A 57,671-nucleotide genomic window follows, 5' to 3' on the forward strand; every position below is an offset into this window, starting at 1 on the left:
TGATTATTCGGTATTAGCCCCGGTTTCCCGGAGTTATCCCCATCTGTAGGGCAGGTTGCCCACGTGTTACTCACCCGTCCGCCGCTAAACATAAGGAGCAAGCTCCTTATGTTCCGCTCGACTTGCATGTATTAGGCACGCCGCCAGCGTTCGTCCTGAGCCAGGATCAAACTCTCCATAATAGCTGGCTTCCGATACGCAGCACATTGCGTTGTCGATTTCGCTCAATCAGTCAGTCACGTACCTGAGTACGCTCCTTCCTTCTCTCGCTCATCTCCTAGCACTGCACTACGTCTCGAAACCCAACGAAAGAGAAACTTGAATTGCTCGAGTTTCTTGCTGGCATTAAGTAAGAAAGATGTATTTCAATCTTTCGTTAATGTCAATTTTGAATCCGAAGATTCGATTGTGTTTGTTCCACCGGCAGAACCGATTTCCCAAACTGTATTTCGTTGACGTTTTGCTGTTCAGTTTTCAAGGTTCATTTGAAAGGAATCAATAATGCACTCCTTGTCTTTTTTCGTCCGTCCTCTAAAAGCGACTTCTCTATATTATCACCGTATAGTTGAAGAGTCAAGCTTTTTTTAAAACTTCTTTTTCAAATCGTTTTCAACTTGTCTCTCGCCTAATCTCTCAAGCGACATTCACTATAATAGCATGCACTCTATAAGTTTGTCAACAAGATTAATAGGACAAATTCAAATCGCCCTATTAGCCCGCTTCTAAGTCAGGTTACCTTATAATCTCTATGGAAGATAAATTCGTTTTTCGAATCGCTTTGAACTACTTCAATGCATCCTTTATCAACAAGAAATTCAATGAACACTTCTAAATCGATTGAGTACATCCGAATTTCCTCATGCTCATGGAGTTCCTGGATTGTCCATATTTCCTTGGTCGCCATTACATCCATCATATGACGAGCTCCGTCAGCCGTACAGTTATGAATTAAAAACTCACTTGCTAGAAACAGAAGTTCTAAACGTTTCTCCAGTGGCTCGTCACTCAGAATAAGTTCTTCATAAAGCTTATAAATTGCAGGATCAATTTTTTTCACCTGTGACCATACCGTAACTTCCGGAAACAATCCGCTTTCAATAACCGCTAATCTCGCTAAATGATGAAGCGATTTAACTACATGATGGTAGGCATCCATATAGTTTTCCTGCTCAAAATAAGTTTTACCTTCCATATAACCTCTAACAAGCCTGGAAAGTTCGAGCCCCATCTTCATCTTACGTCCGAAAAATGGATACTCCTGCAATTCCGCTCGCAATTGTTCAACGAACTCATTGCGATCAAAATAAACCTTTCCATAAAATAACCAATCTACAACTTTTCGTTTCGAACCTAGGAGTAGCCACTTCTTCAATTGTTTCTCACTGATTATATGCATCGCGGCTTTCCCATTACCATCCGTATAATGTTTCGTTACTATAGGGATCTCTTCATTAGTAGTAATGATAAGGAGGATTGCATCGAAGGTATCTGTTACCGGATCTCCCTCCCCTCTTTTTTCTACAAGGATGACGCCTAACGTCTCCGGGAAACTTGCACGTTCTTGATAAATTGGTCTTAACACCTGTTCCACCACTACACCTCCTGTCGTTTACCTTTCGACGACGAGGTTGAAAAATCCTTCATTCAAGAATGTTAAATAACGTAAGAAACGAAATATATGCTATAGTAATTGAGGACTAATCAAGGAGGTATACAAGTTGAAACCATATAAAAATAAGATTAACCGAATACGTTCATTCGCTCTTTCGTTAATATTTATTGGCGTTGTCATTATGTATATGGGGATTTTCTTCAAAAGTAATGAAATCGTCATGCTCATATTTATGGTTCTTGGTGTCCTAGCCATTATCGGGAGTACAATTGTTTATGCGTGGATTGGTACATTATCGACACGAGCCATACCGGTTCAATGTCCAAATTGTGGAAAACACACAAAAATGCTTGGTCGCGTCGATATGTGCGGACACTGTCGTGAACCACTCACTATGGACGCTTCATTGGAAGGAAAAGAATTTGATGTGTCATACAACCGCCCCGAAAAGAAAAAAGATAGTAATTAACAAAAGCGTCCAATCCTCTTCTGTTTGAAGATGGATTGGACGCTTTTTTAATTACCCGTTACAGCGCGTGAAGCACATGAGGGACAAGTACCGTATACTTCCAAACGATGCGAATTCACTTTGAAGCCGGTCACATGCGAAGCAAGATGTTCAACTTCTTCAAGACCAGGATGATGAAAATCAACAATCGTTCCACATTCATCACAGATGATATGATAATGATCATGTGTCACGAAATCAAAACGACTTGAGGCGTCTCCATACGTAAGCTCCTTAATGAGACCGGAATTCCGGAATACACGAAGGTTATTGTATACTGTTGCAACACTCATGTTAGGAAAATCACTTTCAAGAGATTTATATATTACATCTGCTGTCGGATGTGATTCGGTAGAGATAAGGTATTTCAAAATCGCATGCCGTTGCGGCGTAATTCGGACACCACTTGTTTTTAATGCGTCCAGCGCGTCTTTCAATTTCAGCTCAGACATCGCTAATGCACCCCAATCCAAAATATCTTTCTTTATAATCATTATAATTAGTTTACTGAAAAAGGAGTGTATATGTCAAGTGAAGTGCTGTCCTTTCATTGAAACAGCTACTTTACAAACCATTCATGTGAATAGCTATTTAATAGCCTTTTCCTCCATCAACTATATTCTCCAGAGCCTTAACACCTTGTAACCATCTCTCTAAATTACTTTCAAAAATGACAAGGGCCCTCTCTACATACTTCCCCGAGAGACTTGACACATGTGGTGATACAGTACAATTCGGAAGTGTCCAGAATTCGTTTTCCTGAGGTAGGGGTTCTGTTTCAAACACATCAAGCACCGCATGCCCGATTTCATCATTTTTCAGCGCATTTAATAGAACTGATTCTTTTACAAGATCCCCCCTGCCGAAGTTCATAAATACGACGGTTTCCTTCATCGCCTTAAAATGCTCCTCTAAAAGCATTTCTTTCGTCTCCGGCGTGCTTGGCAATACAGATATAACATAATCAGCCTCGCCCAGCCTATCCAGTAAATCATCAAAAATAATGACCTCATCCATCGACTCACATTTTTTACCTGAACGATTGCAGCCAATCGTTCGGACACCGAATGCCTGGAGTAACCTACCAATTTCAGACCCTATCGCACCAGGTCCGAGAATAAGCGCAGTAGAACCTCTTAATTCAGTTGACCCTACTTTCCGATTCCATTCTTTCACTTGTTGTCGTTCATAAATTAGAGGCAATGACCGGCGAAGCGCAAGTATATGCGCAAGAACCGACTCAGCCATCGGTACTTTATGAATACCACGTACGTTGGTCATACGGATTCCCCGCTCCGCTATTTCAGCAAGTGGCATCTTTTCGACTCCTGCCGACGCAATCATTAGCCACTCTAGCACCGCTGTCCGCTCAAGTAGTGCGGCATCAATATCACCGCCGTACGTCACAATAACTGTAGCTGTTTCAACCTCCGCGTCTTGCGGCTTTTTATTGAAATGAAACATCACTTGGGGGAACTTCGTTTGAAGGTCCCTTTTCTGATAATCCTTTACGTCGAATGTGAACACAACTTCCATTTTTCCCACTCCCCCTTCATCTATTATGAATTCGTCAACTGTTCCAACGTCGAAAGGGCTTCTTCGATATGACCTTGCACTTTCACTTTTCGCCATTCTTTCACAACCGCCCCTGTTGGATCAATTAAAAAAGTAGAACGCTCAATACCCATATACTCCTTACCGAACATTTTCTTTAACTTCCAGACGCCGTAACTCTCGGCGACAACATGATCTTCATCAACAAGAAGAGAGAAAGGCAACCCGTGTTTTCCAATAAACTTCTCATGCGTTGTCTCATTATCAGGACTCACCCCAAGTACAACAGCATTTAATTTACCGAAATCTTCATATGCATCACGGAAATCACAAGCTTGTGTCGTGCAACCCGGTGTTGAGTCTTTCGGATAAAAATAAAGGATCACATATTTCTCCCCAGCAAAATCCTTCAGTGAAATCGTTTCCCCGTTTTCATTCGACAATGAAAATTCGGGTGCCTGCATTCCTTCGAGTGTCGTCATTTTCCATTCCTCCAATATAATTTCTTTCTTCAATCTTAACGAACTACCCCACTACTTTCAATTTCTTTGGCGTATCGATGTTATTTTGTTTACAATAGAGAGCGTAGTTAACTGAACGGAGGAATAAAGATGAACAGAACGAATTCAGAACAAATCTATAGTGAAGCATGCGAACATATCGTGGGCGGAGTGAATAGCCCCTCCCGCGGATACCGTGCAGTCGGAGGCGGAGCACCTACTGTGATGGAACGTGCGGAAGGTGCATATTTTTGGGATGTCGATGGCAATAAATACATCGATTACCTTGCAGCATACGGACCAATCATTACGGGCCATGCCCATCCACATATAACTGAAGCAATTATTAAAGCGGCGCAAACAGGGGTCCTATACGGAACGCCAACACGTCATGAAGTGAAATTTGCAAAAATGTTGAAGAAAGCGATGCCTGGCATGGATAAGGTTCGTTTCGTCAACTCTGGAACAGAAGCAGTTATGACAACTATCCGTGTTTCCCGCGCATTCACTGGTCGAACGAAAATCATGAAGTTCGCCGGTTGTTATCATGGTCATTCAGATCTTGTACTTGTCGCAGCAGGATCTGGCCCCGCTACACTCGGTACGCCTGATTCAGCCGGTGTACCTAAGTCGACCGCTGAAGAAGTGATTACAATTCCATTCAACAATCCAGACGCTTATATAGAAGCAATGAATAAATGGGGAAATCAAATCGCCTGTGTCCTTGTTGAACCGATTGTAGGAAACTTTGGAATTGTTGAACCGAAAGAAGGATTTCTACCACTTGTCCATGAGCTCGCCGCTGAAAAAGGGGCTTTAATCGTTTATGATGAGGTTATCACTGCGTTCCGGTTCCATTTTGGCGGTGCACAAGATATGCTAGGTCTAACACCAGACCTTACTGCTCTCGGTAAAATCATCGGGGGCGGATTACCAATTGGCGCATACGGCGGTAAAAAAGAGGTTATGGAGCAAGTCGCTCCGTTAGGTCCCGCTTACCAAGCCGGTACGATGGCAGGAAATCCAGCCTCGATGCTTGCGGGAATCGCTTGTCTTGAAGTGCTTCAAAAACCAGGTGTCTACGAAGAAATGGACCGTCTCGGAGCCATTCTTGAAGAGGGTATTTTGAAATCTGCAAAAGAGCATGAAATTACATTAACAACGAATCGTCTTAAAGGGGCTCTTACATTATATTTCACGGATGTAAAAGTGGAAAATTATGAGCAAGCCGAAGCGACCGATGGTGAAGCATTCGCAAAGTTTTTCAAATTAATGCTAAAAAACGGAGTCAACCTCGCCCCATCAAAGTATGAAGCTTGGTTCTTAACGACTGCACATACTGAAAACGATATTGAAGAAACACTTGTTGCCGTCAATAAATCTTTCAAAGAACTTGCCACTATCTTGAACGATTGACCATGTTCGTAAGTTAAGATAGAAGCGAAAAATAGCAATCGAAGAAAGGAAAAACTTCATGAAACTAGGTGCCCGCATCTTTAAAACGGGTGTTGCAATTGTCTTTGCTTTGTTCTTGGCAGAGGTCTTACAATTACCGCATCCAGTATTTGCTGGAATCGCAGCCATTTTTGCCATTCAACCTTCGATTTACAGATCTTATTTGACGATTATTGAACAAATTCAGGGGAATGTGATTGGTGCGATTATTGCGATTTCGTTCGTTCTCCTATTCGGACATCAGCTAGTCATCGTCGGTCTCGCCGCCGTCATCATCATTATAATCATGCTCAAATTAGGACTTGAAAAATCGATTTCATTGGCACTTGTCATGATGATTGCCATCATGGAAATCAAAGGCGAAGAGTTCCTTTCATTTGCTTTGCTCCGTTTTTTGACGATTGTTATAGGGGTACTTGCGGCTTTCACTGTCAATTTGCTGTTCATGCCACCAAAATATGAAACGAAACTGTTTCAATCCACCCACCAGACGCAAGATGAGATTATTCGTTGGACCCGCCTTGCCGGCAGACAAGTCTCGGAACATATTGCGACTAAAAAATCGCTAAGTAAATTGAAAGAACGACTTACACAGGTCGATCAATTGTATTCACTTTTCAAAGAGGAACGAAGCTATTTCAAAAAGAGTTCGAGGGCAAAAAATAGGAAGCTTGTCGTCTATAGACAGATGATCACAACTTCAAGAAGTAGCTACGACGTTTTGAAAAGACTTCATCAATTCGAAAATGAACTTATCCATTTGCCAGAACATTTCCGGATGATGATTCAAGAACGTTTGGATACACTCCTTACTTATCATGAACAGTTGCATTTAAAGTTTGTCGGAAAGCTCAAGTCAGATCATGTAAGCACCAATTCTAACGTTGACTATATACAACGTCATGAGGTCATGGAGATTTTTGCAAAAGAAATCTCACTAACCAAAGAGGAAGAGGAATTTTCCGCTTATCACCTCCTGCATATCCTATCAGCCATTTTGAATTACGAAGAACAACTCGAACACCTTGATAAGCTTATCGTCTTATTTCAAAGGAACCATGATTACGAAGTGAACATCAAGCTAGAAGAAGAAATTTATTAACCAAAACAGCCCCAGAAGTCGATGAATACACGACTTCTGGGGCTGTTTTATAATTAGTTCTAATTTTTCATTCGAGGATCTAGCGCATCGCGTAAACCATCACCCATTAAGTTGAAACCGAGAACGGTAAGCATAATCGCCATTCCCGGAAAAATCATAGTCCATGGTGCAGATTGGAGATAGTTTTTAGAATCCGCTAGCATTTTCCCCCACTCTGGCATCGGCGCTTGTGCACCTAATCCGAGGAACCCGAGCGCAGCTGCTTCAAGAATAGCTGTTGCAATTGCAAGTGTCCCTTGAACAATAACAGGTGCCATCGAATTCGGCAGGATATGGGAAATTAGAATTCGAGCATCCTTCATGCCAATTCCTTTTGCGGCAGTGATATATTCATCTTCTTTAATACTTAACACTTTCGATCGGATAAGACGTCCGAAGTTCGGGACGTTAATAATCGCAATGGCAATGAGCGCATTTTGCAAATTCGGTCCGAGTACGGAAATAATCGCAATGGCTAGCAAAATAGATGGAAACGCGAGCATGATATCGAAAACCCTTGAGATAATCGTATCAACCCAACGTCCATAATAGCCTGCGATAATTCCAAGTGCGCTTCCGACAACAACCGATCCGATTACTGAAAAGAACCCTACCCAAAGGGATATACGTGCACCATGGATAATTCGGGAGAGAATATCCCTACCAAGATCATCTGTTCCTAGCCAAAATTCAGCGGAAGGGGGAAGTAGCCGATCGCCCAATACTTGGTCGTTAATTCCTTCTTTCGCAATGAGCGGTCCGAAGATAGCAAGTAATATAAAGAATAATACAATGCCCGCGCCAACAACCGCCACTTTACTCTTTCTAAATCCATTCCAAGCCTCGCGCCAAGGTCCGGAGGTTTTAATTACTTTCTCTTTAGTAATTCCATCGATTTTGGGTGCAAGTTCAGTCATAAGTGCTTCCCCCTTCCTTAATCATACTTAATCCTTGGATCAATAAGGCTATACATTAAATCAACAAGCAGATTAATCAGGACAAAGATTAATGCCACAATAAGAATGCTTGATTGGATAACCGGATAATCCCTATAACCGATCGCCTCGTAAATATAACGACCAATACCTGGCCAAGCAAAGATTGTTTCCGTTAAAATTGCACCGCCAAGTAGCATACCCATTTGCAGACCGATAATGGTCAATACAGGAATAATCGCATTTTTCAGCGCATGCTTATACACAACCCAAAACATTTTCTGACCTTTAGCCCGTGCAGTACGAATATAATCTGAACGCATCACTTCGAGCATGCTCGACCGCGTCATCCGGGCAATAATTGCCATCGGAATCGTTGCCAATGCCAAGCCGGGTAAAACTAGATGTTTTAACACTACCCCTAGTTGGTCGAAACGTCCCTGTATGATTGTGTCCAGCACATAAAGATTGGTTATAGCCTCGACCGGATCCCTTACTTCTTCCCGCCCTGTCGTCGGTAGCCATTGAAGTTCCAACGAAAAAACCCATTGTCCCATAAGACCGAGCCAAAAAATCGGCATTGAAACTCCAACGAGCGCTAAAATCATCGCCGTATAATCAAACCACGAGTTTTGGAACCAGGCCGAAATAATACCTGCGTTAATGCCGATAACAATTGCGATAATGATAGCGAACAATGCGAGCTCAAATGTCGCCGCTAAATAAGACCATATTTCATCTACCACAGGTGCCCTAGTCCTCATCGATTCTCCAAGATCACCTTTAAAGATATCACCAAGATAGTTAAAGTATTGGATATACCAGGGATTATCAAGACCAAGCTTTGTGGTCAGTGCCGCTACCGCCTCTTTGGTTGCTTGTTGACCTAGAATGACCTGTGCAGGATTACCTGGAATCGCACGAATAATCATAAATACGATGAACGTCATTCCAAGCAAGACAGGAATGAGCTGCAATAACCTTTTTCCGATATAGCTGAGCATTATTTTTTCACCTCTCCAACTCTACTATCTATTTATTATGTAGCTATCATATGAAAGGAAAAAGGGAGAAATCCAACAGACCTCTCCCTTTTTTGTTCTTTATTCCTTAAATTCTACCTTTGACAGCAAATCAGAACCAGTTGGATGTGGTACAAAACCAGTAAGATTTTTAGATGCCCCAAGAAGTGGCGTCGAGTGAGCAATTGGTACCCACGGTGCATCATCATGGATGATTTCCTGTGCTTTTTTGTAAAGTTCGTTGCGCTTCTCTTCATCAATCTCAGATTGTGCTGCAATTAAAAGATCATGAGATTCTTGGTTTTTATAGAACGTATAGTTGTTACTTCCGATATTGTCTTGATCGAGAAGGACATATAAGAAGTTATCAGCATCTCCGTTATCTCCAGTCCAACCGAGCATGAACGCATCTGCGTCCCCTTTACTTGCAAGATCCAAGTATGTTGCCCATTCATGTGATACGATTTTCGCTGTAATACCTACGTCAGCAAGGTTTTTCTGAATGACTTCGGCAACTTTTCTACCGTCTGGCATGTATGGACGTGGAACTGGCATTGCCCATAGTTCCATTTCAAAGCCGTCAGCAAGTCCAACCGAAGCAAGCAGTTCTTTCGCTTTTTCAGGATTGTATTCATATTCTTCGATAGCATCGTTATAGCCTGAAATAGATGGTGGCATTGGGTTTTTAGCGCTATTTGCACGACCTTCGAAGAACGATTCAATAATCGATTTTTTATCAATCGCATAATTCATTGCTTGACGCACTTCTTTTTTATCGAAAGGAGGACGCGTCACAGTAAGACCCAAGTAACCGACGTTCATAGATGGACGTTCAATAAGCTGTAACTCGTCATTCCCTTCAATTGCAACACCATCAGATGGATTAATACCATCCGCTAGTTCAATGTCTCCTTTAATCAATGCATTCAAACGCGTCGAGTTATCAGGGATTGAACGGAAAATGACTTTATCAAGTTTTGGTAGGCCCTCTTGCCAATAATCATCATATTTTTCGATTGTAATTGAATCATTTGGTTTCCACTCAACAAACTTGAATGGACCTGTTCCAACCGGATTCCTTTCGAATTGATCTTCACCTTTTTCAAAAGCTGTCGGGCTAGCAATTGCAAACATCGGCATTGCGATATTTTTAAGGAATGGTGCTTGTGGACGTTTCAATTTAAAGATAACCGTGTTGTCCCCATCGGCCTTCACTGATTCGATAACATGATCTTCATCATCATTAAACCCACCGAACATTGAGCTATAGTAAGGGTTTTTTTCTGCATCTCCACTTGCCCAGCGCTCAAAGTTTTTAACGACCGCATCTGCATTGAAATCTGTACCATCATGGAATTTAACGCCCTCTTGCAATGTGAACGTATACGTTAATCCATCGGCACTTGGCTCCGCTTTCTGCGCGAGACCAGGTTGAATCGTTGTGTCCTTCTCTCCAAAATTCAGAAGTGTTTCATAAAGATTGATTGTAACTTTGTAAGTTTCTCCTTCTGTCGTTCTGGATGGATCGAGTGAAGTGGAATCTCCACCGCGCCCAAAAACCAATGTTTTATTGACATCGGTCTTTCCACCACCTTCTTCCCCTTTGCTACCTTGTTTCTTGCTATCGGCTTGCCCACATGCTGCTAGTGCCGTTGAAAGAACGAGTACGAGCATCAGGGCAAGTGACCATAATTTACTTTTCTTCATAAAGACCCCTCCATCTGTTTTATATCATTGCCGCTTAGTTCACTATAAAGATGACAAGCGACAGAATGACCTGAATACTGTTCGAAAAGTTTTGGAATCGCTTTCATACAAATATCCATTTTAGCTGGACAACGTGTATGGAATGTACAACCTGATGGCGGATTTGCCGGATTCGGGATGTCTCCTTCAAGAAGGATCTGCTCCTTTTGATGATTAGGGTCGGGTACAGGTACGGCAGATAATAACGCCTTCGTATAAGGATGAAGCGGCTGTGCATACAGCTGTTCGCTTTCTGCAATTTCAACCATCTTACCGAGATACATTACGCCGACACGGTCGCTTATATGACGTACGACCCCTAAATCATGGGCGATAAAAATATATGTAAGATTAAAATCTTTTTGTAAATCCTGCATTAGATTCAAAACTTGCGATTGAATTGATACGTCGAGAGCCGACACAGGTTCATCAGCAATAATCAGTTTGGGATTCGTCATAAGTGCTCTCGCGATTCCAATACGTTGACGCTGCCCTCCGCTGAACTGATGTGGATACCGCTTGGCATGATATGCACTAAGACCTACAATTTCAAGGAATTCACGTACTTTCTTTTTCCGCTCTTTCGAATTGTCTATACCGTGCACCACGAGCGGCTCTTCCAATATTTTTTCAATCGTATGACGCGGATTAAGGGATGCATAAGGATCTTGGAATACCATTTGGATATCCCGTCTCGTTTTTCTCATTTCTTCGGAAGTTAAGGACGTAAGGTCTTTGCCGTCAAACTCTACTTTTCCTTCAGTAGGTTCGAGAAGCCGCATCAGCATTCTTCCCGTTGTCGATTTACCACAACCTGATTCCCCCACGATGCCGAGTGTCTCCCCTTCATTCACATAGAAAGAAACATCGTCAACAGCTTTCACATACCCAACCGTTTTGCCGAGTAGCCCTTTTTTTACCGGGAAATACTTTTTCAGATTTTCAACTTTTAACAAGGGTTTTGTTGTCATTCATTTCTACCCCTTCCTTGTCATATAAGAAGCATCGGGTATCATGCACATCCGAAGTTTCGTAAAGAGCAGGATTTTCCTTTTGACAACGATCAAACGCAAATTCACATCTTGCCGCGAACCTGCATCCTTGTTTAATGGAACCAGGCTTCGGAACATTCCCAGGAATCGAATACAGTCGTTCCTTCTTGTAACGCATATCCGGAATAGATTGGATAAGCCCTTTCGTATAAGGGTGTTGAGGATCCTCGAAAATTTTCTTAACCGGTGCCTCTTCGATGATTTGCCCTGCATACATGACAATGACACGCTCGCATGTTTCAGCGACAACACCAAGGTCATGTGTAATAAGGAGGACTGCTGTATCCAAACGGGTATTCAAATCTCTCATCAGCTTCAAAATCTGCGCTTGAATCGTCACATCAAGGGCGGTCGTAGGTTCATCTGCAATTAAAACTTTCGGATCACACACAAGCGCCATCGCAATCATGACACGTTGCCGCATTCCCCCAGATAATTGGTGAGGATAATCCCTCATCATTTCAGCTGCGCGAGGTAAACCCACAAGTTCTAATAATTCAACCGCCCGATTTACTGCTTTCTTTTTAGACCAACCTTTTTCATGAATCAGTATTGCTTCTGTCATCTGATTACCGATTGTAAATAATGGATTCAATGACGTCATCGGCTCCTGAAAAATCATTGCAATGTCATTTCCACGAATACGTCGCATTTGACGCTCTGTCATTTTAAGTAAATCTTTGTCTTCGAATAGTATTTCACCGCCAACGATTTTCCCAGGAGGTTTCGGTACAAGCCCCATAATCGACAGAGATGTAACACTTTTCCCACAGCCAGATTCACCGACGATACCAAGGATTTCTCCTTCTTTCACATGGAAATCAATGTGATCCACTGCTGGTATTTCTCCCGAATCCGTGAAAAAGGTCGTCTGTAAATCTTTCACTTGGAGAACGGTCTTCCTTTCACCCATCAGATCACCCTTTTTCTTTTTGAATACTACTGATATTCCCTATTATACGATTCTTCCAGATGAACGCAATACTATTTTCAAATATTTCTTTTTAATCAAATAGACACACTATAGAAGTCAATCCCTTCTAAGAGCGTGTCTATTTGATCATTATTCACTTTCCAAGTATCTGCACCTGGAATAAACCGTAATAAATTCCTTGCATCTTCATCAATTCTTCATGTGTTCCCATTTCTTTTAATTCACCAGAATCAATTACAAAAATCTTATCTGCATGTGTGATTGTTGACAATCGGTGCGCAACAATCAGTGTTGTTCGATCGTTCGCAAGTCTTTCAAGCGACTCTTGAATTAACGCTTCACTTTCAAGGTCAAGTGCGGAGGTCGCTTCATCCAACACGAGAAGTGGCGGGTTTTTCAAAAAGACACGAGCAATTGCAACCCGTTGTTTCTGTCCTCCTGATAGTTTTACTCCACGTTCCCCAACTTTCGTTTCGTACCCCTCAGGAAGCGATTCAATGAAGTCATGTGCATTCGCAGCTTTTGCAGCTTCAATCACTTCCTCATCTGTTGCATCGGGTTTTCCCATTAGGATATTGCTTTTTACGGAGTCACTGAACAGGATGCTATCTTGCAATACGATTCCAATCTGGTTGCGCAATGATTTGACTTTGACGTCGCGTAAATCATGATCATCGATTCTAACCGCACCGTCCGTCACATCATAGAAACGGGGAATCAAGCTGATAATCGTCGATTTCCCGCCGCCACTCATCCCAACGAACGCAACGGTTTCCCCTGGATTCACAACGAAATCGATTTCATTCAAAACCGTCTCTCCATCTTTCTCATAAGCAAAAGATACTTTTTCAAACTCAATCTTCCCTGAAATTGGAGGGAGTTCAACCGCATCATCTTTGTCCGTGATATCGTATTTCTGCTCCATCAGTTCAAATACGCGGTCCATGGATGCAAAAGACTGCGTCAGTGACGTGGATGAATTGACAAGCCGACGTAAAGGTCCATACAACCGATCGATATATGCGACGAATGCAACCATCGTACCAACAGACAAAGAGTTATTGATCACCTGATATCCCGCATATGCCAACACAAGGAGTGGTGCGACATCGGTGATTGTATTCACAACCGCAAACGCTTTCGCATTCCATTTCGTATGATCAAGCGCCTTATCAAGAAAGTTGCCATTGACCTTATCGAATCGTTTTTGCTCCAATTCTTCAAGTGCAAAGCTTTTGATGACACTCACCCCAGCAACGCGTTCATGCAAATAGCTTTGTACATCCGCTAGCGACTGAGATCGTTTACGTGTCAATTCACGCAACTTCCCGAAGAAATGTTTCACACTGTATGCATAGAAAGGAAATGCAAGAAGCGTGACAAGCGTCAACGGAACGTCCATCGTCAACATGATAATGATGGCAATAATGATTGTCGCAAGATCGAGCCAGACGTTCATGAGACCAATCATAACGAAGTTTTTCGTTTGTTCTACATCATTGATAACACGGGAAATGACTTCCCCCGCACGTGTATTCGAATAATAGCTAAGACTTAGTTTTTGCAAGTGTGAGTACAATTCCTGCCGGATATCATATAAAATCTTATTGCTCACATATTGCGCATAATATTGTCGGTAATATTCAACTGGAGGACGGATGATGAAGAAAACAAGAACTGTGCCCCCTAACCAATAGAATAATTGCTGCGTCATTTCTTCCGTTGAAAGTATCTTGGATCCAATAATTTCATCGATGACAATCTTCATGAGTAGTGGTATGAATAGAGGAATCGCAAATTTCACAATACCAATCAAAATTGTAAATATGATTTGCCAATTGTATGGTTTAACAAATTTCAAATAGCGTTTAATGCTGTCACCCATGTTGTTCCTCCTCATTTGAAAAAGCCTGTCGCGTTAAGTCGCGGGCAGGCTTTTCACTTACTCCTCTTGACCTGTTTGTAGAATTCATACCTGGAAGTCCAAACATTGATAAAGTCTGTAGCGAAAGGTCCTCTTCTCTGCTTAATCCAGCTAAGAAGCGTGTCCAGGTTTTTCTGCAAAATCTGATCGATAACATCGGGATAACCCATTTGTTTCTTATGGTCCGCATATTCATCCTCATCAAGAATCATATAGCTCATATCCGGGAACACTTTTACATCAAGATCATAATCGATATATTTCAAAGATTTGTTGTCGTAGACGAATGGCGAGCTCATATTGATGTAATAATAAACACCATCTTCTCTTAACATGCAGATAATATTAAACCAATATTCAGCATGGAAATAGCAAATAGAAGGTTCACGTGTTAACCATGTGCGTCCGTCCGCTTCTGTCACAATCGTCCGTTCGTTCGCACCAATGACAATATTTCGGGTTCCTTTTAACACAACCGTTTCCTGCCAAACCCGATGGATACGTCCATTATGCTTATAACTATGTACTTGTATCGTTTCTCCTTCTGTAGCAATTGCCATGAATAAACCCACCTTTTAAGTAGCCGGAAAATTTTAAAGCCATCATATAAATCCTCATTATACCAACTGAACGTCATAATTTGAAATCATTCGACTGATTTGTTCAAATGGCAGATCCTCATTCATCAGTTTGCATAAACTAAAAACCGGCAGAAGCGTTAAGCTCCTGCCGGCCGGTGATGTCCATCCACTTATTTTGAACCGTTTTCGAAACGATTCGCGCGCGGTCCAGAAGCATTGTTTTTCTTCGCTTCAGCTTGCTTGTTTTGTTCCTTTACCTGATTCACATCAGTTTCAGACCCAAATTCTTCACGCATTGTGTTCGGGTTTTGGTTTTGGTTCGGGTTTTGGTTCGGGTTTTTGAATTGGTTCTGGTTCTGGTTTTTGTTGTTGGTCATGGATTTTCACCTCCGTGCTCATTAACATGTGCACAGATTCGTTTTTTATCCATTGGAATTTTTTCACATTACAATTGATCGGCCACCATCAACGATTATTGTCTGTCCCCGAATCATATTTGAATCATCTGAAATGAGGAACATGGCCGTTTTCACCATATCTTCAATTTCAACCATGCGACCAGCAGGCGTATTCACACGTGCATCTTCAAGCAATTCATCCCGATTCGGAAAATGTTTTAAAGCATCCGTATCGAGTGCTCCGCCGGAAACCGTATTCACTGCAATTCCTCTTGGCGCAAGTTCTACGGCCAGATAACGTGTAAGCGATTCGATTGCCGACTTCGACACGCCGACTGTCGTATAATTTTCGAGATATCGAATAGAACCTAATGAGCTGACGCCGATGATTTTGCCGCCTTTGTCCATTAATTTGGCCGCCTCCTGCGCTCCGAAAAGCATCGCTTTGGCGTTAATATTCATCGTCCAGTCCCAATGAGACTCTTCCAATTCCATAATCGGACGCAAGACGCCGGACGCTGCATTTGATACAAACACATCCAATCGTCCGAATTCTTCTTTCACCTTTTCAAACATTGCACGAAGCTTTTCTACATCACCCACATTTGCACGAATCATTATTGCTTTTCTTCCGTATGCCTCGATTTCTTTTACAGTTTCTTCTGCCGCTGATCTACTTCGCGCGTAATTCACTACAATGTCATACCCTTGTTTTGCAAGTTCAATCGCGAGCGCTTTTCCTAAACCCCTTGAACTCCCTGTTACCATTGCCACTTTATTTACAGTCATCATACTTTCCCCCTTGCTTAATTTCCTCCCAGATTTTTAAAACCGGTACTGGTTTCGGTAAACCTTCCACTTCTTTTTCTGTAAAAAAACGAAAATCTTCCGGAATTGTTCCCACTTCTTGCAATTGTGCCTCGAAACTTTGCATGTCCCACGTTAAATGGGAAAAGATATGTTTGAAAGACAGTAGTTCAACTAGATTTTCCAACTCGAAACCGAATTGTTCATGCACCATCTGTTGTGGCGTTCTGCCAACCATCCGTTCAACCATAGGGAACTCCCATAAATTCGCCAGAAGTCCTGTTGCAGGTCGTTTTCTAAGAAGCCATTGTTGTTGGTCATTTCGGATTGCAAACGAAGCTACAGGAATGACCTTCATTTTCGTCTTTTTCGTCTTAACCGGTAATTCCTCTTGTTTTCTTTCATGGAAAGCAATACAAAAATCACGAACTGGACAGAGGAGACATTTCGGCTTCGGTGTGCAAATTGTCGCCCCAAGTTCCATCAGGCCTTGATTGAAAGAGGAAGGATCTTCTCTATCGATTAAATCCATAACCACTTCTTCAAAAATCTTTTTCGTACGCGGAAGAGCTATATCGTCTTCAATGACGAGGAGCCTGGAAATTACACGCATTACATTTCCATCGACAGCGTGCTCTGGAATACCGTGCGCAATACTAAGCACGGCACCGGCAGTATAGGGCCCAACACCTTTCAACGTTGAAATATCCTTGCGATTTGTTGGCACTTCACCGCCATATGTAGATACAACTTCCCTGACACCCGCCTGTAAATTTCTCACACGGGAATAATACCCAAGCCCTTCCCACATTTTCAATAAATCATTTTCATCCGCATCTGCAAGTATTTCCATCGTCGGAAACTTGTCGATAAAGCGTTCATAATAAGGGATGACCGTATCGACCCGTGTCTGTTGCAGCATCACTTCAGAAACCCATATATAGTATGGATTAGAAGTTCGTCGCCACGGGAGATCTCTCTTTTCACGACTGTACCAAGATAGGAGGGATTCGCGAAATTCACGCTTTTGTTTTATAATGTGCATGTTTTCCTCCTTATTCCCCATGCTTATCGTTAACCGAAAAAGGGTATATAATTGTATACTTAATAAAGAAGAATCAAATACGCCTTGGCGTATTTGCGCCTAGATTTTGAATTGAGCTTGCTCAATTGACTCCTTTCAAAATCCACGGCATCCGCCGGAGGCTTTAACTTCATTCGGCAGGGGTTGAACTCCTGCTGAATGAAGTTAACACAGTTCATCCAAAGCCACATGAGTTTTCACACGGCTAAAGGAGTGATAATTTGGATACTGGAACACATATTGTTATGGGAGTGGCACTGGGCGGCCTTGCAATGGTGGACCCCGTCGTTGCGGCCGAGACAGCCACGATGAGTGCAGTTATTGCAGGCGTCATCGTTGGATCACTTATCCCAGACGTCGATACCGTTTTGAAACTACGAAGCAACGCTGTCTATATACGGCATCATCGCGGCATTACGCATTCGATTCCAGCCGTATTATTATGGCCGCTTATTATTTCTGTGTTGTTATTATTCTTTGTGCCTAGCGCTGATTTTATCCATTTATGGGTTTGGACTTTTCTTGCCGTTTTTCTGCATGTATTTGTCGACATTTTCAACGCATACGGTACGCAAGCGTTACGGCCTTTCTCAAACAAATGGGTCGCTATTGGAGTCATCAATACGTTCGATCCAATAATTTTTATTTCACATATCATCGCTTTGACTATTTGGGCGATGGGTGCAAACTCAGTCTATACGCTATCGACAATGTACGTCATCTTGTTCTTCTATTATCTATTACGCTTTGCGGTGAAGTCAGCAGTGAAAAAAGCTGTTTTCAATACAGTGCCCGATGCAATGGAAATTTTCATCGCGCCAACAATGCGCTTTTTTCATTGGAGGATAGCAGCTTCTTCGGAAACGTACCATTACGTTGGACGTGCTTATGGTAGATCTGTTAATATCTACGACCGGTTTGATCGGAAGCCAATGCCAAAGTCACCACAAATTGACGTCGCAATGGGTGATAAGAACATGGAAGCCTTCACATCATTTTCCCCCATTTATAGATGGTCTGTCACAACTGTTGGTGACCTGTGTGAAGTACGTCTCATCGATCTCAGATACCGCAGCAAGGGATATTATCCATTTGTCGCAGTCGCACATGTCGATAATGAGCTGAACGTCGTTAATTCCTATACTGGTTGGATTTTCTCCGAGGATAAGTTAAATAAAAAACTCAATTTCGTCCCGAATTCATAGGAAAATCGATTGGAAGAAAAGGCTGTGGATATTATCTCCATTGCCTTTTCTTCATACCCTTTCAGCACGACAATTGCGGTCATTTCCCTGCCTTCACAGATTTCAACATCGCTATTGGCAATGCCTCATCCGCTCGTTCACCACCTAATCTATAGCCCCATGCAAAATGGCCTTTTAAATAGTCGACCTGAAAAAACATGCCTTCATCGCCGTCGATTCTATAAATTTCACCAGGTTCAATTGTACTTGGGTCCACTAAGTACGATTGAGCCATCACCATTTTTCTTTGGTAGACGGCAAATTCATTCAAGATGCCAAGCTGTTCGGCTTTGCGCGCCTTTTCCCGGAGTCTCCCAATTTCAGAGTACAGCTCATGCTCGGTCATTTCACTATATTTTTTTTCAATCTCCATCCTCTTCATTCTCCTTCTTTTCAATAAAACTATCGATTTTATCAAATGGAATTCCTTTTTGATACATCGCTTGTTTCACCCGATTGTTCAGGCTTCTACCGCTGAATTTCGAGCTATACCTACGCCATGCCTTTTCACCAACAGATTCAGTAATGCTCGTCCATTCATCTGCTTCACGTTCGAAATCGATGTTCGCGAGCGCTTGCTTAATAATATCAAATGAATACCCTTTACGGAGTAATGCGTTCTGTATTTTTTGTTTTAATTGTGATGGAGCAACCGAACGATTTGCATTTGCTGCCTTTTCTGCGAGTTTTGTCGCAATTTGAAGTTGTTCTTCTTCTGTGTATGATTCAAGCACTTTATCTTGCAACTCCTTCCCAATCCCTTTTTTTCTTAATTCCTGTTGAATAGCCTTTGGTCCTTTACTCGAAGACCTTTTCTGCGTTTGAAGAAGTGCTTCTGAGAAGGTTTCGTCATTCAAGAAATCCAGTCTTTTCAACTTCACAATCGCTTCCAGCACGACTGCTTCGCCATATTCTAAATCCATCAGCTTTTTCTTCACTTCGAACTCGCTCCGCATTCGGAAACCAAGATAATGGAGCGCACGGTTGAATGCTTTGCGAATTTCATCTTCATAGACCATTTCGTCAATTGACCAATCCTCGAGAGACATCCCTTTTGAAAGTCCAAATTTCACAAGAACCGATTCATGGACACTAAATGCATACTTTTCATCCAAGAAAATGTTATATCGTTCGCCATCATTTTTCTGTTGTGATATCTTCGTAATACTAGGCACGGTTTTATTTTCACCCCACTTTCTATCAGTATACATGTTCTATCGTTTCACTTCAGCTTAATGCGTTTCAAAGCAAAGTATAGATTTTAAATTGGAGGTGTCAAGAAATGAAATTTGTCATTGCGGGTGGCTCTGGGTTCGTTGGCCAGAGACTAACGGAAATTTTATTGGATGAAGGGCATGAGGTTGTCATTCTATCAAGGAAAGACAAAAAATCCGAAGGCAATATCCACTATGTGAAATGGCTACAAGAAGGTGCTTCCCCGGAACAAGAAATCATCTCCGCCGATGCATTCATTAACCTTGCGGGCGTTTCCATCAATGAAGGGCGCTGGACCGCAGAACATCAAAAGCATATTTACGACAGTAGAATGGATGCCACAGATGAACTTTTACGGATTATTTCCGCTTTACAAAAGAAACCCTCCGTACTTGTCAATGCAAGTGCAATCGGTATTTATCCTGCATCCGAAACGGCCATCTATACAGAAAAGTCCTTGGAGGTTGCCGAAGGTTTTCTCGCCAGGACAGTTGTGGATTGGGAACATAAGGCAGCGACTGTGGAAACGGAAGGTATTCGGACCGTGTTCATGAGATTTGGTGTGGTGCTTGGGAATGAGGGCGGCGCATTACCATTAATGGTTCTACCGTATAAGCTTTTTGCAGGCGGCACGGTGGGATCCGGTAGGCAGTGGTTGTCTTGGATTCATGTAACAGATGTCGCTCGTGCTATCGCTTTTGCTGTCGAAAACAATCGGCTAAGCAGCCCTATCAATGTCACAGCGCCATTTCCAATGCGGATGAAATACTTTGGGCAAGCAATCGGCTCCGTTTTACACCGCCCACATTGGTTCCCAGCTCCTGCATTCATCATGAAAATCGCTCTTGGTCAAAAAAGTGCGCTCGTTCTCGAAGGACAGCATGTCTTACCCGAAGTGCTTCTTGATAACGGTTTTGAATTCGAATTTCCTACAATTGAAGCGGCTCTTGAGAACTTGTTAAATTAAGATGTATACATTAATGCTAACAACGCATCCTACCTATAAAGGAAAGGTGCGTTTTTTAATGATGAACAAGCATTTGTCCGGCCTATTGATGGCGGCCTTTATACTGATTGCTGGACTTGTATTCAACCCCTTTTCTGCCAAAGCAGAAGCATTTCATTGGGGATTCAAAAAAGCAGTGGATGAAGTACCTCCGAGTGCTGGTGCCGCCCTCGATTCATTACTCGATAAACATGGTGCTCTCTACAAAGGAAAGCCAGACGAAAAGATTGTGTATTTGACGTTCGATAATGGCTATGAGAACGGCTATACAGAAAGCATTCTCAATACGTTGAAGAAGGAAGATGTACCAGCGACTTTCTTTGTTACAGGGCATTACGTCAAAAGCGCGACACCACTTGTCAAAAGGATGATTGCGGAAGGTCACGGGATCGGTAACCACTCCTATAATCATCCTAACATGACGAATTTATCGGAAAAAGAGATGGAAAATGAATGGCGGAAACTCGATGAAATCCTTCTTAAATTGACGGGCTTGAAACGGACTGTCTATTTCAGACCTCCAGAAGGTACTTTCAATGAAAGACTCCTTAGCAAAGCAAATGAAATGGGCTATCGACATATTTTTTGGTCAGTCGCTTTCATCGATTGGCATAGGGATAAACCTAAAGGGCGGGATTTCGCTTACGGCGAGCTCATGAATCAACTGCATCCAGGTGCTCTTATTTTGATGCACACAGTATCACCCGATAATGCGGAAGCACTCCCGTCCTTTATCCAGGACGCTAAAAAGAAGGGCTACTCCTTTCAAACACTTGACGACCTTGTATTAGAATACGAAAACATCCACTCGATATTGAGATAACAAAAAAGCGTCCGTTGCTGGACGCTTTTTCTCATAAAGCCTTTTCCAACCGTTTTGTTCTCCCAAAGCAAGACAACATAAATAATCCCGCTAAAAAGAACGCAATCAGCAATAAGAAACTGTAACCGGCATTAAACTCTAGAAAGAGACCCCCGAGAAACGGCCCCGTTAAACTTCCGACACTGAAGAAAATACCACATAACAAATTTCCCGTTGGCAAAAATTCTTTCGGTGTCAGATCGGACATATAAGAAATGCCCAGTGAAAAAATCGAGCCTAAAAACAGTCCCGCGATGAAAAACATCGATACAATTGTAATGACGGATGTTTCCATGGTACTGGCTACGAAAAACGATACGCTTCCCCCGCCGAGCGCAAAAAGAAAAACTTTACGTCTGCCGATTTTATCTGACAACATCCCTAACGGTAATTGCGAAACGATCCCTCCGGCAGAAAATGAAACCAACATAAATGATACAGAATGAAGTTCGAATCCGTTCCTTAGAGCATATACCGGATACATTGCATGCAATGATGACTCCAGAAACCCATATCCGAAAGGGCCGAGTAATGCGAGCCATGCCACTGCAATGGTCGCCTTGAACCGTCTAAAAACGTTTCCTTCCGCCACTTTCCCTTTGATGACATCCGGGAATTCATTTTTCACCCTAAAGACAAGTGACCATGCCAGCATGCAAAGCAGACCAGAGACGATAAACGGCAATCCTTCAAATGTATCGACAAGTGGGACAAATAACGGACCTGCAGCAAACCCTACACCAAATGACATCCCGTAAATAGCAATATTACGGCCGAGTCGGTGTTGTGGAGAAAAACTTGTTATCCAAGTCTGCGTCGAAAAGTGCAGGGCGTGATCCCCAATTCCAATCATAAGCCGTAAAAAATACCAAAACACCGCACTCTTCCAAAATGGAAACAATAACAACGACAAGAAGACGAGCATCCCGCCTCCGATAATGATTGGCTTATAGCCAAAACGCCTTAACGGGGCTTCCATGAAGGGAGCGACGAGTAGTGTTCCTATATATAAACCTGTGGCATTCAGACCATTCAACGCACTCGACACTCCATCACGTTCGAAGATGGCTGAAATAAGCGGCAATAACATTCCTTGTGAAAATCCTGAAATCGATACGATAATGACGAGTATCCAAAATCGTTTTCTTTCTACTTGCGAAAAACTAGCCATCATTCAAACGCTCCCTACATTACTGGCGATTGAATTAGTTTATCATAAAGGAGCAGCATAATTGTAGAATTCAAGGTTTTTGACCGTTTATACAAATCGAAAAGACCCAGTCCCCATCTGTTTGTCAGATTTCGGCTGGGCCTTTACGTATGAATTGAGCCATCGTTTTCTAATTCCATTTGCATAATTCGTAGCTGTCCTTAAGCTTCAAACCTTCGGACGTTTACGTATCCCCTCCCTCATAGTAGGATTCGATTCGTCAACTGACTACAACGCCCTCCCTTTCGTTTGATTACATGTATCATATCACAGAGATTTTCTATTGTAAAGATTTTGTTAAGGGGAATATTCAAGCAATATGAGGTACTACTTTGATTCATTGAAAAATAACGATTTTTCGTATACGATGAAAGCATTGAAAAGAGGTGTACGGATTGGATAAACCACAAATGAATGGCCACGTCGAAGGATTGAAATCACGGCTCCATCAATTCCTTGAAACACTTGACACGATTGAGCCAGAAACAGCTGATCTACAAGAAATTGATCGGCTTATTAGCATGGTAGACGAACTTGAAGAACAAGTAGAAAAGATTAAATCGGACAAAAAACAATAGAACTGTAGGAGGAAATTTGGAAATGTACATAGAGAAAATCGAAAAAAGTATGTATGACCTCATTTGTGAAACATCAACCAATCTTCCAAAAGACGTTCGCCGAGCAATTCAAGCTGCGAAAGATCAAGAGGATGCAGGAACACGTTCAGCAATGAGTCTCGATACAATCGCAAAAAACATTAATATGGCGGATGAAAAAATGTCCCCAATTTGCCAGGATACAGGAATGCCGACATTTAAAATCAAAACCCCCGTTGGAGTGAACCAGCTTGAAATTAAGGCCGCTATCAAACGCGCGATTGTCCAGGCTACAAAGGACACTAAACTCCGCCCGAACTCTGTCGACTCGCTTACAGGCGACAATAGTGGCGACAATCTTGGCGAAGGCGTCCCTGTTATTAAATTTGAGCAATGGGAGCAGAACTACATTGAAGTGAAGTTGATTCTTAAAGGTGGCGGCTGTGAGAATAAAAATATCCAGTACAGCCTCCCCGCTGAACTTGAAGGACTCGGACGCGCTGGACGTGACCTTGATGGTATCCGTAAATGTGTTTTGCATTCCGTTTATCAAGCACAAGGCCAAGGCTGTTCAGCAGGATTCATCGGCGTAGGAATTGGTGGTGACCGCGCTTCAGGTTACGAACTTGCGAAAAATCAACTATTCCGTGAAGTATACGATGTCAATCCCGACGAAAGACTTGCGGAACTTGAAACGTATATTATGGAAACAGCGAACAAACTTGGCATTGGCACAATGGGCTTTGGCGGTGAAGTATCGCTCCTCGGCTGTAAAGTCGGAGTCATGAACCGTATTCCGGCAAGCTTCTACGTCTCAGTTGCCTATAATTGCTGGGCTTATCGCCGAATGGCTGTCGATATAGATGCTACATCAGGAGAAATCACAAACTGGCATTATGCAGACGGTGAAAAAATCGCTTTCGATCAAGACGGACAACAAGAAGTAGAACAAACTTCTCGTACAGTCGAACTTACTGCACCGATTTCAGAACAACAAATCCGCGATTTAAAAGTCGGCGATGTCGTTAAAATTACCGGTAGAATGTACACAGGCCGAGATGCAATCCATAAGTATCTCTCTGAAAATGATGCACCTGTGGATCTCGACGGACAAATCATTTACCATTGCGGTCCTGTCGTAATGAAAAACGAAGACGGCAGCTATGAAATTAAAGCAGCTGGCCCAACGACATCAATTCGTGAAGAACCGTACCAAGGCGATATTATGAAGCGTTTCGGCATTCGTGCTGTCGTCGGAAAAGGCGGTATGGGCCCAAAAACACTTGCTGCACTCGAAGAACATGGCGGTGTCTACTTAAACGCAATTGGTGGAGCAGCACAATATTATGCCGACTGCATCAAAGCGGTTGAAGGCGTCGACCTTCTCCAATTCGGAATTCCCGAAGCCATGTGGCATTTACGGGTTCAAGACTTCACAGCTGTCGTTACAATGGATTCACATGGCAATAGCTTGCATGCCGATATCGATAAATCCTCACTTGAAAAACTCTCTCAATTTAAAGAGAAAGTATTTAACTAGGCTTCAAATCGCCCCGAAACGGTGTAACATCTGTTTCGGGGCGATTTTTATGTGGAAATAAAATAAATCAGTCCACATCAAGCATATTTGTAACCATCACTCTAGCACCATGCTATACTATTACTAATGATAATAATTATAATTTCATAATTACTCTTGTTTTTGAATCGGTGGTCGGTCCCTATGCATAGGGACCGACTTTCGTGCTTTAATTAGGGTTTTGAAATTGAATTTCATTCTCAATTAGGAGGAGTTAAATTGACAACACACATCGAACAGGAAAAACAGCCAACTGTAAATTGGACGGAACATCTTGAATTGATAGCAGCGATTCTGTCAGGAATATTAATTGTCGCAGCATGGTTAATTGGAAAAGGCGGCACTGAAACAGCTTCTATCATTCTCTATATTATTGCATTTTTAATTGGCGGCTTTGCCAAAGCAAAAGAAGGCGTTGAAGAAACAATCAAAAATAAAGAGTTAAATGTCGAAATGCTCATGATCTTCGCAGCACTTGGTTCCGCAATTATCGGCTACTGGGCAGAAGGAGCAATTCTCATTTTCATCTTCGCAATCAGTGGTGCACTCGAAACGTATACGATAAATAAAAGCCATAAGGAAATCTCAGCACTCATGGAGTTGCAACCTGAAGAGGCGTGGCTCATTCAAGATAACGGCTCGGAAATTAAAGTACCAACCGCTTCTTTAAAAGTCGGATCAATTCTACTTGTCAAACCAGGTGAACGGATTCCAGTCGACGGAAACGTGACATACGGCGCCACTTCCATCGATATGTCGGCCATTAATGGTGAATCCGTTCCTGTGACAAAAGAAACAGGCGATGAATTATTCGCAGGTACGGTCAACTTGAGCGGGGCCATCAAAATGAAAATGACAAAGCCAAGCTCTGAAACATTATTTCAAAAAATTATTACGATGGTTCAAAGTGCAAAGAGTGAAAAATCGCCATCTCAACAGTTTATCGAAAAATTTGAAGGAACTTATGTAAAAATTGTTATCATTACGGTCTTTGTCATGATGTTCCTCCCCCACTTTGTCTTTGGTTGGGATTGGATGACAACAATCTACCGTGCTATCGTCCTACTCGTCGTCGCGTCCCCTTGCGCACTTGTAGCATCTATTATGCCTGCAACGCTTGCAGCAGTCTCTAACGGTGCAAAACGAGGCATCCTTTTCAAAGGCGGTGTCCATCTCGAACATCTTGGTTCTCTAAAGACGGTTGCTTTCGATAAAACAGGAACACTGACAAATGGAAAACCTGTTGTTACAGATTTCATTGTTCGTGAAGGGGTTAATGTAGATGAAACATTGGCAATCCTTGCGGGTATCGAATCACAATCGAATCACCCCCTTGCCGTAGCAATAACGAACTATGCAAAGAATATAGGAATCACTGTCAAACGTAATCTTCAAATAGAAGACGTTCCAGGCCACGGTATTCGGGCTTTTTCCGACACAGGAGAACTACTTGTGGGAAATCCCCGTTTTGTGGGCAAGGAATTAGCAGAAGAATTTCATCAAGGCATTGCCTTAGCACTTGCCGATGAAGGGAAAACTGTGGTTTTCATGAAGGATGATCAAGGGATAATTGCTGCCGCCGCTTTGAAAGATACGCTACGCGATGAAGCAGTTCAGGCCATAAAAGAGTTAAAAAGTGCAGGGATTTTCACGGTCATGCTGACAGGCGACAATGAAAAAACAGCTGCTGCCATCGCGAAGGAAGCCGGGATCGATTCATACGTCGCAGAATGTTTACCAGAAATGAAAGTTGTTCATTTGAAAAAACTCCTCGCTGAGTACAAGACAGTCGGAATGGTCGGGGACGGTATTAATGATGCCCCTGCCCTTGCGACGGCAACATCTGGATTTGCAATGGGCGAGGGTACTGATGTTGCACTTGAGACAGCCGATATCGTTCTTATGCAAAATGATTTGACTCGCATTTCTTACGCTATCAAACTATCACGAAAAATGCAGCGAATTGTGAAGCAGAACGTCTTTTTCTCCATTACAATCATCATGGTGCTTATCATTTCCAACTTTATGCAGGTCGTCGATTTGCCACTAGGCGTAATCGGACACGAAGGAAGTACGATTCTCGTCATATTAAACGGCCTTCGTATGCTCAATCGGGTTAATTAATAAAATCAAAAAAAGCAATGCAGTTAACCAACAGCATTGCTTTTTTCTTTTGCAATTTTTGCTTCTATCCTCTCTGTCATAACTGCATTGAGTTGCCCACCAAGCATCAAAATGATGGCAGAAAAGTATAGCCACATCATGAGAACAATGATCGTTCCAATGCTTCCATACGTATTCGAATAATTTCCATAGCTCCCTACATAGAATGAGAAAGCAAGAGATGTAAGAATCCACCCAATCGTTGCAAATAGCGCTCCTGGAAAAACGCTTTTTAATTTTAGTTTCAAATTAGGTACAATCCAGTAAATTGCTGAAAAAACGATAAAAATGAGAACGGGTGGAATGATCCAACGTAGCTTTCCCCATAATTTAAGAAAGTTGTCCTCTAGCCCAAAAGCTGAGAATGCAATACTCCCAATCTGATGACCAAACACCGGTAAAACAAGTGCAATGATTAGTACCGCGATGAGCATAACCGTAAAAACAACTGACATTCCACGGGCCACAATGAAAGAGCGTGTCTCTTCAGTGAAATACGAACGATTAAGCGCTTTCGTCAAGACATTCATCCCTTTTGAAGCGGACCACACGGTTGCCAATATACCGATCGATAACAGGCCTCCATTACGGTTATTCAAAACCTCCCTAAGTGTATCCTCGATAAGTAAAGCAACACTTTCAGGCGCATAACCTCGTATAAAAAGGAAGAGCTCAGCATGATCAAGGTTCAAGAATGGCAGAAGCGTCATAATAAAGATTAGTAGAGGAAAAAGAGACAGCAGGAAAAAGAAGGCGAGTTGCGAGCCGAGACCCGTCACGTCCACCTTTTTTATCCGAACGAGTAACTCTTTCGAAAAGCCGTTCATTGTCGTGACATCGAACTTTTCAAGATCACCTTCTTTTATTTCATAAAAAAAACGCATGACGGCAGTGTTTTTCACAAGACTTTCTATTTCCTTCTTCTTTGTAATCGATTTTTCTCTAATTCCCCGCACAGGAGTTGAACGTTCATCGTCCTTCATAATTCACGTCACTCCTTTCAATACGCTTCACTTTTCTGAATTCGGACCCTCAGGTACTGGAGCTTCATTCATTATCGACTTATAGTCATCCTTCGACTCAACAAATGCATCCTTCGTATTGACAACGAGTTCCTTCACTTGCGGGGTTAATGTTTTCAGTTCCTCTATTTGTTCCTTAATATAGGAGATATTTTCGGATACTTGCACATAAATGGCCTGAATCTTCTCTCCCTTTTCTTGTACTTTCCGTTTAACTAAACCAGGATTTTTTGAGTAGAAACTAATTCCCGTCACAACACTTTTTGATTTTTCAGCCACTTGTTCACGAGTGCTTCGATCAAACATGCTTACTGTTGCTCCTAAAAGTGCCCCGAAAAAAATAAATTTACCTATCTTACTTTTTCCCATGATAATCCCTCCTATTCCAACTATTCCGCATACATCATTATACCCTGAGTGCGCGAAAAAAAAACAAATTTGTCGAATTATAAAAATAAAGCTTGACGAAAGTCAAATACTTTCGGAATATTAACAATAAGCCCAATTAAAAATGACAGAATACGAGAGGATGTGTGCCGAGAGAAAACTAATTGTTCTGTTGTATTAGCTATACAAATAAAAGGGGGTATTGGAATGGAAGGTTTAACAGTATTTTTAGACAAGATAAGCGGATTTATTTGGGGGCCGCCACTTCTTATTCTATTAGTCGGAACCGGAATCTATTTAACGCTTAGACTAGGACTTATTCAATTACGTTTATTACCTTATGCTTTAAAACTCGTATTCACAAAAAATCAAGATAAGAAGTCAGAAGGCGACATTTCCCACTTCCAAGCCCTTATGACCGCGATGGCCGCAACTGTCGGCGTCGGAAATATCGTCGGTGTTGCAACCGCTATTTTCCTCGGAGGTCCTGGTGCATTATTCTGGATGTGGGTATCCGCATTTTTTGGAATGGCAACAAAATATGGAGAAGCAATTCTTGCAGTTAAATACCGTGTAAAAGATGCAAATGGTCAAATGGCTGGAGGACCGATGTACTATCTAGAACATGGTCTGAAAATGCGTTGGCTCGGTATATTATTCGCTATATTCGGTGCTATTGCTGCATTTGGTATCGGAAATGGAACACAGGCAAAAGCTGTTGCAGATGTCATGGATCAGACATTCAATGTTCCGCATTGGATTACTGGACTCGTTCTTGTAGCACTAGCAGGAATGGTCATCCTCGGTGGTATCAAAACGATTGGTAAAGTTACATCATTCTTCGTTCCAATCATGGCTGTGTTCTATGTAATTGCTGGTTTAATCGTAATGGTCCTGAACGTCGGACTCATACCGGAAGCTTTTGCCACAATTTTCAAATACGCGTTTAGCGGAGAAGCTGTCGCGGGTGGGGCAATCGGTACGGTTATCCGTTTCGGTGTTGCGCGTGGTGTATTCTCAAACGAAGCAGGCCTTGGGTCAGCTCCGATTGCAGCGGCTGCCGCAAGAACTGATATGCCTGGTCGTCAGGCGCTCGTTTCAATGACTCAGGTTCTCTTTGATACATTAATCATCTGTTCGATTACAGGTGTCACAATCATCATGTCCGGTATCTGGAAAGATAACCCTGATGGTTTAACAGGTGGGGCTTTGACATCTGCCGCTTTTGGTCAGTTCCTTGGTAGTTGGGGCCCAATTGTTGTTTCAATTGGATTACTATTTTTTGCCACTTCTACAATCTTCGGATGGGCGTATTATGGAGAGAAATGTTTCCAATACTTGTTCCCGAATCCAAAAGTTCTACTCTATTACCGTCTCGTATTTATCGCAGTCATCTTTGTTGGTGCAACAGCTACGCTTGACGTTGTCTGGTTATTCGCTGATGTGATGAACGGTCTTATGGCGATTCCTAACTTAATCGGTCTACTTGGATTATCCGGCATCATCGTATTTGAAACAAAACGAGTACAAGCCAAGATTAAAGAAGAAAAGGAAATAGCAAAAAAATAATAAATCAAATACGCCTCGGCGTATTTACAACCGGAGGATTTGGGTCAGCAGGAAGCTGGTCACTCAAGGGAGAGGGATTGAGCTTCATCCCTCTTCGTTGCCGGGGTCAGCAGGAAGCTGGTCATGTATCCGTTACCGCACGATGCGGCGAATTTAGGATTTATACCATATACCTCCTTCTGGCAATCTTAATCAGGGTTCTGCAGTATTCAGCAGGGGTTTGAACCCCCGTTGAATTGTCTACACACTTCGGCTTTCATCTAACCACTTTTAGAATGGGGAGATTTCTGCTGAATGAAGTTGATCATTCAATTTGACAGTGTCGGGGAATAATGAAATGATATGTGAAAAGGTTATGAAAGGCGGACACTATTTATGGATTTAACAAACCCTACAACAGAAAATGTCACGTATATGATTGAACAGATTAAAGAAAAACTTCGCATGGTCAATGTAGATGCAATGAAAGCAGAAAATTTCAGTACTTCACAATACGAAGATCTACATTATATGTATAAAATGGTCATAAAGCGTAAAAAAATCACACCTAATGAAATGCAAGCCATCGCAGCAGAGCTCGGTTCACTTAGAAAGTAAAGTGATACCATCAATGTGTCATAAACGATAACCTTACTGACTGTCGTTAATCCTTGTATAGGCTAACGGCAGTCGGCAAGATACCTAGTGAATAAAAAATCAAACAAAAAAGGATTCGACGGTTTCATTTCAAACCGTCGAATCCTTTTTATTTTGAATAGATATCATTCAAGTTTAGTACCATCTTGTAGAACCAGTGGCTGGATAAGAACTTCAACTCGGCGGTTTTTACTTCTACCTTCCGATGTATCATTTGGCGCAATCGGATGGAACTCACCATATCCTTTAGCACTAAATAATAAGGGGTCAATTTCATCACTTCTCATGATACTTCTCATGAAATTAACTGCCCTCATGACACTGAGTTCCCAGTTTGATTGAAATTCAGTATTTTGAATCGGTACAGTATCTGTATGCCCTGTAACGACAATCTGCCGCGGTTCGTCAAATACTAAAAGCTCTGCAATATCATCTGCAATGCCCAAGTATTCTGACTTGATGGTCGCATGTCCAGGACTAAAGAGAATACTGTCTCGAATCGTTACCAGCAATCCTTCATCCGTAAGCTTTGTCTCGAATAAATTTTCCAATTTGTTTTCCGCAATATATTCATCCACTCGATCCTGAATCTCGCTAAGTGATTTTTGATCCTCTAGATAGGATAAATTCTCCTCATCCTCTGGTTCTTTTATAGTGGGGATAGGAGTCGTTATTGGAGCTGCATGATCCATCACTCCTTGCCCTCCATCAAAAATTTCATTGAAAACTGAGGATATTTGATTGAATTTATTGACATCGAGCGTACTAGACGCAAATAGCACGATAAAAAGTGCTAGGAGAAGAGTTAGAAGGTCGGCATATGGTAACAGCCATGATTCATCTACTTTGTAAGCCTCTTTTTTTTTCTTACGTCTCTTCGACAAACTTGCCCGCCTCCTTGTCAACTGAATTCGTAGCTGCAAGTTTTCGACGCTCTTCTACTGATAGATAAGATGAAAGCTTCTGTTCGATAACACGCGGTGCTTCCCCTTCTAAAACTGAAAGGATCCCTTCAATCATCATCATCTTCTGTCTTACTTCTTCACTCGATTTCCGCTTCAACTTATTCGCAAATGGATGCCACAGCACGTATCCTGTGAAAATACCAAGTAACGTGGCGATAAACGCAGAGGATATTGCATGACCTAATAAAGTGAGGTCACTTAGATTCTTAAGTGCTGCGATAAGTCCCACTACTGCACCGAGAACCCCGAGCGTTGGTGCATACGTTCCCGCCTGTGAAAATATGAGGGCCCCTACTGCATGACGGTCTTCCATTGCATCAACTTCCTCGGTAAGGACATCGCGAATATAATCGGCATTCTGTCCATCAATCGCGAGACCAAGACCATTTTTCAAAAAGGGATCTTGAATTTCATCCGTTTTTGCCTCAAGTGAAAGTAACCCCTCACGTCGTGCAGTATCTGCCCAACCAGAAAACATTCGGATGACGTCGGAATCCGAAACTAGTTTCTGTTCTTTAAAAAGTACTCCGAACAGTTTTGGTACACGTTTCAATTCATTCATTGGGAATGCGATAATGACAGATGCTATCGTCCCGAAAATGATAATAAGAATAGCTGCGACATTAAACAGATTATCTGGTGTAACACCTTTCATAGCCATTCCGACAATGAGGGCAACGAACCCCAGTATAAGACCAAAAACTGTTGATAAATCCATAGTAGACCCTCCAAGTATTACATTCTTGTTTCTTCTACTTATTTCGGCATGATTTTCATTTTCTTTAGACATAATAAAAGAATTAGTACATTAGAGTAGATTTGACTGTCTTAATTTGTCGAATTACTTTATCATTGCGAATCCAGGTGATAAATTGGTACTATAAAACATGATACAGAAAGGAGTAATGAATCATGTCCACATTTCAACAACAGCTATCCAATTATGCTGACCTAGCAGTTAAGGTAGGGGTCAATATACAACCAAATCAATACCTTTACATCAGTGCATCAACAGTAGCAACAGATTTTGTCCGCCTCGTCACAGAAAGAGCTTATGAAGCAGGTGCTCGTCAAGTATTTGTCGACTGGGCAGATGACATCGTTTCCCGATTGCGTTTCGAGAAAGCGCCCGCAGACTCTTTTTCTGAATTTCCTGAGTGGAAAGTAATAGAACGTGAGAGACTTGCCGAAAAAGGTGCTGCATTCATGAGTATCGTTTCTCAAAGCCCTGATCTTTTGAAAGGAATCAATCCTTCCCGTATTAGTGACGCTCAAAAAGCTGCAGGTCAAGCGCTTGATAAGTACCGTCAGTATGTGCAGTCCGACAAAATCAGCTGGACTGTCATCGCTGTCCCATCCGAGGATTGGGCGGCAAAGGTATTCCCTGAAATCACGAAATCGGAACAAGTGCCAGCGCTATGGGATGCCATCCTGAAAGCGGTACGTGCTGACCAAGAAGACCCCGTCCAATCATGGGTCAATCATGACAGTAACTTACATGAAAAAGTCAATTACTTGAATGAAAAACGCTACCGCAAACTTCATTACACAGCTCCAGGCACAGACTTGACAATCGAATTACCTGAAGGCCACTTATGGTGTGGAGCGGGCAGTATCAACGAAAAAGGACATACATTTATGGCGAATATGCCAACAGAAGAGGTATTTACCGTTCCACTGAAAACTGGTGTTAACGGCTATGTATCCAGCACAAAACCATTAAGTTATGGTGGCAATATCATTGATCATTTCAAAATCACTTTCAAAGACGGCCGTATACTAGATGTCGCCGCCGAACAAGGTGAAGAAGTTCTCAAACGTCTTATTGACACTGACGAAGGCGCAAAACACTTAGGCGAAGTAGCACTCGTTCCACATGCTTCACCAATCTCCCAATCCGAGTTACTTTTTTATAATACATTGTTCGACGAAAACGCATCAAACCATCTTGCGATCGGAAGTGCGTATGCATTTTGTATTAAAGGCGGCAAAAAAATGTCACGCGAAGAGCTTGAAAAGAATGGTTTAAATCAAAGCATTACCCATGTCGATTTCATGATTGGGTCTGACAAAATGGATATTGACGGGATTCTTGATGATGGTTCAACTGAAGCTGTATTCCGCAGCGGCAACTGGGCTTTCTAAAAACCGTCACAATTACTAAAAACATTTCTTTATCCCCTTAAAATGCTAAGATTTTTATAGTATAATGAAGTGAGTTGCAAATTATCATTGTAGAGAGGAGTCTTATATATGGGCTTGATGTTCACTACTGTTATTGGTTATGCAATCGTCCTTGGTTTGGCGGCGGTGTTTACCATGCACTATCTTGCAAAGGCTCTCAATTCTGCCGACGCAGAAAGAATCGATCCAAAACCAGAAGTAAAGTTTTAAGAGTTGCCCTTGGGCAGCTCTTTTCTTTATAATTAATTCAATGATTCGCCCCCAACAAGGTCCAACGGCTACTTATGGCGCCATATGCGGTATGTATATGGTTAATCAGATCACTATATGTTGTGGTTTTTAGGACGTTTTTTAAAGGGAACAACCTTTTTGGGGCTTAATCATTCAATTATATTCAATAACACAATCAGAGAGGAGAATACCATGACAATCCTTTCAGAGTTCCTTGAATTCAATGAGGCATTTGTGAATGATAAGCAATATGAGAAGTATGCAACAACAAAGTTTCCCGATAAACGTATTGTTATCTTGACATGCATGGATACTAGATTGACTGAGCTGTTACCCAAAGCGATGGATTTGAAGAATGGCGATGCAAAAATAATCAAAAGTGCTGGCGCAGTCATCACACATCCTTTTGGTGGAATTATGCGAAGTCTAATTTTAGCTGTTTATCAGTTACAAGCTGACGAAGTATACATTATCGGGCATCATGATTGCGGAATGAGTTCCATCGACACAGATATCATCATGGGAAATATGGTTGAACGAGGAATTGATAAGAATCTTTTCAAAACGCTAAAATATTCAGGTATCGACTTGAAGGATTGGCTTCATGGTTTTAGTGATGTAACAGAGAGTGTTAAGATGAGTGTTGAAGCTGTCCGAAATCACCCACTTATGGACAACCAAGTACCCGTCCATGGACTCGTCGCTCACCCTGATACAGGTCGTCTTGAAGTAATTGTGGATGGTTACAAATTTCACACTGAAAATCAAGGGAACATATTTCCCGGGAAATAGACAAAAGCCGATTCCATTCTTACAGGAATCGGCTTTTTATTTTTGCTGACAATTTCCGAAAAGCGGCCTTACCCTTTCAAAATTCGTCTTCAACCACTGCATACATATAATGATCTTCCCAGATACCATTGATATAAAGAAGTCTACGTAATAATCCCTCTTGACAGTATCCTGACTTTTCGAGTACTTTGATTGACCCGATATTACGGGGAGAAACGTATGCCTCGACACGGTGTAAGGCGACTTTCTCAAAAGCGAACTTGGTGACGAGGCGTACCGCTTCTGTGCCGAGACCCCGCCCAATTTCACGTTCATCGATTGAATAGCCTACAAAACCACTTGAGAAAGGTAATCTCTTAATACTGTACAACGAAATATGTCCGATTAACCGACTTGTATTCGAATTAAAGATACCAAAACTATATTCCCTTCGATCCCTCATTTGATAGACAGATTCTCTAATTTTCTCCCTTTGGACGGCTACAGTGAAATATCTCGCCTCATGTCTTGGTTCGAAAATAGACCAATAGTCTTTATTCGCAATGAGCAATTCGGTAAAGTTCGATGCGTCTTCTTCATGTAATACTTGCAGATAACAAGTTTCTCCTTCTAATAGTATCAATGTTTGTTCACCCTTTTACAGAAGTTAGTTCTAGGAACTCCTCGACATCTTTCACACATAACGCAACGCCTTTAGCCCAAAACTCCTGTTTTGTAATATCCTCACCTAGATGCTTCATAGCAAGGTCCTCTACACTCATGACTGCAGTATCGCGTAATAGCGCCATGTACTTCTGTTCAAACCCCTCACCTTCTTCAATTGCTTTTGCGTAAATGCTTAAAGAGAACAAATAGCCAAATGTGTAAGGGAAATTGTAAAAAGGTACGCTTGTGATATAGAAATGAAGTTTTGATGCCCAGAAGTGCGGATGGACTGCCTCAAGAGCATCCCCATATGCTTCTTTCTGTGCTTCCTCCATTAGTTCGTTCAATCTTGCAGCTGGAACGATTCCTTTTCCACGCTCTTCATAAAATCTTGTTTCAAAGAGGAATCTCGCATGAATGTTCATGAAGAATGCCACACTACGCTGAATCTTATCTTCTAGCAATGCAATTTTTTCATCATTTGTCGTTGCCGCTTTTACCGCTGCATCCGCCACAATCATTTCTGCGAATGTTGAGGCTGTTTCTGCTACGCCCATTGCATATTGGCGATTCATCCAATGAACTGGCCTTAGCGCGTATGAGTGGAATGCATGGCCAAGCTCATGTGCAAGTGTCGCAACATTCGACATAGTTCCACTATAGGTCATAAAAATGCGAGACTGCTCGGACATCGGCATCCCTGTACAGAAACCACCTGGGCGTTTGTTTGGACGATTTTCAGCTTCAATCCAACTATCTTCAAATGCTTTTCGTGAGAACGCTTCAAGTTCAGGACCAAACTCACCGAACTGTTTTAAAATGAATTCTGCACCTTCCTGAAATGGCATCTTTTTCGTTGATGCTGTGACAGGTGCGTCCATATCGTACCAGTTCATTTTTTCAGTACCTAGCATTTTCGCTTTAACATTCAAATAATTCACGAATGGTGCTTTTTTTGCGCTGATTGCTCCCCACATTGCATCGAGTGTCTCTTCACTCATTCGGTTACGAAGAAGCGGTTCTTTCAGGACGGAATCCCAGCCACGTTTTTTGTATACTGCAAGTCTGAACCCAGCAAGATGATTTAATGCAGAAGCGAAGAAATCTTCTTTTTCTTCCCAAGCTTCTTCTAATGCTTCAAATGACTTCTTGCGGACATCTGCATTTTCATGCGAACTTAGGTTATTTGCTTGGCCTACGGAGAGCACCTTTTCTTCCCCATCCACTACGAGGTTGATTTTGATATTTCCTACAAGCAAGTCATACAACTGACCCCATCCGTGATAGCCGTCGACACTAAGCGAGGTTATCAAACTCTCTTCCTCTTCGGATAGCTTCAATTCTACTTCCTCACGCCACTCATTTAGAACGAATGAAAATTCCTTTAATCCATCTGCTTCCAAGAGCCTATTCCAAACCTCTTCATCTACCTTAGCAAGCGTCTGCTTGATTTTTAGCATAGCTGTAGAGAATTTTGCTCCTAATGAACCTGTTTCTCCTTGGAGTATCAACGCTTTTTTGTCCGTCGTATCTGCTGCAAGGAAACAACCAATGACAGCGCCTGCCTGGGACATGTGTAAAGCTACTTCTTTGATAGACTCGATAAGATCTTCAACATTTTTTGCAGCGTCGAATGATAAAGGAACTTTGAATGATTCAGCTGCCTCTTCCAATAAACCAATTTTACCATCAACATTATCAAGATGCGTGCGCAATTCCTGCGAACTACTTCCACCTTTGAAGAATACATCAAGATCCCAAATTTCCGAATACATTTTTTTTATCATAATAATCCCCCTTAATCCGTTCATAATTTTCCCAATACACCCGTAATTATACCATGAATCTTCGACTTGCGAAATAATACGTGGATATTTCAATTGTGACGGAAATTTCATACTTTCCTTCGCAGGTTCCACTTTTCCTCTGTATACTATTCAATAGGAGGATTTAAATATGTTTAGAATGATTTTAATGATACTTTCGTTCATTGCAGTTGTAACTCTCAACGTAGTAGCAAATAGTTTTCCTTTAAATGGACAAACGACTGGAGAAATCGCGAGTAAATTACCAGTGCTTTTTACACCAGCAGGGTATGTCTTTTTAATTTGGGCCATCATTTATGCATTACTTGCCTTTTGGCTATACGGTTTTTGGCAGAACAACAAAAAAATTGACCCTATGTTACAAAATCGTAGATCTGCCCTGTTCATATTCAGCTGCCTGCTCAATATCGTTTGGATTCTGCTCTGGCATTATGGCTTTTTCAATTGGACAGTTGTTGTCATGATGGTACTTCTTATGACACTTCTGACTCTTTATTTCACTTATCCAAAAAGGGGACTTCTACTTTTGGGGAGAATGCCCATCGCGGTATATCTAGGATGGGGTTTTATAGCGACAATTGCAAATGTCAGTTATGTCCTAACTCTTCACGAATGGTCAGGCTGGGGGCTAAGCGACCCGTTATGGACCGTAATCTACTTGACCATTGCCGCTACAATCGCTCTCCATTTCCTTTATCATCATGCGGATATAGCGTTAAATATCGTTTTTATGTGGGCGTTCATAGGAATTGCAGTGAAAAACGGCGCGAATGAATTATTCATTTCAGCAGCAGCCCTTTTTCTAACAGCGACCATTGGTATCTTTATTTATTTTACAAGAAAGTCGAAAAAATAAGCCTTGGAATCAGTAAAAGTAGCGAAAGTTAATGCTATATACTCCACTCTTTGTATAAGATGCGTTCACTTCATGCAAGATAGGCAAAAGATTATCTTTTTTCACTATAGTACAATGGAGGTATCTCTATGACTAACAATAAAGTTTTAGCCGCATTATGCTATTTCAGTATTTTCTTTGCACCCTTACTCCTTCCAATCATCGTTTACTTCGTTACAGATGATCGGGAAGTGAAATACCATGCAAAACGTTCGCTCCTTTCGCATCTTATTCCAGTCGTTCTTCTGATTGTAGTGTTTGTCATAATGATTTTTTCAATGATGTCATTTAGGGGCTCTTTTGACGAAATGACAGAAAATAGTTTTAGTTTTTGGCAATTTGCCCCCTTCCTTTTCATGCTTATTTACGGCCTACTCTTTATGATTATCTTTATCTGGAACGTTATTCAGGGCGTAAAAGTATTGAAATGAATGTTTATACTCTCGCTATTTAGGGGAAAACAAGGTATTCGTTACTTAGGGGTGATTTTTAAATGAAGCTAGGTAGAGTACTAAAAACCGCTCTTAAATGGGCTCCAGTCATCTATCCAATTGTTCGAAAAGTGATGGCAAAGAAAAAAAGGGCCAGCACAACCATTCAAAAGAGATAACTTCAAAACCTGCAAACCTTTTTCAAGTTTGCAGGCTTTTTTATGCCATTCAATAATGATATAGTATGGTATGAAAAAGAATGAACGGAAGAAAGGATTTGTGCAAAATGATTGTAAAAACCGAGCAAGAAATAGAAGCTTTTAAAAAAATTGGGCGAATTGTTGCTGAAATTAGAGAAGTGATGAAAGATGCAACGATTCCTGGAAGAACAACCAAGGAAATCGATGAGATTGGCGGACATCTATTCAATGAGAAGGGTGCAATATCCGGACCTATTGGAGAATATGATTTCCCAGGCTATACATGCATCAGCGTCAATCACGAAGTTGCGCATGGGATTCCAGGTTCTCGGGTCATTAAAGACGGTGACCTCGTTAATATCGACGTATCAGGCTCCTATGATGGCTATTTCGCCGATACAGGTATTTCATTTGTCGTTGGAACACCCAATGATAAAAAGCAGCACTTATGTGATGTTGCGAAAAGTGCGTTCGAGCGCGCGATGACAAAAGTAAAAGCAGGCTCTAGTCTAAATCAGATTGGGAAAGCAGTAGAGCGTGAGGCAAAAAGCAATGGCCTACATGTCATCAAAAACTTGACAGGTCATGGCATTGGGAAATCTTTGCATGAAGAACCACAACATATACTTAACTATTATGATGCATGGGATAAGACGCTTCTAAAAGAAGGGATGGTACTCGCAGTCGAGCCATTCATCTCTGAAAGTGCGGAGCATATCATCGAATCTAGGGATGGTTGGACGTTCATCACTCCAGACAAATCCCTTGTCGCACAAATCGAGCATACCATCATCGTCACAAAAGGTGCACCAATTATTTTAACCGAAATTTAAAAAGGGGCAGGCAATCAGTCGCTTCGATGCGCGAATTGGTCGCTTCTGTGCGCGGATTGGTCGCTTCGCGGGTGCAATCGGTCGCTTCGATGTGCGAATTGGTCGCTTCGCGGGCGGAATTGGTCGCTTCGCGGGTGGGATTGGTCACTTCGTAGGCGGAATCAGTCGCTTCGTGGTAAAAGATATATATACTAACGAATTATAGAAGACCCTAAATTTATACTTTCATTTTAAAAAAGGGCTGTGAGGAATATTCCATCGCAGCCCTTTTCCCTTATTTTTTGTTATTCGTTCCGACTGTTTTTGAATTACCTTCTTGTAAGTGTCCTTTATACCACGTTTTCTGAAGTGTTTTGATGCCCTTCGTCAACTTACGGTAATCACGTTCTTCTGCGTAGGACAACAATGTTAATACTTCGCCGTCTTGACCGGCACGACCAGTTCTGCCTGAACGATGTAAATATTGTTCTACCGTATGTGGCACATCGACGTGGATGACATGCGTCAATCCGTCTATATCCAGGCCTCTCGCCGCCAGATCTGTAGCAATTAGGACACGTGTTTTCCCTTTACGGAAATCATCCAATGTCTGCTGACGTTCAAACTTATTCATATCCGAATGCATGACCGCAATCGGCGCGTCACTATATTTCAACTTCATCTCTTTCATGCGGAGCTGGTCGACATTATTGATGAAAGCTAGCGCCCGGATTCCCTTCAAGTGGGAGATTCCGCGTAGCACGTCCGTTTTATCTCGCACATCCGTCTTGACAAAACTATGGATGACTTTACCGGATTTCGGCATATCTTGAGCAGATACTTGAATACGGACGGGATCCTTCATGAACTTACTGGCAACGACTTCAATTTCTTCTGTGATTGTAGCAGATAGAACGGTCACTTGCCTTTCCGGATTCGCCGCTTCAATCATATTTTTCACGCTAACGCGATGATCTTTTGCTAAGAGCTGATCTCCCTCATCCAAGATGATCTGTCGGATATCATACATTTTTAGTTTTTTCGTTTTGACAAGCTCGGCTAGCCTTCCAGGCGTACCAACTACGATTGTTGGCTTCTTCTTCAACTTTTCAATCTGCCGTTGCATATTAGCTCCGCCGATTAGTTGCGTGACAGTGATACTTGTCCCTTCCACCCATTCCCGAATAACATTGACAATTTGCATCGACAACTCCTGGGATGGCGTCATGATTAGCACCTGTGTCTGTTTTTTATCACCTTCAACCATTTGCAGAATCGGTAATACAAACGCTAGTGTCTTGCCTGAACCTGTTGGTGACTCTGCAACGATATCTTTACCAGTAAGCATTTCAGGAATCATTTTCGTCTGAATCGGCATTTCATAGTCGAATTTCCATTTCTCTTTAAATACATCGTCCATTTTTTCTAAGAAGGACATCTTTATCCCCACTTTCACTCTGTTCTTTCAAGTTTATCACAAGATGGGATTCATCACTTCATTTCAGTTGATTTCGTTTATTTATTTGCCGTTGCTGTTGAATTAACTATTTTGAACGCGCACTCTCCTTTTATTCGACATAAAACCGTTAATTCCCCACATCACTTACCAATATGTGCGATAATCGGAATAACAGGTAAAGGGGGAGTATTTCCCCACCCATTCATGGAGGGATTCGGATTGACGATTTTTTTAACAGGCTCCACCGGTTTTCTTGGAGCAAAATTACTGAACAACCTACTTAAAACGACTGACCACACATTATTCGTACTCGTGCGCAATATGGACAAGGCTGAACGTCTAATTGAGAATCTTGCCGGAGATGCTAAAAAAAGAATCAGACTATTACAAGGTGATATTACAGAGCCATTTTGCGGATTGAAAGACGGGGATATCAATGAATTAACAGGAAAAGTTGAACTCTTTTATCATATTGCTGCCCTTGTAAAGTTCGATGAGGAGTTGCGTGAAGAGTTATTCGCGATAAACCATGGAGGAACGGAACACGCGCTGGAGCTTGCAAAGACATTACAAGTGAAGCAGTTTCTTTATATTAGTACCGCCTACACGGTGGGTAAACGCGAGCAAGGTGTTGAATCACTTTACCCTATCGATTCGGACATTCACAATCCCTACGAGGAAAGCAAAGTCCATTCTGAACACCTCGTTCTTTCCTATTCGGATCAGATGGACGTCTCCATTTTACGTCCATCAATCATCGTCGGGGATTCCGAAACGGGTGAAGCGGATTCAGAATTCACGCTTTATGGATTCATGCGAGCGCTCGATGTGTTCAAAAGACGAATATCAAGGAGTTCCGCTAACTCAGATACAATTTATAGGGTACTTGGCAGTAAGCATGCTACGTCAAACCTAGTTCCAGTCAATTATGTCGCCGATATTTTAGCGGTTGCGGCGAAAAAAGCAGAGCCAGGTATGATTTATAATATTACAAACCCATCACCTGCAACAAACTTCGCTATTTTAACACTGATTAAAAACGCACTTGATTTTAATCAACTAGAAATTATTGAAGAGGCGCCACCTGGAACGTTGACTGCCGATGAAGAAAAATTGAACGGAATGATTAGTGTCTTTAATGCCTATTTGTCACGCTCATTCGATTTCGACGACAGTAATACACAACGACTTATTGAAGGTACAGCCATCAGTCACTTAGATTTGTCTGATACGACTATGAAAATAATTATTGACGCATATTTCGACGTATAAGTAGTATTATTTACCAGAATCGTCAATACTTTTTGTCTTTTTTTCGACATTTTGCATTATTTAGAAATTTGATATTTATTTATTACCTCTTTTATCCTATACTATTTATATTAACAATTACTATATTTAGGGATCGTATAGGGATTTCACAAAGGAGGATTTACTATTGAAAAACTCTGTGCGCAATAAACTCATGACACTGGCCTTAATCGTAATTTTGTTTCCACTACTATTTGTCGGTACAATCAATTACTTTATCGCAAAAAGTGAACTGGATAAGACCGGTCGTATCGGCATGCAAAATGGAGTGTATACCCTATTGGACATGATTGAAGAATTGGATGATCAAGTCCAATCCGGTAATCTGACACTTGAAGAAGCACAAGAAAGGGCCAAGACACAAATTATCGGACCGAAAAATGAGAACGACACACGATCAATCGACAACCCAGCAAAATACGGTGAAAACTTTTATTTCTATGTTTTGAGTGAAAATGGGACATTGGAAGCTCATCCCAACATTGAAGGGGAAAATCTATATGATATTCAGACGAAGGATGGGCGTTACTTTGTCCGCGAAGTGATTGATGCTGCAAAGAATGGCGGAGGTTTTGTCGGTTACGATTGGGCAATCCCATCGAACCCAGATATGCAAGCGCCAAAAATCACATACAGTGCATTCGATCCTCGTTGGGAATGGATCATCGCTGCTGGAACTTATGAAATGGACTTCAATGCCGGCGCGAAAAATCTACTCCAGTATACGTTGCTTACTTTACTGATCGCAATTGTCGTCGGTGTCGGCCTTTTCTATATCTTCTCTAATCGAATGACTTCTTACATCATAAAAGTCATGGCCATGACGTCAGATATTGCCAAAGGTAAATTGAGTGGTACGGATATTCCAATCGAATCCCAAGATGAACTAGGAAAACTAGCTATAAATGTGAATAATATGAAGTCTAGTCTGAATGAAATGGTTGGCAATACGCGAGAATCATCCAATAAAATGCGGACGTCTTCTGAAATGCTAAGCGCAATTACTGAACAGACGACTGCATCCGCAGATGAAATTCACCATGCCATCGGTGAAATTACGAAAGGTGCAGTTATCCAATCTGAAGAAGCGGACATCGCTATCAATAAGGTAGACAACTTATCCCAACTCATTTCCAACACGGCATTTCAATATGCCGGCGTGGTTAAAGAGGTTACAAAAATGACTAGTTTTCAAAAAACAGGTAGCGAAAAAGTGAATATACTTGAACGGAATTCAACCGAATTCACTGAAGTGATCAATGGACTTAAAATGAATTTTACACATCTTACTGAACGCATGGGAGAAATTCAAAATATCGTACAAACAATTACATCTATTTCTGCACAGACCAATCTTCTTGCTTTGAATGCCACTATTGAAGCCGCACGCGCGGGTGAACACGGAAAAGGGTTTGCAGTAGTTGCAGAAGAAGTTAGAAAGTTATCTGAGGATACGAACGGGGCGACGAATCGGGTCCGTGATTTGCTCGTTCATATCGAGAAAGAAACAGAAACCTCCGAAGAACATATGTCTCATACACTTGTGCTTTCACAGGGACAAGCTGGAGCTATCCATGAAACAAAAGAAGCATTCACTTATCTATCTGCATCCATTGGTGATATTACTGCCCTTCTCTACTCATTGGAAAATGATATGCATGAGATGGATTCCAATCGGCAAGTTGTGGTTGGTGCCATCAGTCAAATTGCATCCGTCGGCAGCCAATCGGCCGCCGCAACAGAAGAGATCAATGCAGCGTTGGACGAACAGAAGAGTGCCATCAATTCCATCATGCATTCTTCACTTGAACTCCACACTGAAGCGGAACACATGCATGATCTTGTTGAACGTTTCACCTGATACTTGCTGTCCATTAAAAGAGAGTGTCCCAAGTTGGGACACTCTCTTTTTCGAATTAGACCCTTTTCTCCATGTTTCTAGGGGTTCATGGTCACCACTGATTATCTTTATACTTGCGGTAGTAATTAATCTGCCGTGCAAATAAATACAGTTTCCGTTTAAAATGGCGGTCTTTTTTATAGAATAATGGATTGCCAAATTTACCTTGCTTAAGTAACGTCTTCACTTCATTACAGATTTCACGGTTTAAAACGAACTTCTTCAATACAATTTTCGGAACTACTGTGAAAAGGAATGGTTTATCCAATAAAGTCAGAGGCTTCTGTTCGCCATGAATGAGATCGTCCACAAAGTACTTCGCCATATTATGCCCGCAAGCTGTAATATAATAACTCGATCTACCTTGGCGGATATTCACTTCGAATACTTTGAACTTTCCGTCTCTTTTATCGAATTTCAAATCGAAGTTCGCGTAACCTACATAGTGAAGCGCTTCTAGGAAGTCTTTCAGCTTCATCATCATCTCTTCGTCGTATCTTGTGATGAGTGCTGTGTAGTTTCCAATAGCGGTTACGGTATGCTCCTGCAAGACGACTTGTGCGTATGTAATCAGTTCCGCTTTTCCATGGCTGTTCATGTAAAAGACGGAATCCCACATGTATGTATCGTCGCCTGGAATGTAGTCTTGAATAATGAGGTCTTCTTTGTAGCCACTTGCTTTAATCGTCTCTACGACTTTCTGAATTTCATCATACGAATCGACCTTATACACTTTTTGCATACCTGCAAACGGATTCTTGTAATACTCTACACCGTTACTTGGCTTAATAATGACAGGAAATAGGACCTCATCTGCGAAAGGCTTGTCCTCCAGGCAGGAATAAAAGTATGTCGCTGGCGTTTCGATGCCGTGTTCCACACAAAGCTTGTAGAAATTCGATTTAACAAGCAAATCATTCATGAGAGGCTCATCAATATAATTAAATAGGTAGTCGCTTTTTAACGCGTCCGCATTTTCAATTATCATTCGAACATATAAATCATTCGTTCCGATTAGCAACATCTTTTTCCCAGGCTCTGCATACTTCGTCGCAATCTCTTTTAAAAATCTGACAAATACCTGCTTTTCTGGCAGTTTCGGATTGAGTTCGATGCTTTTAATAATTGAACTTAAACTAGTGAATGATAAGGCTTCTTTTCCTACTAGAATCGGTTTAATGCCATACTCTTCATGAAATGAGATGGCCATATTGTAGGCGTTCATATCTGTTCCAATGATGATTGGGATGAATGGATGTTTTGTCATTTTGTCCTCCGACTATTGTATTCTATTGATAAGTGTAGGGCACCTATTTTTCATTGTCAAGAAAGTGACCAGAGACTGGGATTTGGATATGAATTATTCCATTTCACTGATCGAGTATTTTATAATTTCTTCAGTATCAATGGTAGCCTATCCATGCTAACCGTAAAACAGTCTAGACAGTTTTACATCACTTCTTTAGTTAAACTTATAGATAATATACTCTTTTAAATGGTATGATAATTGCATATACTTCCTAAAGGAGTGAGTCACTAATGTCGAAAAGTTATACAAATGTAATAACAGAAAATGCAATTGCAGTTGTCGAGATAGACCATGCACCCGCGAACACATTGTCAACAGCGTGTATTTCCGAACTGAGAATGGTATTTAAAAACCTTGCAAAAGATGATGAGGTAAAAGCGATTATCTTGACCGGTGCAGGACGTTTCTTTGTTGCTGGTGCTGATATTAAGGAATTTATAGATGCATTAGGTGACAAACAGCAAGGACTTGCAATGGCCACAGCAGGACAAGATCTTTGCAACGAAATAGAATGGATGAAGAAACCAGTTATCGCCGCAATTAATGGCGCTTGTCTTGGGGGTGGATTGGAATTGGCTATGGGGTGTCATTATCGAATTACCACACCTACTGCAACCCTTGGATTACCTGAGCTTCAACTTGGACTGATCCCTACATTCGGTGGAACGCAAAGGTTGAGTAGGTTAACAAATACAGCAAATGCCCTGAAACTCATTTTAACAAGTGAACAACTTAGCGGAGAAGAGGCGCTGAAAGAGGGTCTCGTCCAACTTGTTGTTTCTCAAGAGGAACTTTTGCCAACTGCTAAGACGATTGCCAAAGCATTCGTGGATGGTAAAAGTATGACAAGTGTCATGCGGGCTGTCGAATGCATTATCCAAGGAGCTAATGAACCTTTAGCCAATGGATTAGAACGCGAACGCACGCTATTTGCTGAACTATTTTTAACTGATGATGCCAAAGAAGGTATCCAAGCATTTGTTGAAAAAAGAAAACCTATTTTTGAACATTCGTGAAAGAGGGTTGTTATTGATGACACAAGAAGTCCTTTTTTCCATAAATAACCATAGAGTAGGTACGATTCTCCTTAATCGACCAAAAGCATTAAATTCGCTATCCCTTGAGATGGTTCAAGCAATTGGAGTAAAGTTATCAGATTGGACGACAAACGACCGTGTCAAAATCGTCATCATCAAAGGGGCTGGCTCGAAAGGATTATGTGCTGGTGGGGATATAAAAACACTCTATGGAGCAAAAGATAATGAAGAGTGTCTGCAAAAAGCAAATACCTTTTTCACTGAAGAATATCAAACCGATTTGGCCATTGCCCAATTTCCTAAGCCAATCATTGCTTGTTTGGATGGAATTGTCATGGGAGGAGGCGTCGGTTTAACATACGGGGCTAGTACTAGACTTGTCACAGAGCGTACAATTTGGGCAATGCCCGAATTGGCAATCGGTTTTTTCCCAGATGTAGGTGCCGCCTATTTTCTAAATAAAGCTCCCGGGTTTATCGGACGCTACTTAGCTTTAACAGCTATGCAGTTAAAAGCAGAGGATGTTCTTTATATAAATGGGGCGGATCATTTTATACAGCATGAAAAACTTATACTTCTCCTCCATGAATTAGAGGAATCACAAACAGAAACAACAATAGATACACTACTTGAACAATACACGACACCTGCACCTAATGAAGGAAGTCTTGTACGATTGCAAAAGGAAATAGACGACCACTTTTCTTTTACAACAGTAGAGGAAATCTTAGATTCATTGGAAAAAAGCGACACCCCATTTGCGCTAGAAACGAAAGAAACAATGCTTGCAAAATCAGCTATTTCTTTAAAAGTGACCTTAAAACAGTTAATCGAAGGTGAACAAAAAACATTAGAAGAATGTCTTGCGACTGACCTTATTCTCGCAAAGAACTTTATGAAACATGAAGACTTTTTTGAAGGTGTTCGTTCCGTTCTAATCGATAAAGATTTAAAACCAAACTATAAATACCCACATATATCATCTATTACAGATGATATGATTAATCAGTTTTTCATTTCCTAATATAAAAGCCAAAAGCCGAAATCCTTATAAAATGGATTTCGGCTTTTTTTCTAGCTATTAGAACCAGCGTTCCGTAACAACTTTTTTGCGTGTATAAAACTGAACCCCATCTTTACCATTTGTACCAAGGTCCCCATAGAATGAAGCTTTGTTTCCTGCAAAGGAGAAGAACGCCATTGGTGCAGGCACGTTCACATTCACCCCAATCATCCCAGCATCGATTTTGTCACGAAACGTTTGAGCACTTTTACCACTTGCCGTGTAAATAACTGCCCCATTTGCAAATTTTGATTGGTTCGTCAACTCAATGCCTGCCCCCAAATCCTTCACACGTACAATACTCAATACAGGAGCAAAGATTTCTTCCTGCCATATCTTCATGTCTTTGCTCACACTATCAAAAATGGTCGCACCCAGATAATAGCCTACTGCCGGTTCATCTTCCATCTTCCGACCATCCACAATCAACTTAGCGCCATCCGATATACCACTATCTATATAACTAAGCACACGCTCTTTATGCGTTTCGCGAATAAGCGGCCCTACAAAATTCTCTTCATAGCGACCATCTCCGACTTTTAGTTTACGTGTTTCTGAAACGAGTAACTCTATAAAAGCATCTGCCACTTCATCAACGACGGCCACAACAGAGCAAGCCATACAACGTTCACCACTGCTACCAAACGCAGCACCAATGACTCCTTGAACCGTTTTTTCAAGATGACAATCTGGCATGACAACCGCATGGTTCTTTGCCCCCGCCAATGCCTGGACACGCTTGCCATGTTTCGTACCCGTTTCATAAACATGCTTCGCAACCGGCTCTGAACCAACAAAGGAAATCGCTTTAATATCAGGATGCTCTAATAAGCCGTTCACTACTTCTTTTCCACCATGCACTAAGCTCAAGACCCCTTTTGGAAAGCCAGATTCATGAAATAATCTAACAAGCTCCCCTGCTAGTAAAGGCGTGCGTTCAGATGCTTTTAGCACGAATGTATTTCCGCAAGCAATAGCAAGCGGGAACATCCAAAGAGGCACCATCATCGGAAAATTAAATGGTGTTATACCTGCCACAACGCCTAGTGGGTAGCGCCAAATAGACCCATCAATTCCACTGGCCATATTGGGAAGTGCGTCTCCCATCATTAAATTTGGGGCTGATGTAGCAAGCTCTACGACTTCAACCCCTCGCTGAACTTCCCCTCTCGCATCTGTTAGCGTCTTTCCACTTTCCATCGTAATGATTTGCGCTAACTCTTCTTTGTTCGCCTGCAATTTTTGTAAATAAGTGAATAAAAAACGTGCACGATTCGGCACTGGCACATCAGCCCATGTTTCAAAAGCTTTTTTTGCTACTTTCACTGCATGATCCACATCTTTCGTTGTAGAGAGGGGTACATAAGCAATCGTTTCGCCTGTTGCTGGATTAGGAACCGTCTCCGTTTCTGTTCCAGTAGAGGCTACCCATTCTCCATCAATCCAATTTCTGATTTGTTCCATGCTTGTCGTTGTCATTTATACCACTCCTCCTACTGGAAATGCTATTGCTTGTTCTCCAATTCTTTTATACAGGGCTGACATATCCTCATCCCCTAAACCCGCCTGTTCCGCTTCTTCGTAAACTGCGTAAAGCGCTTGACTAATTGGTAGATGCAATCGATTTTCCTCTGCCAATTGCAAGGCAAACCCAACATCTTTTCTTAATAGTTTTAGCGCAAATCCGGGATCATAATTTTCTTTGGCAATAAATGATTTAAAATTACGTTCATAGATTCGACTTTGACCATAACTAACATTCAGCATTTCAAAAAGCTTATCCAGGTCCATTCCATTTTCTTTTGCTAATGTCAATGCTTCACTCACCCCCGCAGTATAAAAGCCGATGAGTAAGTTATTAATCAATTTCGAGATTGTCCCGCCATCGATTCGCTCACTTACATGAAACAAATTCTCCCCTAACAATGAAATGACCGGTAAGGAACGCTCGTATTCCACTGCCGAACCGCCGACCATGAATGTAAGCGACCGATTTTCAGCTCCAATCACTCCACCACTAACCGGTGCGGCTAAAAATGCAATACCTTTAGCTTGTGCTTCCTCACTGATTTGTCGATTCACTGACGGTGATACAGTACTAGTATCCATCAAAAGAATGTGTTTTTCGCTATGTTGAATCAAGCCTTCTTTTCCTAAATAAACTGATTCTACTGCTTCTGACGAAGGTAAACTTGTCAAAATAATATCGCAGCATCCCGCCATTCGGGTTGCGGAGTGACCAATAATTCCACCCGCTTGTTGAAATACTTCTTCTGCTAATTCACTACGATCATTTCCGTAAACCGTAAATCCAGACTCCAGTAAATTTTTCGCCATCGGCATCCCCATGTTCCCCAAGCCAATAACACCAATTTTCTTCATTCTATTCCCCCCATTCAAACGTTGTAACGAGCACCTTCTATTATACTTCGAGCAATTTTCCGCTTCTTTATAAACAAATTACTGTAAATAGGTACAGAAAAATCTTGAATTTCCTTCATCATCCTATCTCGATCAAACTCATCAGTAAGAGCAGCCGAGACAAATGAGATTGCGGCTGATTGCACATGACGATAGCCCTCTTCACAAAGCACATCGGTCATTAACAATTTCCTCTCTTCCTCCAGTTCCCCATTCTTGATCACTGCCTTTTCTGTCCTTACAAGGGTTGACTCCATGATGTATATCCTTATATTCATATTTGCCAGTAATCGTAAATATTCTTGTTCCTCTACAATTGCTTTTTCAAAGGACGGTGTAACTGCTTTCAAAGAAAGTGCAACTAACTCCTTCGCTTTAGTTAAGTAGTCGCCTTGTCGCTCTAGAGCTTGTATGTGACTATTTCCTTTGCCTGCGTCTGGCCATAATTTCTCTTTTTTTATTTTTTTTAGTAGCCCCTTAGCAATTGTAAGACGATTAATTTCATTCGTCCCTTCAAAAATTCGATTAATTCGGGCATCACGATATAAGTTTTCTACTTCATACTCTTGCATATAGCCATATCCCCCGTGAATCTGTACCGCCTCATCCACAATATAATCAAGAGATTCCGAACTATTCACTTTATTCACAGCGCAATCAATCATATAATCAGCGACAACGTTTACAAATTCTTCTGTTGACTCAACCGACTGCAACGCGTCATCCATTGCCCCCACTGTACGATATGCCGCACTTTCTGCTCCATAAATTCGAACTGCCATATTCGCTAATTTCTCCTGAGTCATCGTAAAATCGACCAATGCTGTTTGAAACTGCTTGCGTTGTTTCGCATAAGTAACTGCCAGATGCAACGCACGCTTTGCCGTTCCAATATTGGCAAACGCAAGTTTTAAACGAGCCATATTTAAAATATTTAAAGCGATATGATGACCTTTTCCAATTTCCCCCAAGACATTTTCAGTCGGTATCATCACATCTTCTAAAATAAGGGTCGCGGTAGATGAACCACTAATCCCCATCTTTTTTTCTTCAGGACCAACGGAAACTCCTTCAAATGTTCGCTCTACGATAAACGCAGTCATGCCATCAGCTGTCTTCCCAAATACTACATAGCAATCGGCAAGTTGAGCATTGGTGATCCATTGCTTTTCACCGTTTAATATCCAACCTGTTCCTTCTTTATTCAAAACGGCAGATGTTTTGCTATTCAACGCATCTGACCCTGCGTTTGGTTCTGTTAAGGCATAAGCACCGATCCATTCACCACTTGCGAGTTTAGGCAGATACTTTCCCTTTTGAGCTTCTGTGCCGAAGTAGACATACGGTAAAGTGCCAACACCTACATGAATATTAAACGAAACACTAAATGACCCTGCTGCTCCCATTATTTCTGCAACGAGACCCGCAACTTTTTTCCCTAAATCAAAACCGCCGTATGCCTCCGGAACTTCGATGCCAAGAAGACCAATTTCGCCCGCTTTTTCAAAAAGTGAACGTGTAATTGGCCTATTCTTTTCCGATTGGGGCTTTGCATCTAGCTTAATAAATTGTTTGGTTGTTTTTGCAATCATATTCTCGTCGTCTGTGAAATCTTCTGGTGTGAAATAGACGCCATCTACTGCATCGGAGTCCAACATTGGATGTCTTGTTCGCTCCATTTTCATTCTCCCTCCATTTAGTGCTATATAGTGCTATGATCGTGCTAACTATATTGTATGTATTCTACTTTTTAGAAAGACGATGATGCAGTATTTAGCAGGTCATCGTCCTCATTATTTTTTCACTGCTCTTTTGTTAATACCGTCTTTGCAATTGAAACATCTAATGCCTCAAATTTATCATAAGAAATTGTTTCGTATAACTCACTTCTTGTTTGCATATCAGGCAACGCTTTTTCTTGCGACCCTTGATTGATAATTTCCGCATAGACACGTTCAAACGCTTTTGCCGCGACCCTTAAGGATGTGACTGGATAAATAACCATCTGAAAGCCCATCTTTGCAAATTCTTCAGCACTGTAATAGGGCGTTTTACCAAACTCTGTCATATTCGCAAGTAAAGGTATCGGAATTTCCTTGGCAAAGAGTTGAAATTCACCTTCTGATTGTAAGGCTTCCGGGAAAATAGCATCTGCTCCCGCTTCAGCATAGGCTTTCGCTCGATCGATCGCCTTATCCAATCCCTCCACCGCACGTGCATCTGTTCTAGCAACAATAAGAAGAGTAGGTGCCACTTGTTTAATCACTTTAATTTTTTGCACCATTTCTTCTGTAGAAACCAAGTTTTTACCATTTAAATGGCCGCATTTCTTAGGTAATTGTTGATCTTCTATTTGGACCGCTGCGACTCTTGCTTCTACCATTTCACATGCCGTCCTCGCGACATTTAAGACACCGCCAAATCCCGTATCTATATCAACAAGCAACGGTAAATCAGTTGCCCGCACTAAATCCCGCGCACGCTCCGCAACTTCACTTGACGTCACAATTCCTAAATCGGGTAACCCACGGCTAGCCGTATAGGCAGCACCGGATAGATAGAGTGCAGAAAACCCAGCATTTTTTGCGACTAGCGCCGCCATTGCATCATGCGCCCCAGGAATTTGAAGGATTTCTGATGTCTTCATAAGTGAGCGGAAATTCTTTGACAAGTCTTCTTGTGATGACTGCTGATTAACTATCCATGCCATTGGTATACTTCTCCTCTCTCATTGCAAAAATAAGTCGACGAACTCTTTTACATTCATCTTTCCTAAATCTTCCTGATTTGCACATGCTGCTTCTATTTCTACTTGATGCTTTTGTGAGAAATGTGTCATAAGTGTAGCCGAAAACTTTTCCTCTATTTTAGGAATGGCTTCTTCTCTTCTGAAACGATGGCCTAACGGATATTCGATTACCACTTTCTCCGTTGTTGAGCCATCTTTGAATTTAATTTGAATAGCGTTGGCGATTGAGCGCTTGCTCGGATCAAGATAATCTTTACTGTATTGCTTGTCTTCTACAACGACCATTTTATTTCTTAACAGGTCGATTCGCAAATCACTCGCGACTTCATCTTCATAATGATCCGCAACAACGTCCCCATATAATAAACCAAGCGCCGTAATATACTGTATGCAATGGTCACGGTCAGCTGGATTGTTGAGCGGACCCACTTTGTCGATTATTCGGATAGCAGATTCATGTGTTGTAATCGTTATTTTTTCAATGTCATCCATACGTTCCTTAAGGTGAGGATGTAGAATAATTGCACATTCAGCTGCAGTCTGCGCATGAAACTCTGCTGGATATGACACTTTAAACAAAATATTCTCCATCACATAGGCATCCAAAGGCCGTGCCAATGTTAGTTCCTTTTGTTTGAATAATACATCCTGGAATCCCCATCCTGGAGCAGTTAGTGCTGTTGGGTAACCCATTTCTCCTGTCATTGCCATCATTGCCAAACGAACCCCTCTACTCGTTGCATCACCTGCCGCCCACGACTTTCGTGAACCTGTATTAGGTGCATGTCGATACGTTCTGAGACTAGCTCCATCAATCCAAGCATTCGTTAACGCGTTGTTTATTTCTGTACGCCCACCACCAAGCATTTTAGTAACTACTGCTGTTGTAGCAATCTTTACAAGATGAACATGGTCTAGTCCAACTCGATTCAAACTGTTATCTAAGGCCAGTATACCTTGTATTTCATGTGCCTTAATCATCATTTCCAACACATCACGAACGACAAATGGCGTCTTTCCTTCCGCTAGGCGAACGCGGCTTAGGTAATCTGCTGTTGCTAATATCCCACCTAAATTATCAGAAGGATGTCCCCACTCAGCAGCTAACCATGTATCATTATAATCAAGCCACCTAATCATACAACCTATGTCGAAAGCACCTTTGACTGGATCCAGTACAAACGGTGTGCCAGGTACACGACTGCCATTTGGAACGACTGTCCCCGGAATTATCGGGCCCAGTAACTTTGTGCACTCCGGATAATTTAATGCTAATATTCCACAGCCAATTGTATCTAGTAGTACATGATGAGCGGTCTTAAAGGCTTCCGTACTTGTAATCTCTTTATTTAATACATAGTCTGTTATTTCCTCTATAAGTGTATCTGTCTTCTTTTGTTGCTCTATTTTCAGCATCTAACTCTTCCTTTCCGCTTACAAATTGTTTAACATGGTGATTGACGGATGCTTTAGGCATACGGACTACGGCGAACGACCAGTTCCAACTCCCCAGTTGATTACTTACTGTGTCGTTCGCCAATATAATGAACCCTTGGACGAAATAAGCGATTGTTTTCATGTTGTTCAATAATATGCGCACATAACCCTATCGTTCTCGAACCAAAAAAGATTGGCGTATATAAAGGTATTGGAATACCGAGCATCCAATACACCGGTGCCGCATAGTAGTCTAAGTTTGGATAAAGTCCCTTTTCCCTCTCCATTAGTCTCTCTCCCGCCTCACACATTTGATAGAGAAGGTCATCTCCCTTTAACACACATAATTCTTTTAATGCGTTCTTCATTATCAAGGCCCTTGGATCCATCTTTTTCATATAAACCCGATGACCAAACCCCATGATTTTTTCTTTATCACGCAAGCGCTTCTCTAACAACGCTTCAAATGCATTAACCGACCCCGCTTCTAAAAGCAGATGCATCACAGCCTCATTTGCACCGCCATGTAAATTCCCCTTCAAAGAGGCAACAGCGCCTGTTAATGCGCCATATAAATCCGACAGCGTCGAAGCAATTACTCTAGCGGTAAAAGTGGAATTCGGCATTTCATGTTCACTATAAAGCAGAAGTGATTGATCAAAAATGGCCTCCTCTAGTGTTGACGGTTTATTTCCAGTGATCATATAAAGGTAATTCGCACTGTAAGACAACTCTTGTAGTGGATAAATTGGATCCTCCTTCTGTAAAATGTGATAACTATTCGCAATGATGTTTGGTATTTGTCCAAGTACTTCATAGGCTCGCCTTTTATTGTCAACTACCGTATGTCTATCAATCTCCAAATCATAGCCTGCCAGAGCAGAAATCCCAGTTCTCAATGCATCCATAGGGTGTGTCTCTTTTGGTAATGCCTGCAAGATCGTCATAATGCTTGCTGGCACCTCGAATTTCTCCTTCAATTTGGATTCTATGTTGGATTTTTCTTCCTCCGTTGGTAGCGTTCCCTCCAATAACAAATGAACAATATCCAGATATCCCTTTGTTTTCGACAACTCGATTAAATCGTACCCTTTGATGACGATTTGCCCCAATTCTGTATCAAGCAACGAAATGGCTGTTTCGACAGCAATTACACCTTCAAGTCCCGGTGAAAATGTAGTTGTATTCGTCATATTATTTCCCTCCAATTCTACTAATGTATGCTCTTTCTATTTTGAAAGCGCTTTCATAAAGTGTAGGAATAGTTCCTCCTTTGTTCATCATTTACTCTCTTCTCTGTTTCACCCCTAAAAACTTAAGGATAGGATCAGTTCTCACCGACTTTCCCTTTTGACCAAATAAATACATCCATATCTATCTACAGCTATTTTTATACATATTCGATTATACCGTTGACTATAACATAGACTTTAAAACATTCCAATTATTCCATCAGTAATTGAGTAGATATTTTCTGAAATCATTTTAGAATTAATGGACGAATATCTACACTTGATTAACACTGAATCTATGATGATTTGTCATTTTGTCCTCCGGCTATTCTGTTCTCTTTTATAAGAGTAGGACACCTATTTTTCATTGTCAAGAAAGGGAAAAGGCGCCTGACCCCAGAGCAATTTCGAATTGTCTCGGAGTCGGATGCCTCATTCCCTTTTTAAACGCGGTGTTTGTCTATACGCCAATTATGAATTTCCCTTTTAATCTGTGCTGGAGTCAGTTCATCCCTAGCCGCCTTCCTTGCTAATGCCGGAAATTCTTCGTTCGAGGCAAATCGTAAAGCAATCAGTTGCTGGACAGTTAACCGCGAATCGATTGGCTCATTCGTCAGCATATAATACCTGAACTGCTCTTCCATTCGAATGACTCTGTCTTGTACTTTTAGCGCATTGACTCTTGCAAGAAGCCCTACGATAATACTCATGATAACGAGTGCTAGAAGTAGAAAATCCGATAGAGTGAATTCTCCTCGTACGATTGCCGTTACAGTATGTATGAGTGCTGCAACTAGTGTTATAACGCTGAGCGGCAACAATATAAAATGCTGTAATGGATGAAAACGCGTATGATTTTCATAAGATTGTGTTGGTTTTGTGGTCATGATGATCCCACCTTTCTTTGCAATCCATACGCCTTCACTATAGCATAGGCACTTTCGATAAGGATGCTTTCTGCTTAGACTTCGTCGCAAGCAGCCTAGGGGAACCCCCACTCTCCATCTATATAAGTTGAACGAAAGATCATCATTCATCACCTGCACTTGATTCAACACTGAATCTATGGCAAAGTAGTAGATGCAATATAAATTTTCATACTGTTTCAATATGTAGGGGAACCAGTGATGCTGGTTGAGATGTACTCAAAAAGTATATACCCTTTGAACCTGATCTGGTTAAAGCCAGCGGAGGGAACATACTCATTAGCTATGCTATGTTTATGCGTTCTTCGGTTATCCGGAGAACGCATTTTTTCGTTCCGGGCAGCCGTTCAATTGTTATGGTTATGAATTAATTAGGAGGAATAATGATGAAGAAAGTTTGGCTATTTGTCTTACTTACCTTACTGCTCACAGCATGTAGCAGCGAGCCGAAGAATGAGTCAGGGAAAGGCGGAAAAATGGAAAAAATCCATTTTGCACTTGACTGGACACCGAATACAAACCACACTGGTTTATATATCGCACAGGAAAAAGATTATTTTAAAGAAGCAGGACTTGATGTTGAAATCATGTTGCCTGGAGAAGCGGGCGCCGATCATTTGGTCGCTTCTGGCAAAGCCCAGTTCGGTATCGGAGCACAGGAATCAATTACAGAAGCACGTGTACAAGATATACCCATCGTTTCCATCGCCGCGATTCTACAACACAATACATCCGGCTTTGCCTCTATAAAAAAGAGTGGCATCAAATCACCAAAAAATTATGAAGGTAAAACATATGGCGGTTGGGGCGCTCCCGTTGAACAAGCGGTCATCTCTTCATTGATGACGCAAGAAAATGCGGATGTCGATAAAGTCAAATTCATCAGCATGGGCAATTCCGACTTCTTCACAGCCGTCGAACGGGATATCGATTTTGCTTGGATTTACTATGCATGGACAGGTATCGAAGCTGAACTTCGTGGCATCGACTTGAATATGCAGTACCTAAAAGACTACTCGGACAAACTTGATTACTACACACCTGTCATTATAACGAACGAAAAAATGATCAGTGATAACCCAGATACCGTTCAAGCTTTTATCA

54 protein-coding genes, 1 rRNA gene and 1 riboswitch (1 of these 56 running past the window's edge) are annotated in these 57,671 nt (G+C 41.6%); of the genes, 22 read left to right on the top strand and 33 right to left on the bottom strand.

Features of this window, described 5'->3' with window-relative positions; all coding sequences use genetic code 11:
• Together H4683_RS14455 and H4683_RS14460 are read right to left on the bottom strand one after the other, a co-directional pair.
• Window positions 1-182, bottom strand: a 16S ribosomal RNA gene (locus H4683_RS14455); the annotation flags it as partial.
• Between the two features lie 545 nt (window positions 183-727).
• Window positions 728-1,591: a nucleotidyltransferase-like protein gene (locus H4683_RS14460; protein ID WP_192599539.1), complete on the bottom strand. Its 864-nt coding sequence runs from the start codon at window positions 1,589-1,591 to the stop codon at window positions 728-730.
• A 127-nt stretch (window positions 1,592-1,718) separates the two neighbouring features.
• Here H4683_RS14460 and H4683_RS14465 point away from each other — a divergent pair, with 127 nt between their 5' ends.
• Window positions 1,719-2,081 carry a YgzB family protein gene (locus H4683_RS14465; RefSeq protein WP_192599540.1) on the top strand — a complete coding sequence of 121 codons (363 nt, stop codon included), beginning with the start codon at window positions 1,719-1,721 and terminating at the stop codon, window positions 2,079-2,081.
• A 47-nt stretch (window positions 2,082-2,128) separates the two neighbouring features.
• Here H4683_RS14465 and perR read toward each other — a convergent pair whose 3' ends face one another.
• From perR to bcp, 3 genes are all read right to left on the bottom strand, one after another.
• Window positions 2,129-2,572 carry a peroxide-responsive transcriptional repressor PerR gene (perR, locus tag H4683_RS14470; RefSeq protein WP_192599541.1) on the bottom strand — a complete coding sequence of 148 codons (444 nt, stop codon included), beginning with the start codon at window positions 2,570-2,572 and terminating at the stop codon, window positions 2,129-2,131.
• Window positions 2,573-2,711: 139 nt separating this feature from the next.
• Window positions 2,712-3,656 carry a D-2-hydroxyacid dehydrogenase gene (locus H4683_RS14475; RefSeq protein WP_192599542.1) on the bottom strand — a complete coding sequence of 315 codons (945 nt, stop codon included), beginning with the start codon at window positions 3,654-3,656 and terminating at the stop codon, window positions 2,712-2,714.
• 23 nt (window positions 3,657-3,679) lie between these two features.
• Window positions 3,680-4,156 carry a thioredoxin-dependent thiol peroxidase gene (bcp, locus tag H4683_RS14480; protein WP_192599543.1) on the bottom strand — a complete coding sequence of 159 codons (477 nt, stop codon included), beginning with the start codon at window positions 4,154-4,156 and terminating at the stop codon, window positions 3,680-3,682.
• Between the two features lie 129 nt (window positions 4,157-4,285).
• Between bcp and H4683_RS14485 the strand changes: the two genes are divergently transcribed.
• The gene (locus tag H4683_RS14485; protein ID WP_225942111.1) at window positions 4,286-5,590 is read left to right on the top strand and encodes a glutamate-1-semialdehyde 2,1-aminomutase; all 1,305 of its coding nucleotides are present in this window, start codon (window positions 4,286-4,288) and stop codon (window positions 5,588-5,590) included.
• 58 nt (window positions 5,591-5,648) lie between these two features.
• Entirely contained in the window at window positions 5,649-6,731 is a 1,083-nt protein-coding gene (locus H4683_RS14490; protein ID WP_192599544.1) for an FUSC family protein, read from the top strand.
• A gap of 59 nt (window positions 6,732-6,790) precedes the next feature.
• On the opposite strand, the gene H4683_RS14495 is transcribed toward H4683_RS14490, so the two are convergent.
• The 10 genes from H4683_RS14495 to mutY all read right to left on the bottom strand — a co-directional run bounded on the left by H4683_RS14495 (window position 6,791) and on the right by mutY (window position 17,214).
• A complete protein-coding gene (locus H4683_RS14495) occupies window positions 6,791-7,687 on the bottom strand; it encodes an ABC transporter permease (protein WP_192599545.1) in 897 nt (298 codons plus the stop codon).
• Between the two features lie 17 nt (window positions 7,688-7,704).
• The gene (locus tag H4683_RS14500; RefSeq protein WP_192599546.1) at window positions 7,705-8,709 is read right to left on the bottom strand and encodes an ABC transporter permease; all 1,005 of its coding nucleotides are present in this window, start codon (window positions 8,707-8,709) and stop codon (window positions 7,705-7,707) included.
• Between the two features lie 99 nt (window positions 8,710-8,808).
• Window positions 8,809-10,434 carry an ABC transporter substrate-binding protein gene (locus H4683_RS14505; protein ID WP_192599547.1) on the bottom strand — a complete coding sequence of 542 codons (1,626 nt, stop codon included), beginning with the start codon at window positions 10,432-10,434 and terminating at the stop codon, window positions 8,809-8,811.
• Complete coding sequence (locus H4683_RS14510; protein WP_192599548.1) at window positions 10,431-11,444, bottom strand: ABC transporter ATP-binding protein; 1,014 nt, start codon at window positions 11,442-11,444, stop codon at window positions 10,431-10,433. Before H4683_RS14510 ends, H4683_RS14505 begins: the two co-directional genes overlap by 4 nt.
• Window positions 11,416-12,438, bottom strand: coding sequence for an ABC transporter ATP-binding protein (locus H4683_RS14515; RefSeq protein WP_192599549.1), 1,023 nt, complete (start codon window positions 12,436-12,438; stop codon window positions 11,416-11,418). Before H4683_RS14515 ends, H4683_RS14510 begins: the two co-directional genes overlap by 29 nt.
• 154 nt (window positions 12,439-12,592) lie before the next feature.
• Window positions 12,593-14,344, bottom strand: coding sequence for an ABC transporter ATP-binding protein (locus H4683_RS14520; protein ID WP_192599550.1), 1,752 nt, complete (start codon window positions 14,342-14,344; stop codon window positions 12,593-12,595).
• Between the two features lie 53 nt (window positions 14,345-14,397).
• Complete coding sequence (gene ntdP / locus H4683_RS14525) at window positions 14,398-14,943, bottom strand: nucleoside tri-diphosphate phosphatase (RefSeq protein WP_192599551.1); 546 nt, start codon at window positions 14,941-14,943, stop codon at window positions 14,398-14,400.
• A gap of 191 nt (window positions 14,944-15,134) precedes the next feature.
• Window positions 15,135-15,341: a gamma-type small acid-soluble spore protein gene (locus H4683_RS14530; RefSeq protein WP_192599552.1), complete on the bottom strand. Its 207-nt coding sequence runs from the start codon at window positions 15,339-15,341 to the stop codon at window positions 15,135-15,137.
• Between the two features lie 63 nt (window positions 15,342-15,404).
• Entirely contained in the window at window positions 15,405-16,151 is a 747-nt protein-coding gene (gene fabL, locus H4683_RS14535) for an enoyl-[acyl-carrier-protein] reductase FabL (RefSeq protein WP_192599553.1), read from the bottom strand.
• The gene (gene mutY, locus H4683_RS14540) at window positions 16,138-17,214 is read right to left on the bottom strand and encodes an A/G-specific adenine glycosylase (RefSeq protein WP_192599554.1); all 1,077 of its coding nucleotides are present in this window, start codon (window positions 17,212-17,214) and stop codon (window positions 16,138-16,140) included. Before mutY ends, fabL begins: the two co-directional genes overlap by 14 nt.
• Window positions 17,215-17,474: 260 nt before the next feature.
• On the opposite strand from mutY, the gene H4683_RS14545 reads away from it, so the two are divergent.
• Window positions 17,475-18,458 (top strand): metal-dependent hydrolase, encoded by a 984-nt coding sequence (locus H4683_RS14545; RefSeq protein ID WP_192599555.1) that lies wholly within the window; start codon window positions 17,475-17,477, stop codon window positions 18,456-18,458.
• A gap of 79 nt (window positions 18,459-18,537) precedes the next feature.
• On the opposite strand, the gene H4683_RS14550 is transcribed toward H4683_RS14545, so the two are convergent.
• A complete protein-coding gene (locus H4683_RS14550; RefSeq protein ID WP_192599556.1) occupies window positions 18,538-18,870 on the bottom strand; it encodes a YfhH family protein in 333 nt (110 codons plus the stop codon).
• Window positions 18,860-19,708: a recombination regulator RecX gene (recX, locus tag H4683_RS14555; protein ID WP_225942112.1), complete on the bottom strand. Its 849-nt coding sequence runs from the start codon at window positions 19,706-19,708 to the stop codon at window positions 18,860-18,862. Before recX ends, H4683_RS14550 begins: the two co-directional genes overlap by 11 nt.
• Before the next feature lie 71 nt (window positions 19,709-19,779).
• Here recX and H4683_RS14560 point away from each other — a divergent pair, with 71 nt between their 5' ends.
• Window positions 19,780-20,679 (top strand): TIGR01777 family oxidoreductase, encoded by a 900-nt coding sequence (locus H4683_RS14560; protein ID WP_192599558.1) that lies wholly within the window; start codon window positions 19,780-19,782, stop codon window positions 20,677-20,679.
• Between the two features lie 58 nt (window positions 20,680-20,737).
• Window positions 20,738-21,541 (top strand): polysaccharide deacetylase family protein, encoded by an 804-nt coding sequence (locus H4683_RS14565; RefSeq protein ID WP_192599604.1) that lies wholly within the window; start codon window positions 20,738-20,740, stop codon window positions 21,539-21,541.
• 31 nt (window positions 21,542-21,572) lie between these two features.
• Here the strand turns inward: H4683_RS14565 and H4683_RS14570 are convergent, their stop codons facing one another.
• Complete coding sequence (locus H4683_RS14570; RefSeq protein ID WP_192599605.1) at window positions 21,573-22,751, bottom strand: MFS transporter; 1,179 nt, start codon at window positions 22,749-22,751, stop codon at window positions 21,573-21,575.
• 434 nt (window positions 22,752-23,185) lie between these two features.
• On the opposite strand from H4683_RS14570, the gene H4683_RS14575 reads away from it, so the two are divergent.
• The 3 genes from H4683_RS14575 (at window position 23,186) to H4683_RS14585 (ending at window position 27,089) form a co-directional block, all read left to right on the top strand.
• Window positions 23,186-23,368, top strand: a complete 183-nt coding sequence (locus tag H4683_RS14575; protein WP_192599612.1) for an SE1561 family protein — start codon at window positions 23,186-23,188, stop codon at window positions 23,366-23,368.
• 22 nt (window positions 23,369-23,390) lie between these two features.
• Window positions 23,391-24,926, top strand: a complete 1,536-nt coding sequence (locus H4683_RS14580) for a fumarate hydratase (protein WP_225942113.1) — start codon at window positions 23,391-23,393, stop codon at window positions 24,924-24,926.
• A gap of 258 nt (window positions 24,927-25,184) precedes the next feature.
• Entirely contained in the window at window positions 25,185-27,089 is a 1,905-nt protein-coding gene (locus H4683_RS14585) for a heavy metal translocating P-type ATPase (RefSeq protein ID WP_192599559.1), read from the top strand.
• A 23-nt stretch (window positions 27,090-27,112) separates the two neighbouring features.
• Here the strand turns inward: H4683_RS14585 and H4683_RS14590 are convergent, their stop codons facing one another.
• Window positions 27,113-28,111, bottom strand: a complete 999-nt coding sequence (locus H4683_RS14590; RefSeq protein WP_338062478.1) for a YihY/virulence factor BrkB family protein — start codon at window positions 28,109-28,111, stop codon at window positions 27,113-27,115.
• Between the two features lie 27 nt (window positions 28,112-28,138).
• Entirely contained in the window at window positions 28,139-28,519 is a 381-nt protein-coding gene (locus H4683_RS14595; RefSeq protein ID WP_192599560.1) for a YtxH domain-containing protein, read from the bottom strand.
• A gap of 225 nt (window positions 28,520-28,744) precedes the next feature.
• On the opposite strand from H4683_RS14595, the gene H4683_RS14600 reads away from it, so the two are divergent.
• Both H4683_RS14600 and H4683_RS14605 read left to right on the top strand, forming a co-directional pair.
• Window positions 28,745-30,106: an alanine/glycine:cation symporter family protein gene (locus tag H4683_RS14600; RefSeq protein ID WP_192599561.1), complete on the top strand. Its 1,362-nt coding sequence runs from the start codon at window positions 28,745-28,747 to the stop codon at window positions 30,104-30,106.
• A 375-nt stretch (window positions 30,107-30,481) separates the two neighbouring features.
• Window positions 30,482-30,703 carry a DUF1128 domain-containing protein gene (locus H4683_RS14605; protein WP_192599562.1) on the top strand — a complete coding sequence of 74 codons (222 nt, stop codon included), beginning with the start codon at window positions 30,482-30,484 and terminating at the stop codon, window positions 30,701-30,703.
• Between the two features lie 164 nt (window positions 30,704-30,867).
• Here H4683_RS14605 and motB read toward each other — a convergent pair whose 3' ends face one another.
• Both motB and motA read right to left on the bottom strand, forming a co-directional pair.
• Entirely contained in the window at window positions 30,868-31,626 is a 759-nt protein-coding gene (motB, locus tag H4683_RS14610) for a flagellar motor protein MotB (protein WP_192599563.1), read from the bottom strand.
• Window positions 31,610-32,425, bottom strand: coding sequence for a flagellar motor stator protein MotA (gene motA, locus H4683_RS14615; RefSeq protein WP_192599564.1), 816 nt, complete (start codon window positions 32,423-32,425; stop codon window positions 31,610-31,612). Before motA ends, motB begins: the two co-directional genes overlap by 17 nt.
• 194 nt (window positions 32,426-32,619) lie before the next feature.
• Here motA and H4683_RS14620 point away from each other — a divergent pair, with 194 nt between their 5' ends.
• From H4683_RS14620 to H4683_RS14630, 3 genes are all read left to right on the top strand, one after another.
• Window positions 32,620-33,852: an aminopeptidase gene (locus tag H4683_RS14620; RefSeq protein ID WP_192599565.1), complete on the top strand. Its 1,233-nt coding sequence runs from the start codon at window positions 32,620-32,622 to the stop codon at window positions 33,850-33,852.
• 108 nt (window positions 33,853-33,960) lie between these two features.
• Window positions 33,961-34,101: a hypothetical protein gene (locus H4683_RS14625; protein WP_192599566.1), complete on the top strand. Its 141-nt coding sequence runs from the start codon at window positions 33,961-33,963 to the stop codon at window positions 34,099-34,101.
• A gap of 213 nt (window positions 34,102-34,314) precedes the next feature.
• Window positions 34,315-34,914, top strand: a complete 600-nt coding sequence (locus tag H4683_RS14630) for a beta-class carbonic anhydrase (protein ID WP_192599567.1) — start codon at window positions 34,315-34,317, stop codon at window positions 34,912-34,914.
• Between the two features lie 76 nt (window positions 34,915-34,990).
• On the opposite strand, the gene H4683_RS14635 is transcribed toward H4683_RS14630, so the two are convergent.
• Window positions 34,991-35,536 carry a GNAT family N-acetyltransferase gene (locus H4683_RS14635; RefSeq protein ID WP_192599568.1) on the bottom strand — a complete coding sequence of 182 codons (546 nt, stop codon included), beginning with the start codon at window positions 35,534-35,536 and terminating at the stop codon, window positions 34,991-34,993.
• A gap of 7 nt (window positions 35,537-35,543) precedes the next feature.
• On the bottom strand, window positions 35,544-37,346 hold the full coding sequence (locus H4683_RS14640; RefSeq protein ID WP_192599569.1) for a M3 family oligoendopeptidase: 1,803 nt from the start codon (window positions 37,344-37,346) through the stop codon (window positions 35,544-35,546).
• A gap of 169 nt (window positions 37,347-37,515) precedes the next feature.
• Between H4683_RS14640 and H4683_RS14645 the strand changes: the two genes are divergently transcribed.
• The 3 genes from H4683_RS14645 (at window position 37,516) to map (ending at window position 39,744) form a co-directional block, all read left to right on the top strand.
• On the top strand, window positions 37,516-38,241 hold the full coding sequence (locus H4683_RS14645) for a tryptophan-rich sensory protein (RefSeq protein WP_192599570.1): 726 nt from the start codon (window positions 37,516-37,518) through the stop codon (window positions 38,239-38,241).
• A 128-nt stretch (window positions 38,242-38,369) separates the two neighbouring features.
• The gene (locus tag H4683_RS14650) at window positions 38,370-38,711 is read left to right on the top strand and encodes a magnetosome magnetite crystal formation protein family (RefSeq protein ID WP_192599571.1); all 342 of its coding nucleotides are present in this window, start codon (window positions 38,370-38,372) and stop codon (window positions 38,709-38,711) included.
• Window positions 38,712-38,997: 286 nt separating this feature from the next.
• Entirely contained in the window at window positions 38,998-39,744 is a 747-nt protein-coding gene (gene map, locus H4683_RS14655; protein WP_192599572.1) for a type I methionyl aminopeptidase, read from the top strand.
• A gap of 274 nt (window positions 39,745-40,018) precedes the next feature.
• On the opposite strand, the gene H4683_RS14660 is transcribed toward map, so the two are convergent.
• Window positions 40,019-41,161, bottom strand: coding sequence for a DEAD/DEAH box helicase (locus tag H4683_RS14660; protein ID WP_192599573.1), 1,143 nt, complete (start codon window positions 41,159-41,161; stop codon window positions 40,019-40,021).
• 240 nt (window positions 41,162-41,401) lie between these two features.
• Here H4683_RS14660 and H4683_RS14665 point away from each other — a divergent pair, with 240 nt between their 5' ends.
• Both H4683_RS14665 and H4683_RS14670 read left to right on the top strand, forming a co-directional pair.
• Window positions 41,402-42,454 carry an SDR family oxidoreductase gene (locus H4683_RS14665; protein WP_192599574.1) on the top strand — a complete coding sequence of 351 codons (1,053 nt, stop codon included), beginning with the start codon at window positions 41,402-41,404 and terminating at the stop codon, window positions 42,452-42,454.
• Window positions 42,455-42,620: 166 nt separating this feature from the next.
• Window positions 42,621-44,354, top strand: a complete 1,734-nt coding sequence (locus tag H4683_RS14670; RefSeq protein WP_225942114.1) for a methyl-accepting chemotaxis protein — start codon at window positions 42,621-42,623, stop codon at window positions 44,352-44,354.
• Between the two features lie 91 nt (window positions 44,355-44,445).
• Here H4683_RS14670 and H4683_RS14675 read toward each other — a convergent pair whose 3' ends face one another.
• Window positions 44,446-45,660, bottom strand: a complete 1,215-nt coding sequence (locus tag H4683_RS14675) for a carboxylate--amine ligase (protein WP_192599575.1) — start codon at window positions 45,658-45,660, stop codon at window positions 44,446-44,448.
• Window positions 45,661-45,932: 272 nt separating this feature from the next.
• Here H4683_RS14675 and H4683_RS14680 point away from each other — a divergent pair, with 272 nt between their 5' ends.
• Together H4683_RS14680 and H4683_RS14685 are read left to right on the top strand one after the other, a co-directional pair.
• On the top strand, window positions 45,933-46,718 hold the full coding sequence (locus H4683_RS14680) for an enoyl-CoA hydratase-related protein (protein WP_192599576.1): 786 nt from the start codon (window positions 45,933-45,935) through the stop codon (window positions 46,716-46,718).
• 16 nt (window positions 46,719-46,734) lie between these two features.
• Window positions 46,735-47,763 carry an enoyl-CoA hydratase/isomerase family protein gene (locus H4683_RS14685; protein ID WP_192599609.1) on the top strand — a complete coding sequence of 343 codons (1,029 nt, stop codon included), beginning with the start codon at window positions 46,735-46,737 and terminating at the stop codon, window positions 47,761-47,763.
• 57 nt (window positions 47,764-47,820) lie between these two features.
• Here the strand turns inward: H4683_RS14685 and H4683_RS14690 are convergent, their stop codons facing one another.
• The 7 genes from H4683_RS14690 to H4683_RS14720 all read right to left on the bottom strand — a co-directional run bounded on the left by H4683_RS14690 (window position 47,821) and on the right by H4683_RS14720 (window position 56,528).
• Window positions 47,821-49,281 carry a CoA-acylating methylmalonate-semialdehyde dehydrogenase gene (locus H4683_RS14690; RefSeq protein WP_192599577.1) on the bottom strand — a complete coding sequence of 487 codons (1,461 nt, stop codon included), beginning with the start codon at window positions 49,279-49,281 and terminating at the stop codon, window positions 47,821-47,823.
• Window positions 49,282-50,184 carry an NAD(P)-dependent oxidoreductase gene (locus H4683_RS14695; protein ID WP_192599578.1) on the bottom strand — a complete coding sequence of 301 codons (903 nt, stop codon included), beginning with the start codon at window positions 50,182-50,184 and terminating at the stop codon, window positions 49,282-49,284.
• Between the two features lie 14 nt (window positions 50,185-50,198).
• Complete coding sequence (locus H4683_RS14700; protein WP_192599579.1) at window positions 50,199-51,902, bottom strand: acyl-CoA dehydrogenase family protein; 1,704 nt, start codon at window positions 51,900-51,902, stop codon at window positions 50,199-50,201.
• 122 nt (window positions 51,903-52,024) lie between these two features.
• Complete coding sequence (gene prpB, locus H4683_RS14705; RefSeq protein WP_192599580.1) at window positions 52,025-52,933, bottom strand: methylisocitrate lyase; 909 nt, start codon at window positions 52,931-52,933, stop codon at window positions 52,025-52,027.
• An 18-nt stretch (window positions 52,934-52,951) separates the two neighbouring features.
• The gene (locus H4683_RS14710) at window positions 52,952-54,388 is read right to left on the bottom strand and encodes a bifunctional 2-methylcitrate dehydratase/aconitate hydratase (RefSeq protein WP_192599581.1); all 1,437 of its coding nucleotides are present in this window, start codon (window positions 54,386-54,388) and stop codon (window positions 52,952-52,954) included.
• Window positions 54,389-54,489: 101 nt separating this feature from the next.
• A complete protein-coding gene (gene mmgD / locus H4683_RS14715) occupies window positions 54,490-55,602 on the bottom strand; it encodes a citrate synthase (RefSeq protein WP_192599582.1) in 1,113 nt (370 codons plus the stop codon).
• 482 nt (window positions 55,603-56,084) lie between these two features.
• Window positions 56,085-56,528, bottom strand: coding sequence for a DUF6526 family protein (locus H4683_RS14720; protein WP_192599583.1), 444 nt, complete (start codon window positions 56,526-56,528; stop codon window positions 56,085-56,087).
• 217 nt (window positions 56,529-56,745) lie between these two features.
• Window positions 56,746-56,854, top strand: a riboswitch (TPP riboswitch).
• 99 nt (window positions 56,855-56,953) lie between these two features.
• On the opposite strand from H4683_RS14720, the gene H4683_RS14725 reads away from it, so the two are divergent.
• Window positions 56,954-57,671, top strand: the 5' portion of a protein-coding gene (locus tag H4683_RS14725) for an ABC transporter substrate-binding protein (RefSeq protein ID WP_192599584.1). 269 nt of this gene lie beyond the right edge of the window; 718 of the gene's 987 nt are visible here — the first part of the coding sequence; the start codon lies at window positions 56,954-56,956; the stop codon falls past the right edge of the window.

Source organism: Sporosarcina limicola (assembly GCF_014873855.1).
GTDB lineage: Bacteria > Bacillota > Bacilli > Bacillales_A > Planococcaceae > Sporosarcina > Sporosarcina limicola.

Excerpts from the sequence above, each read along its gene's own strand:
- perR (WP_192599541.1), bottom strand. The coding sequence starts at position 2,572 with ATGTCTGAGCTGAAATTGAAAGACGCGCTGGACGCATTAAAAACAAGT.
- H4683_RS14475 (WP_192599542.1), bottom strand. The coding sequence starts at position 3,656 with ATGGAAGTTGTGTTCACATTCGACGTAAAGGATTATCAGAAAAGGGAC.
- bcp (WP_192599543.1), bottom strand. The coding sequence starts at position 4,156 with ATGACGACACTCGAAGGAATGCAGGCACCCGAATTTTCATTGTCGAAT.
- H4683_RS14485 (WP_225942111.1), top strand. The coding sequence starts at position 4,286 with ATGAACAGAACGAATTCAGAACAAATCTATAGTGAAGCATGCGAACAT.
- H4683_RS14490 (WP_192599544.1), top strand. The coding sequence starts at position 5,649 with ATGAAACTAGGTGCCCGCATCTTTAAAACGGGTGTTGCAATTGTCTTT.
- H4683_RS14495 (WP_192599545.1), bottom strand. The coding sequence starts at position 7,687 with ATGACTGAACTTGCACCCAAAATCGATGGAATTACTAAAGAGAAAGTA.
- H4683_RS14500 (WP_192599546.1), bottom strand. The coding sequence starts at position 8,709 with ATGCTCAGCTATATCGGAAAAAGGTTATTGCAGCTCATTCCTGTCTTG.
- H4683_RS14505 (WP_192599547.1), bottom strand. The coding sequence starts at position 10,434 with ATGAAGAAAAGTAAATTATGGTCACTTGCCCTGATGCTCGTACTCGTT.
- H4683_RS14510 (WP_192599548.1), bottom strand. The coding sequence starts at position 11,444 with ATGACAACAAAACCCTTGTTAAAAGTTGAAAATCTGAAAAAGTATTTC.
- H4683_RS14515 (WP_192599549.1), bottom strand. The coding sequence starts at position 12,438 with ATGGGTGAAAGGAAGACCGTTCTCCAAGTGAAAGATTTACAGACGACC.
- H4683_RS14520 (WP_192599550.1), bottom strand. The coding sequence starts at position 14,344 with ATGGGTGACAGCATTAAACGCTATTTGAAATTTGTTAAACCATACAAT.
- ntdP (WP_192599551.1), bottom strand. The coding sequence starts at position 14,943 with ATGGCAATTGCTACAGAAGGAGAAACGATACAAGTACATAGTTATAAG.
- H4683_RS14530 (WP_192599552.1), bottom strand. The coding sequence starts at position 15,341 with ATGACCAACAACAAAAACCAGAACCAGAACCAATTCAAAAACCCGAAC.
- fabL (WP_192599553.1), bottom strand. The coding sequence starts at position 16,151 with ATGACTGTAAATAAAGTGGCAATGGTAACAGGGAGTTCAAGGGGTTTA.
- mutY (WP_192599554.1), bottom strand. The coding sequence starts at position 17,214 with ATGCACATTATAAAACAAAAGCGTGAATTTCGCGAATCCCTCCTATCT.
- H4683_RS14550 (WP_192599556.1), bottom strand. The coding sequence starts at position 18,870 with ATGGAGATTGAAAAAAAATATAGTGAAATGACCGAGCATGAGCTGTAC.
- recX (WP_225942112.1), bottom strand. The coding sequence starts at position 19,708 with ATGTATACTGATAGAAAGTGGGGTGAAAATAAAACCGTGCCTAGTATT.
- H4683_RS14560 (WP_192599558.1), top strand. The coding sequence starts at position 19,780 with ATGAAATTTGTCATTGCGGGTGGCTCTGGGTTCGTTGGCCAGAGACTA.
- H4683_RS14565 (WP_192599604.1), top strand. The coding sequence starts at position 20,738 with ATGATGAACAAGCATTTGTCCGGCCTATTGATGGCGGCCTTTATACTG.
- H4683_RS14570 (WP_192599605.1), bottom strand. The coding sequence starts at position 22,751 with ATGGCTAGTTTTTCGCAAGTAGAAAGAAAACGATTTTGGATACTCGTC.
- H4683_RS14580 (WP_225942113.1), top strand. The coding sequence starts at position 23,391 with ATGTACATAGAGAAAATCGAAAAAAGTATGTATGACCTCATTTGTGAA.
- H4683_RS14590 (WP_338062478.1), bottom strand. The coding sequence starts at position 28,111 with ATGAAGGACGATGAACGTTCAACTCCTGTGCGGGGAATTAGAGAAAAA.
- H4683_RS14595 (WP_192599560.1), bottom strand. The coding sequence starts at position 28,519 with ATGGGAAAAAGTAAGATAGGTAAATTTATTTTTTTCGGGGCACTTTTA.
- H4683_RS14600 (WP_192599561.1), top strand. The coding sequence starts at position 28,745 with ATGGAAGGTTTAACAGTATTTTTAGACAAGATAAGCGGATTTATTTGG.
- H4683_RS14605 (WP_192599562.1), top strand. The coding sequence starts at position 30,482 with ATGGATTTAACAAACCCTACAACAGAAAATGTCACGTATATGATTGAA.
- motA (WP_192599564.1), bottom strand. The coding sequence starts at position 32,425 with ATGGATTTATCAACAGTTTTTGGTCTTATACTGGGGTTCGTTGCCCTC.
- H4683_RS14620 (WP_192599565.1), top strand. The coding sequence starts at position 32,620 with ATGTCCACATTTCAACAACAGCTATCCAATTATGCTGACCTAGCAGTT.
- H4683_RS14625 (WP_192599566.1), top strand. The coding sequence starts at position 33,961 with ATGGGCTTGATGTTCACTACTGTTATTGGTTATGCAATCGTCCTTGGT.
- H4683_RS14630 (WP_192599567.1), top strand. The coding sequence starts at position 34,315 with ATGACAATCCTTTCAGAGTTCCTTGAATTCAATGAGGCATTTGTGAAT.
- H4683_RS14640 (WP_192599569.1), bottom strand. The coding sequence starts at position 37,346 with ATGATAAAAAAAATGTATTCGGAAATTTGGGATCTTGATGTATTCTTC.
- H4683_RS14645 (WP_192599570.1), top strand. The coding sequence starts at position 37,516 with ATGTTTAGAATGATTTTAATGATACTTTCGTTCATTGCAGTTGTAACT.
- H4683_RS14650 (WP_192599571.1), top strand. The coding sequence starts at position 38,370 with ATGACTAACAATAAAGTTTTAGCCGCATTATGCTATTTCAGTATTTTC.
- map (WP_192599572.1), top strand. The coding sequence starts at position 38,998 with ATGATTGTAAAAACCGAGCAAGAAATAGAAGCTTTTAAAAAAATTGGG.
- H4683_RS14660 (WP_192599573.1), bottom strand. The coding sequence starts at position 41,161 with ATGTCCTTCTTAGAAAAAATGGACGATGTATTTAAAGAGAAATGGAAA.
- H4683_RS14675 (WP_192599575.1), bottom strand. The coding sequence starts at position 45,660 with ATGACAAAACATCCATTCATCCCAATCATCATTGGAACAGATATGAAC.
- H4683_RS14680 (WP_192599576.1), top strand. The coding sequence starts at position 45,933 with ATGTCGAAAAGTTATACAAATGTAATAACAGAAAATGCAATTGCAGTT.
- H4683_RS14685 (WP_192599609.1), top strand. The coding sequence starts at position 46,735 with ATGACACAAGAAGTCCTTTTTTCCATAAATAACCATAGAGTAGGTACG.
- H4683_RS14690 (WP_192599577.1), bottom strand. The coding sequence starts at position 49,281 with ATGACAACGACAAGCATGGAACAAATCAGAAATTGGATTGATGGAGAA.
- H4683_RS14695 (WP_192599578.1), bottom strand. The coding sequence starts at position 50,184 with ATGAAGAAAATTGGTGTTATTGGCTTGGGGAACATGGGGATGCCGATG.
- H4683_RS14700 (WP_192599579.1), bottom strand. The coding sequence starts at position 51,902 with ATGGAGCGAACAAGACATCCAATGTTGGACTCCGATGCAGTAGATGGC.
- prpB (WP_192599580.1), bottom strand. The coding sequence starts at position 52,933 with ATGGCATGGATAGTTAATCAGCAGTCATCACAAGAAGACTTGTCAAAG.
- H4683_RS14710 (WP_192599581.1), bottom strand. The coding sequence starts at position 54,388 with ATGCTGAAAATAGAGCAACAAAAGAAGACAGATACACTTATAGAGGAA.
- mmgD (WP_192599582.1), bottom strand. The coding sequence starts at position 55,602 with ATGACGAATACAACTACATTTTCACCGGGACTTGAAGGTGTAATTGCT.
- H4683_RS14720 (WP_192599583.1), bottom strand. The coding sequence starts at position 56,528 with ATGACCACAAAACCAACACAATCTTATGAAAATCATACGCGTTTTCAT.